Origin of the sequence: Pseudomonas parafulva NBRC 16636 = DSM 17004 (assembly GCF_000730645.1) — a bacterium.
GTDB lineage: Bacteria > Pseudomonadota > Gammaproteobacteria > Pseudomonadales > Pseudomonadaceae > Aquipseudomonas > Aquipseudomonas parafulva.
On the sequence record NZ_BBIU01000024.1, the window covers coordinates 1 to 57671 of the forward strand.

Annotated in this window: 47 protein-coding genes (1 of these 47 running past the window's edge); 24 read left to right on the forward strand and 23 right to left on the reverse strand. The window is 63.2% G+C overall.

What is annotated here, in order from left to right; genetic code table 11:
* Nucleotides 1-77: 77 nt before the first annotated feature.
* The 7 genes from hutG to hutC all read right to left on the reverse strand — a co-directional run bounded on the left by hutG (nt 78) and on the right by hutC (nt 8451).
* A complete protein-coding gene (hutG, locus tag PPA02S_RS15560; protein WP_028631960.1) occupies nt 78-881 on the reverse strand; it encodes an N-formylglutamate deformylase in 804 nt (267 codons plus the stop codon).
* Nucleotides 882-891: 10 nt separating this feature from the next.
* Nucleotides 892-2097, reverse strand: a complete 1206-nt coding sequence (gene hutI / locus PPA02S_RS15565) for an imidazolonepropionase (protein ID WP_028631961.1) — start codon at nt 2095-2097, stop codon at nt 892-894.
* A gap of 15 nt (nt 2098-2112) precedes the next feature.
* Entirely contained in the window at nt 2113-3516 is a 1404-nt protein-coding gene (locus PPA02S_RS15570; protein WP_028631962.1) for an amino acid permease, read from the reverse strand.
* Between the two features lie 64 nt (nt 3517-3580).
* Complete coding sequence (gene hutH / locus PPA02S_RS15575; protein ID WP_154660045.1) at nt 3581-5137, reverse strand: histidine ammonia-lyase; 1557 nt, start codon at nt 5135-5137, stop codon at nt 3581-3583.
* 82 nt (nt 5138-5219) lie between these two features.
* Nucleotides 5220-6893: a urocanate hydratase gene (gene hutU, locus PPA02S_RS15580; RefSeq protein WP_028631964.1), complete on the reverse strand. Its 1674-nt coding sequence runs from the start codon at nt 6891-6893 to the stop codon at nt 5220-5222.
* Nucleotides 6894-7141: 248 nt separating this feature from the next.
* Nucleotides 7142-7744 carry a HutD/Ves family protein gene (locus PPA02S_RS15585; protein ID WP_028631965.1) on the reverse strand — a complete coding sequence of 201 codons (603 nt, stop codon included), beginning with the start codon at nt 7742-7744 and terminating at the stop codon, nt 7142-7144.
* Entirely contained in the window at nt 7741-8451 is a 711-nt protein-coding gene (gene hutC, locus PPA02S_RS15590; protein ID WP_174435891.1) for a histidine utilization transcriptional repressor HutC, read from the reverse strand. The genes PPA02S_RS15585 and hutC overlap by 4 nt, the downstream gene beginning before the upstream one ends.
* 143 nt (nt 8452-8594) lie before the next feature.
* Between hutC and PPA02S_RS15595 the strand changes: the two genes are divergently transcribed.
* Entirely contained in the window at nt 8595-9959 is a 1365-nt protein-coding gene (locus tag PPA02S_RS15595) for a formimidoylglutamate deiminase (protein ID WP_028631967.1), read from the forward strand.
* Nucleotides 9960-9991: 32 nt separating this feature from the next.
* Here PPA02S_RS15595 and PPA02S_RS15600 read toward each other — a convergent pair whose 3' ends face one another.
* From PPA02S_RS15600 to PPA02S_RS15620, 5 genes are all read right to left on the reverse strand, one after another.
* Nucleotides 9992-10564, reverse strand: a complete 573-nt coding sequence (locus tag PPA02S_RS15600; protein ID WP_028631968.1) for a lipocalin family protein — start codon at nt 10562-10564, stop codon at nt 9992-9994.
* Complete coding sequence (bamE, locus tag PPA02S_RS15605) at nt 10561-10815, reverse strand: outer membrane protein assembly factor BamE domain-containing protein (RefSeq protein ID WP_028631969.1); 255 nt, start codon at nt 10813-10815, stop codon at nt 10561-10563. Before bamE ends, PPA02S_RS15600 begins: the two co-directional genes overlap by 4 nt.
* Nucleotides 10816-10974: 159 nt before the next feature.
* On the reverse strand, nt 10975-11571 hold the full coding sequence (locus PPA02S_RS15610) for a DUF924 family protein (RefSeq protein WP_028631970.1): 597 nt from the start codon (nt 11569-11571) through the stop codon (nt 10975-10977).
* A gap of 3 nt (nt 11572-11574) precedes the next feature.
* Nucleotides 11575-12585, reverse strand: coding sequence for a class 1 fructose-bisphosphatase (locus tag PPA02S_RS15615; protein WP_028631971.1), 1011 nt, complete (start codon nt 12583-12585; stop codon nt 11575-11577).
* Nucleotides 12586-12774: 189 nt separating this feature from the next.
* On the reverse strand, nt 12775-15225 hold the full coding sequence (locus tag PPA02S_RS15620; RefSeq protein ID WP_028631972.1) for a glycogen/starch/alpha-glucan phosphorylase: 2451 nt from the start codon (nt 15223-15225) through the stop codon (nt 12775-12777).
* Between the two features lie 186 nt (nt 15226-15411).
* On the opposite strand from PPA02S_RS15620, the gene PPA02S_RS15625 reads away from it, so the two are divergent.
* Entirely contained in the window at nt 15412-15816 is a 405-nt protein-coding gene (locus PPA02S_RS15625) for a YkgJ family cysteine cluster protein (RefSeq protein ID WP_016712459.1), read from the forward strand.
* Between the two features lie 193 nt (nt 15817-16009).
* Here the strand turns inward: PPA02S_RS15625 and typA are convergent, their stop codons facing one another.
* Nucleotides 16010-17830, reverse strand: a complete 1821-nt coding sequence (gene typA / locus PPA02S_RS15630; RefSeq protein ID WP_028631973.1) for a translational GTPase TypA — start codon at nt 17828-17830, stop codon at nt 16010-16012.
* 127 nt (nt 17831-17957) lie between these two features.
* Nucleotides 17958-19412: a tRNA uracil 4-sulfurtransferase ThiI gene (gene thiI, locus PPA02S_RS15635; RefSeq protein ID WP_028631974.1), complete on the reverse strand. Its 1455-nt coding sequence runs from the start codon at nt 19410-19412 to the stop codon at nt 17958-17960.
* A 455-nt stretch (nt 19413-19867) separates the two neighbouring features.
* Between thiI and glnA the strand changes: the two genes are divergently transcribed.
* From glnA to ntrC, 4 genes are all read left to right on the forward strand, one after another.
* Entirely contained in the window at nt 19868-21274 is a 1407-nt protein-coding gene (glnA, locus tag PPA02S_RS15640) for a type I glutamate--ammonia ligase (protein WP_028631975.1), read from the forward strand.
* 165 nt (nt 21275-21439) lie between these two features.
* Nucleotides 21440-22351 (forward strand): gamma subclass chorismate mutase AroQ, encoded by a 912-nt coding sequence (gene aroQ / locus PPA02S_RS22765; RefSeq protein ID WP_080667804.1) that lies wholly within the window; start codon nt 21440-21442, stop codon nt 22349-22351.
* 256 nt (nt 22352-22607) lie between these two features.
* Nucleotides 22608-23693 carry a nitrogen regulation protein NR(II) gene (gene glnL / locus PPA02S_RS15655; protein WP_028631977.1) on the forward strand — a complete coding sequence of 362 codons (1086 nt, stop codon included), beginning with the start codon at nt 22608-22610 and terminating at the stop codon, nt 23691-23693.
* Nucleotides 23690-25126: a nitrogen regulation protein NR(I) gene (gene ntrC / locus PPA02S_RS15660; protein WP_028631978.1), complete on the forward strand. Its 1437-nt coding sequence runs from the start codon at nt 23690-23692 to the stop codon at nt 25124-25126. Before glnL ends, ntrC begins: the two co-directional genes overlap by 4 nt.
* Nucleotides 25127-25405: 279 nt before the next feature.
* Here the strand turns inward: ntrC and PPA02S_RS15665 are convergent, their stop codons facing one another.
* Nucleotides 25406-25843 carry a hypothetical protein gene (locus PPA02S_RS15665; protein ID WP_028631979.1) on the reverse strand — a complete coding sequence of 146 codons (438 nt, stop codon included), beginning with the start codon at nt 25841-25843 and terminating at the stop codon, nt 25406-25408.
* On the opposite strand from PPA02S_RS15665, the gene trmL reads away from it, so the two are divergent.
* Nucleotides 25842-26303 carry a tRNA (uridine(34)/cytosine(34)/5-carboxymethylaminomethyluridine(34)-2'-O)-methyltransferase TrmL gene (gene trmL / locus PPA02S_RS15670; RefSeq protein ID WP_028631980.1) on the forward strand — a complete coding sequence of 154 codons (462 nt, stop codon included), beginning with the start codon at nt 25842-25844 and terminating at the stop codon, nt 26301-26303. The genes PPA02S_RS15665 and trmL overlap by 2 nt on opposite strands.
* Before the next feature lie 153 nt (nt 26304-26456).
* On the opposite strand, the gene secB is transcribed toward trmL, so the two are convergent.
* Genes secB through PPA02S_RS15685 form a run of 3 tightly spaced genes read right to left on the reverse strand, consistent with a single transcriptional unit; the run spans nt 26457 to nt 27651 of the window.
* Entirely contained in the window at nt 26457-26942 is a 486-nt protein-coding gene (gene secB, locus PPA02S_RS15675) for a protein-export chaperone SecB (RefSeq protein ID WP_028631981.1), read from the reverse strand.
* A gap of 39 nt (nt 26943-26981) precedes the next feature.
* Nucleotides 26982-27236 carry a glutaredoxin 3 gene (gene grxC, locus PPA02S_RS15680; protein ID WP_028631982.1) on the reverse strand — a complete coding sequence of 85 codons (255 nt, stop codon included), beginning with the start codon at nt 27234-27236 and terminating at the stop codon, nt 26982-26984.
* A 1-nt stretch (nt 27237) separates the two neighbouring features.
* On the reverse strand, nt 27238-27651 hold the full coding sequence (locus PPA02S_RS15685) for a rhodanese-like domain-containing protein (RefSeq protein ID WP_028631983.1): 414 nt from the start codon (nt 27649-27651) through the stop codon (nt 27238-27240).
* A gap of 206 nt (nt 27652-27857) precedes the next feature.
* Here PPA02S_RS15685 and gpmI point away from each other — a divergent pair, with 206 nt between their 5' ends.
* From gpmI to PPA02S_RS15705, 4 genes are all read left to right on the forward strand, one after another.
* Nucleotides 27858-29393 carry a 2,3-bisphosphoglycerate-independent phosphoglycerate mutase gene (gpmI, locus tag PPA02S_RS15690; RefSeq protein ID WP_028631984.1) on the forward strand — a complete coding sequence of 512 codons (1536 nt, stop codon included), beginning with the start codon at nt 27858-27860 and terminating at the stop codon, nt 29391-29393.
* A 146-nt stretch (nt 29394-29539) separates the two neighbouring features.
* Nucleotides 29540-30841: a murein hydrolase activator EnvC family protein gene (locus PPA02S_RS15695; protein ID WP_028631985.1), complete on the forward strand. Its 1302-nt coding sequence runs from the start codon at nt 29540-29542 to the stop codon at nt 30839-30841.
* A gap of 78 nt (nt 30842-30919) precedes the next feature.
* Nucleotides 30920-32236, forward strand: a complete 1317-nt coding sequence (locus PPA02S_RS15700) for a S41 family peptidase (RefSeq protein ID WP_028631986.1) — start codon at nt 30920-30922, stop codon at nt 32234-32236.
* A gap of 8 nt (nt 32237-32244) precedes the next feature.
* Nucleotides 32245-33012, forward strand: a complete 768-nt coding sequence (locus PPA02S_RS15705; protein WP_028631987.1) for a divergent polysaccharide deacetylase family protein — start codon at nt 32245-32247, stop codon at nt 33010-33012.
* A 6-nt stretch (nt 33013-33018) separates the two neighbouring features.
* Here the strand turns inward: PPA02S_RS15705 and PPA02S_RS15710 are convergent, their stop codons facing one another.
* Both PPA02S_RS15710 and PPA02S_RS15715 read right to left on the reverse strand, forming a co-directional pair.
* Nucleotides 33019-37674 carry a dermonecrotic toxin domain-containing protein gene (locus PPA02S_RS15710; protein ID WP_028631988.1) on the reverse strand — a complete coding sequence of 1552 codons (4656 nt, stop codon included), beginning with the start codon at nt 37672-37674 and terminating at the stop codon, nt 33019-33021.
* 143 nt (nt 37675-37817) lie between these two features.
* Entirely contained in the window at nt 37818-39821 is a 2004-nt protein-coding gene (locus PPA02S_RS15715; protein ID WP_028631989.1) for a BCCT family transporter, read from the reverse strand.
* A gap of 476 nt (nt 39822-40297) precedes the next feature.
* On the opposite strand from PPA02S_RS15715, the gene betI reads away from it, so the two are divergent.
* From betI to selO, 6 genes are all read left to right on the forward strand, one after another.
* Complete coding sequence (gene betI / locus PPA02S_RS15720; RefSeq protein ID WP_028631990.1) at nt 40298-40951, forward strand: transcriptional regulator BetI; 654 nt, start codon at nt 40298-40300, stop codon at nt 40949-40951.
* A gap of 38 nt (nt 40952-40989) precedes the next feature.
* Nucleotides 40990-42462 carry a betaine-aldehyde dehydrogenase gene (gene betB / locus PPA02S_RS15725; protein WP_028631991.1) on the forward strand — a complete coding sequence of 491 codons (1473 nt, stop codon included), beginning with the start codon at nt 40990-40992 and terminating at the stop codon, nt 42460-42462.
* A 155-nt stretch (nt 42463-42617) separates the two neighbouring features.
* A complete protein-coding gene (gene betA / locus PPA02S_RS15730) occupies nt 42618-44309 on the forward strand; it encodes a choline dehydrogenase (RefSeq protein WP_028631992.1) in 1692 nt (563 codons plus the stop codon).
* A gap of 230 nt (nt 44310-44539) precedes the next feature.
* Entirely contained in the window at nt 44540-46282 is a 1743-nt protein-coding gene (locus tag PPA02S_RS15735) for a potassium/proton antiporter (RefSeq protein WP_028631993.1), read from the forward strand.
* A 35-nt stretch (nt 46283-46317) separates the two neighbouring features.
* The gene (gene mscK, locus PPA02S_RS15740) at nt 46318-49626 is read left to right on the forward strand and encodes a mechanosensitive channel MscK (protein ID WP_028631994.1); all 3309 of its coding nucleotides are present in this window, start codon (nt 46318-46320) and stop codon (nt 49624-49626) included.
* Between the two features lie 44 nt (nt 49627-49670).
* Nucleotides 49671-51131 carry a protein adenylyltransferase SelO gene (gene selO, locus PPA02S_RS15745; protein ID WP_028631995.1) on the forward strand — a complete coding sequence of 487 codons (1461 nt, stop codon included), beginning with the start codon at nt 49671-49673 and terminating at the stop codon, nt 51129-51131.
* A gap of 228 nt (nt 51132-51359) precedes the next feature.
* On the opposite strand, the gene PPA02S_RS15750 is transcribed toward selO, so the two are convergent.
* The 3 genes from PPA02S_RS15750 to PPA02S_RS15760 all read right to left on the reverse strand — a co-directional run bounded on the left by PPA02S_RS15750 (nt 51360) and on the right by PPA02S_RS15760 (nt 52858).
* Entirely contained in the window at nt 51360-51716 is a 357-nt protein-coding gene (locus PPA02S_RS15750) for a helix-turn-helix domain-containing protein (protein WP_028631996.1), read from the reverse strand.
* The gene (locus PPA02S_RS15755; RefSeq protein WP_028631997.1) at nt 51706-52014 is read right to left on the reverse strand and encodes a type II toxin-antitoxin system HigB family toxin; all 309 of its coding nucleotides are present in this window, start codon (nt 52012-52014) and stop codon (nt 51706-51708) included. Before PPA02S_RS15755 ends, PPA02S_RS15750 begins: the two co-directional genes overlap by 11 nt.
* A gap of 70 nt (nt 52015-52084) precedes the next feature.
* Nucleotides 52085-52858, reverse strand: a complete 774-nt coding sequence (locus tag PPA02S_RS15760) for a ParA family protein (protein WP_028631998.1) — start codon at nt 52856-52858, stop codon at nt 52085-52087.
* Nucleotides 52859-53160: 302 nt separating this feature from the next.
* On the opposite strand from PPA02S_RS15760, the gene PPA02S_RS15765 reads away from it, so the two are divergent.
* The 7 genes in view from PPA02S_RS15765 to PPA02S_RS15795 are tightly spaced (at most 9 nt apart) and all read left to right on the forward strand, a layout consistent with a single transcriptional unit that may run on beyond the window.
* The gene (locus PPA02S_RS15765) at nt 53161-53880 is read left to right on the forward strand and encodes a beta-ketoacyl synthase chain length factor (RefSeq protein WP_028631999.1); all 720 of its coding nucleotides are present in this window, start codon (nt 53161-53163) and stop codon (nt 53878-53880) included.
* A complete protein-coding gene (locus tag PPA02S_RS15770) occupies nt 53856-54674 on the forward strand; it encodes a lysophospholipid acyltransferase family protein (RefSeq protein ID WP_028632000.1) in 819 nt (272 codons plus the stop codon). Before PPA02S_RS15765 ends, PPA02S_RS15770 begins: the two co-directional genes overlap by 25 nt.
* Complete coding sequence (locus PPA02S_RS15775) at nt 54643-54915, forward strand: phosphopantetheine-binding protein (protein WP_028632001.1); 273 nt, start codon at nt 54643-54645, stop codon at nt 54913-54915. Before PPA02S_RS15770 ends, PPA02S_RS15775 begins: the two co-directional genes overlap by 32 nt.
* Before the next feature lie 9 nt (nt 54916-54924).
* Complete coding sequence (locus PPA02S_RS15780; RefSeq protein ID WP_028632002.1) at nt 54925-55179, forward strand: acyl carrier protein; 255 nt, start codon at nt 54925-54927, stop codon at nt 55177-55179.
* Nucleotides 55176-55721, forward strand: coding sequence for a COG4648 family protein (locus PPA02S_RS15785; RefSeq protein WP_028632003.1), 546 nt, complete (start codon nt 55176-55178; stop codon nt 55719-55721). The genes PPA02S_RS15780 and PPA02S_RS15785 overlap by 4 nt, the downstream gene beginning before the upstream one ends.
* Nucleotides 55718-57397, forward strand: coding sequence for an ApeI family dehydratase (locus PPA02S_RS15790; protein WP_028632004.1), 1680 nt, complete (start codon nt 55718-55720; stop codon nt 57395-57397). Before PPA02S_RS15785 ends, PPA02S_RS15790 begins: the two co-directional genes overlap by 4 nt.
* A protein-coding gene (locus PPA02S_RS15795; RefSeq protein ID WP_028632005.1) for a glycosyltransferase family 2 protein crosses the window boundary here: on the forward strand, nt 57390-57671 show its beginning. It continues 453 nt past the right edge of the window; the window shows 282 of its 735 coding nt (coding positions 1-282); its start codon is at nt 57390-57392; the stop codon falls past the right edge of the window. Before PPA02S_RS15790 ends, PPA02S_RS15795 begins: the two co-directional genes overlap by 8 nt.

Here is a 57671-nt window from a genome sequence, read left to right on the forward strand (position 1 = left end):
TCCCACAGAATGGGCTGCCACACAAAAGTTGGACACCTATCCCATTTTTGTGGGGCAGCCTAGAAAGCGCGGCGCGGCTAACGCCCGTATCGCGCACGGCCCCAGTCCAGCATGGCCTGCAACAGGTCACGCAGCACGTGTTGGGTGGGCTGGGCCAGGTCCTCGCGGTAGCCGAAAGGCGCGTGCTCCTGCATGTAGGTGCTTTGCGCAAGCTCCAGCTGTACCGCATGGATATGCCCGGCCGGGTCACCATAGTGACGGGTGATATGCCCGCCCTTGAAGCGGCCATTGAGCACATGGCTGTAGCCTTGGGCTTGTGCACACACCGCTTCCAGCTGTTGCGCAAGGGTGGCATCGCAACTGGCGCCATTGAAGGTGCCGAGGTTGAAATCCGGCAGCGTGCCATCGAACAGGTGGGGGATGCACGAGCGGATCGAGTGGGCATCCCACAGCAGGGCGTAGCCAAACTGCGCGCGCAGGCGCTCAAGCTCGCGCTGCAATGTGCCGTGGTACGCCTGCCAGATCTGCCCCAGGTACTGTTGGCGTTGCTCGGCGGTAGGTGCCAGCCCGTCCTTGAACAGGGGCTGGCCGTCGAACAGCGTCGCGGGGAACAGGCCAGTGGTAGCCCCGGCGTACAACGGTTTGTCATCCTGCGGGCGGTTCAAGTCGATAACGAAGCGTGAGTACTCCGCCGCCAGCACACTGGCGCCCATTTCCTGGGCAAAGCCGTACAGCCTGGGGATATGCCAGTCGGTGTCCGGCAAGCCTTGCGCTGCATCGACCAGCCCGTCGCGCACCGCGCTGCTCAGGCGCAGGCCGGCATGGGGCATGCTGATCAGCAGCGGCAGGCGGCCTTGGTGAAAACTCAGTACCTGTTCCATGGGGCCTCGCTCAGTGGGTGATTTCTTGCCCGCTGCGCACGATGCGCTTGGGCAGGTCGCCGCCCAGCCAGTAGGCCAGGTCGGCGGGGCGTTCGATGTGCCAGGCCACGAAGTCGGCCACCTTGCCCGCTTGCAACGTGCCATGGCTGTGGCCAAGGCCCAGCGCGGTGGCGGCGTGCACGGTGACACCGGCCAGGGCCTCTTCAGGTGTGAGGCCAAAGCAGGTGCAGCCCATGTTCAGCATCAGGCGCAGTGACAACCCGGGCGAAGTACCCGGGTTCAGGTCGGTGGCCAGGGCCATCTTCACACCGTGGCGGCGCAATGCAGCCATCGGCGGCAACTGGGTTTCCCGCAGGAAGTAGAAGGCCCCGGGTAGCAACACCGCGACCGTTCCGGCGGCCGCCATGGCGATGGCGTCCTCTTCGGTCATGAACTCCAGGTGATCGGCCGACAGCGCCTGGTAGCGGGCTGCCAGGCTGGAGCCGTGCAACGATGAGAGCTGCTCGGCATGCAGTTTGACCGGCAAGCCCAGTTCGCCCGCCGCGATGAACACGCGCTCTACCTGGGCGGGCGAGAACGCCAGGTGTTCACAGAAGGCGTCCACCGCATCCACCAGGCCTTCGGCAGCCAACGCCGGCAGCATGTGCTCGCAGATGTGCGTGATGTAATCATCAGGCCTGCCACTGTACTCGGGCGGCAGTGCGTGTGCGGCCAGGCAGGTAGCGCGCACGGTCAGCGGCAACGCCTGCCCCAGGCGCCTGGCCACGCGCAGCATCTTGCGCTCGCTGGCAAGGTCAAGGCCGTAACCGGACTTCACTTCCAGGGTGGTCACGCCGTCGCGCATCAGGGCCATGACCCGCTGACGGGCGCTGGCGAACAGCGCCTCTTCACTGGCCGCCCGGGTGGCCCGCACCGTACTGGCGATCCCCCCGCCCTGGGCGGCAATTTCAGCGTAACTCACGCCCTTGAGACGCTGCTCGAACTCGCCACTGCGGTTACCGCCAAACACGGCATGGGTATGGCAGTCGATAAGCCCAGGCGTCACCCAGGCGCCGCCCAGGTCCACCGTGCGCTCGGGCATGGGTGCGGTCAGCTCGGCCTTGGGGCCCACCCATTCCACAAGCCCATCACAGGTGATAATGGCTGCGTCTTCGACCGCCGAATAATGGCCGTCGACCATGGTTGCCACGTGGCAGTGCTGCCAGAGGGTTCTCATGTACAGTCTCCTTTGCTAACGGTGCAGTTCGGCACGTTCCGCAACCGGCCTGCCCTGCCCGGCGCGCGGCTTGCACCACAGCAGGTAGGACGCCACCAGGAACACCAGCCACACCAGCCCGACCAGCAATGCCGCCTGGGTGTCGGGGAAGTAGCCAAGCACACCGAAGATGAACACCATGAACGCGATCGCCATGGCCGGGCCGTAGGGCCAGAACGGAACGGGGAACTTGAGCTGGGCCATCTGCTCACGGCTCATGCGCCGGCGCATGGCAACCTGGGTCACCAGGATCATCAGCCAGACCCACACCGTGGCGAAGGTCGCGATGGAAGCAATCAGCAGGAACACGTTTTCCGGGATCAGGTAATTCAGCAGCACGCCGATCAGCAGCGCAGCGCCCATCACCACTACGGTCATCCAGGGTACCCCGTGCCGGGACAGGTGGCTGAACCCGCGTGGTGCATGGCCTTGCTGGGCCAGCCCATACATCATGCGGCCCGCGCCGAAGATATCGCTGTTGATGGCAGACACCGCCGCCGAGATCACCACGATGTTCAGCACCGCTGCTGCAGAGCCGATCCCCAGGTTGCTGAAGATCTGCACGAAGGGGCTGCCCTGGCTACCGATTTGCGGCCAGGGGTACAGGCACATCAGCACGAACAGGGTAAGCACGTAGAACAGCAGGATGCGCAGCGGCACCGCGTTGATCGCCTTGGGGATCACCCGCTGCGGGTCCTTGGCCTCGCCTGCGGTCACGCCGATGATCTCGATGCCGCCAAACGCGAACATCACCACCGCGAAAGAAGCGATCAGGCCCCCTACGCCATTGGGCATGAAGCCGCCATGGTCGAACAGGTTGCCGAGGCCAACCGCATGGCCGCTACCCACCTGGCTGAAGCCGAACGCCATGATGCCCAGGCCTGCCAGGATCATGGCGATGATGGCGCCAACCTTGAGCAACGACAGCCAGAACTCCATCTCGCCGAAGACCTTGACGTTGCACAGGTTCAGGCCGCCAATCAGGAAGACGATGCCCAGCACCCAGATCCAGCGGGCTACTTCCGGGAACCAGAAGCCCATGTAGATACCGAAGGCGGTCACGTCGGCGATGGCCACGATGACCATCTCGAAGGCGTAGGTCCAGCCGAGGATGAAGCCCGCCATGGGCCCCAGGTACGTGCTGGCGTAGTGGCCGAAGGAACCGGCCACGGGATTGTGCACGGCCATTTCACCCAGGGCGCGCATGACCATGAACACCGCTGCGCCGCCGATCAGGTAGGCCAGCAGCACGGCAGGGCCGGCCATCTGGATGGCAGAAGCGGAGCCGTAGAACAGGCCGGTACCGATGGCGGAACCCAATGCCATGAAACGGATGTGGCGGGCACTGAGCCCGCGTTTGAGACCTTGAGCGTGTTGCATGTCACGTCCTTGAATTGTTTTTGTGGTCGTGAGGGCACGGGGCTGCTGCGCAGCCCCTCAGGCATTACAGGCTGGGCAGTACCCCCGCCGGCAGCAAACCGGTCAGGCTGCCTTTGGCCAACAGTTCCACAGCCTTTTCGATGTCCGGCGCGAAGAAACGGTCACGATCATAGTGCGGTACTTCGCTGCGCAGCGCCTGGCGGGCCTGCTCCAGCTTGGCCGAGGTCTTCAGGCCCTTGCGCAGGTCCAGCCCCTGGCACGCGCCCAGCCACTCGATCGCCAGCACCCCACGGGTGTTTTCGGCCATCTCCCACAGGCGCTTGCCGGCTGCCGGGGCCATGGACACGTGGTCTTCCTGGTTGGCAGACGTCGGCAGGCTGTCGACACTGTGCGGGTGCGACAGCGCCTTGTTTTCGCTGGCCAGTGCCGCTGCGGTCACCTGGGCGATCATGAAGCCCGAGTTGACCCCGCCGTTTTCCACCAGGAACGGCGGCAGCTGGGACATGTGCTTGTCCATCATCAGCGAGATGCGGCGTTCGCTGAGCGAGCCAATTTCGGCAATGGCCAGGGCCAGATTGTCGGCGGCCATGGCGACCGGCTCTGCGTGGAAGTTACCCCCGGAAACCACGTCGCCTTCGGCGGCGAACACCAGCGGGTTGTCCGACACGGCGTTGGCCTCGACACCCAGCACCTCGGCGGCCTGGCGCAGCTGGGTAAGGCAGGCTCCCATGACCTGCGGTTGGCATCGCAGCGAGTAAGGGTCCTGGACCTTGTCGCAGTTCTTGTGCGACAGCGAAACCTCGCTGGCTTCGCCCAGCAGGTCGCGGAAGCAGGCTGCTGTATCGATCTGCCCGCGCTGGCCGCGCACTTCATGAATACGGGCGTCGAACGGCGAGCGCGAACCCAGCGCAGCCTCGACGCTCAGGGCACCACAGGCGATGCCAGCCGCATACAGGTCTTCGCCATGGAACAGGCCACGCAGGGCATAGGCGGTGGAGGCCTGGGTACCGTTCAGCAGGGCCAGGCCCTCTTTGGCCGCCAGGGTCAGGGGCTCAAGGCCGGCAACGGCCAGCGCTTCGGTTGCGGGTAACCACTGGCCGCGGTGAAGGGCCTTGCCCTCGCCCAGCAGCACCAGCGACATGTGCGCCAATGGCGCCAGGTCACCGGAAGCACCTACCGAACCCTTCAGCGGAATGTGGGGGTACACCTCGGCGTTCACCAGGGCGATCAGCGCATCGATGACCTTGCGGCGAATACCCGAGAAGCCGCGGCTGAGGCTGTTGATCTTCAGTACCATGATCAGCCGCACCAGGGCATCGTCCAGCGGTGCGCCGACCCCGGCGGCATGGGACAGCACCAGCGAGCGCTGCAGGTTTTCCAGGTCGTGGCTGGCGATGCGGGTGGACGCCAGCAGGCCGAAACCTGTGTTGATGCCATAGGCGGTGCGGTCATCGGCAATGATCTGTTCGACACAGGCCACGCTTGCGTCGATGCCGGCTGCAGCCCCCGGGTCGAGCTGCAGGCGTACGGGCGCGTCATGAATGGCACGCAGCTGGCCAAGGGTCAGGGCGCCGGGTTTGAGGGTAAGTTGGGTCACGTTGCTACTCCAGTCGCGGGGCATGGCGGGCGTGTCTGTCGGCGCCGGCGTGCCCCTTCTTGTTGTTCAGTATCACCCGCGAAGGGTGGGAGCCAAAGCGTGGCGGTCAGCCGGTGATCATCGGCAGGTCCAGGCCTTGCTCGCGGGCGCAGTCGATGGCGATGTCGTAGCCAGCATCGGCATGGCGCATTACGCCGGTGCCAGGGTCGTTGGCCAGCACCCGGGCGATGCGGGCGGCGGCTTCATCGGTGCCGTCGCACACGATGACCATGCCGGAGTGCTGGGAGAAGCCCATGCCAACACCGCCCCCGTGGTGCAGCGATACCCAGGTGGCACCGCTGGCCGTATTGAGCAGGGCGTTAAGCAGCGGCCAGTCGGAAACGGCATCGGAACCGTCGCGCATGGCTTCGGTTTCGCGGTTGGGGCTGGCTACCGAGCCGGAATCCAGGTGATCGCGGCCAATCACGATGGGCGCCGACAACTCGCCGCTGCGGACCATTTCGTTGAACGCCAGGCCCAGCTTGGCGCGCAGGCCCAGGCCCACCCAGCAAATGCGGGCCGGCAGGCCCTGGAAGCTGATGCGCTCGCGGGCCATGTCCAGCCAGCGGTGCAGGTGGGCGTCATCGGGGATCAGTTCCTTGACCTTGGCATCGGTCTTGTAGATGTCCTGGGCATCGCCAGACAGCGCGGCCCAGCGGAACGGGCCGATGCCGCGGCAGAACAACGGGCGGATGTAGGCCGGGACGAAGCCCGGGAAGTCGAAGGCATTGGCAACGCCCTCTTCCTTGGCCATCTGGCGAATGTTGTTACCGTAGTCGAAGGTGGGAATGCCCTGCTTCTGGAAGTCGAGCATCGCCTGCACATGCACGGCCATGGACTGCTTGGCCGCCGTGACCACGGCAGCCGGCTCGGTCTGGGCGCGGTCACGGTACTGCTCCCAGGTCCAGCCTGCGGGCAGGTAACCGTTGAGCGGGTCGTGGGCGCTGGTCTGGTCGGTGACCATGTCCGGGCGTACGCCGCGCTTCACCAGCTCGGGCAGAATTTCAGCCGCGTTGCCATGCAGGGCGATGGAAATGGCCTTGCCCTCGGCGGTATAGCGGGCGATACGGGCCAGGGCGTCGTCCAGGTCGGTGGCCTGTTCATCCACATAGCGGGTTTCGAGGCGGAAATCGATACGGCTCTGCTGGCATTCGATGTTCAGCGAGCAGGCGCCGGCCAGCGTAGCGGCCAGGGGCTGAGCACCGCCCATGCCGCCCAGACCGGCGGTAAGCACCCATTTGCCTTTGAGGCTGCCGCCATAGTGCTGGCGGCCTGCTTCGACGAAGGTTTCGTAAGTACCTTGGACGATGCCTTGGCTGCCAATGTAGATCCAGCTGCCGGCGGTCATCTGGCCGTACATGGCCAAGCCCTTGGCATCCAGCTCGTTGAAGTGTTCCCAATTGGCCCAGTGCGGGACCAGGTTGGAGTTGGCGATCAGCACGCGGGGCGCGTTGCTGTGGGTCTTGAACACACCCACGGGCTTGCCCGACTGCACCAGCAAGGTTTCGTCGTCTTCCAGGCGGGTGAGGGTTTCGACGATTTTGTCGTAGCAGGCCCAGTTGCGCGCAGCACGGCCAATGCCGCCGTAAACCACCAGTTCCCTGGGGTTTTCTGCCACTTGCGGGTCCAGGTTGTTCATCAGCATGCGCAGCGGTGCTTCGGTCAACCAGCTCTTGGCGGTGAGCTTGTTGCCACGGGGGGCACGGATTTCAACGTCGCGGTATTTGTTGTTGTCAGTCACGGGAAGGTCCTCTGCGGTCGTCCGCGGGCAGATGTGTCATGGCGGGTATACAAACACATCTTTACTTGTATGTACAAGCATGGACAACCGATATTTCTAGATGACGCTAGCGGCCTCACGGTGCTTTATCGACGAATGTGATTGGGCTGGGAGGTGTTCGCCTTTACAGGTGCAGCGCCTGGGAGATCGAGCGCCGCCCGCGCGGCGCATCGCGAGCTGCGCTCGCTCCTGCGTTTGTTTCGGGCCAATTATTGCCTAGGGGGTTGTAGGCAAAGGTGGTCACGCCCGGTGAGCTCGATCAAGCAACACCGCCCCTGCACTTCCAGTTCCTGCAACCCTTCCCCAGGCTCCAGCCGCAAGCAGTCGTACAAATCCAACCGCTGCGTGTCCGCGCCCGCGACCGCCACTTCCACCCCACTGGCGGCGGCGAACACCAGTATCACAGACGCCGAACTGTACAGCCGGGTGGTGCCCTCCTGCCATTGCAGCCGTGCCTGATACCGCAGCGGGGCATAGATCAGGTTGAAGTCACGGATAGCGCCACCCAGCAGCGTGCAACTCACCTGGCTGGCGCCGTTGAAAGCAAACGCATCGAACGGCAACAGCGGTCGGCTGGCCTGCCCGTCCACCAGCAGGCGCATGCCCTCGCCCTGCAGCACGGTGATGACCCGTTGATAACCGGCGAAGGCAGAAAAACCACCGGACGCCTCGATATCAGCAATCGACAGCCGCCAGCCAAACCCCTCCAGGCCCTCGCCATCGTCGCGGGCGATTTCTTCGGTGAAACCGCCGCCGTTCTTCCAGGGCATGCGGGGGTAGTCGCGTGCGCGCAACACCTGCAAGCGGATCATTTGCTGAATCGCCCTTCCAGGCGATGACGTGAGCCGGGGTGAATCAGCCGTGCAGCCGTGACCGGCTGCCGACCCGACCAGGTGCGGCGGCGAATGAGCAGGCAAGGTTCGCCACGCTCGATCTGCAACAGGCGGCACTCCTCAGGCTCGGCAAGAATCGCCTCCACCACGTGCTCGCCCTCGGTCAGTGGCGCGACCTGCGACAAATAGGCGTAAGGCGTCTGCCGGGTGAAGTCCTGTTTCAGGTAGTCCGGCGCGATAGCCGCGTTTACGTAGCGGTCCTCGATCTGCACCGGCGTGCCGTTCTCGAAATGCACGATCAGCGAGTGGAACACCCGCTGGCCCTCACGCATATCCAGGGCCAGCGCCCGCTCGGAACCCGCCGCCTCTTCGGCCAAGGTAATCACCTGGCAGCTGTGCTGGTGACCACGGGCGGCGATTTCGTCGGCAATGTTGTTCACTTCGAACAGCGCCGAACGCCCCTTGGGCTCGGCCACGAAGGTGCCCACGCCCTGCATGCGCACCAGCAGGCCTTCGGCGGTAAGCTCGCGCAAGGCGCGGTTGATGGTCATGCGGCTGAAGCCCAGTTGGTTGACCAGCTCGCTCTCCGAAGGCACGCGGTGATGCGGCGGCCAGCTGCCATTGTCGATCTGCTGGGCGATCATCTGCTTGACCCGCGCATACAGCGGCGCCGGGCCCTCGCCCATCTGGGCAACCAGCGCGGAGACAGGAGGTGTCGGCACGGCGTGGATCCTTGTCGATAGAAATGAACGGTAGCTTGCCGCAGTTTACCCGGCAGGCAAACAGCTGTATATGTATATACAAGCTAATAACAACAGGATTTTTGCCGATGTCCACCTACTTTGCCGAGCGCGCCCTGCTGCCCACCGGCTGGGCCCGCGACGTGCTGATCGAGGTGGCCAGCACTGGCCACATTGCCCGCATCGAGGCAGGGGCATCGCCCGAGGGTGCCGAGCAGGTGAAGGGGCCGTTGCTGCCCGGCATGCCAAACCTGCACTCCCACGCGTTTCAACGGGCCATGGCAGGCCTGGCGGAAGTGGCAGGCAACCCCAATGACAGCTTCTGGACCTGGCGCGACCTGATGTACCGCCTGGTCGGGCAGATCAGCCCCGAGCAGTTGCAGATCATCGCGCGCCAGTTGTACATCGAAATGCTCAAAGCCGGTTATACCTCGGTCGCTGAATTCCACTACGTGCACCATGCCCCATCCGGCCAGGCTTACGACGACCCGGCCGAGCTGTCCCGGCGTATCAGCGCAGCGGCAGCCGACAGCGGTATCGGCCTTACCTTGTTGCCGGTGCTTTACAGCCACGCAGGTTTCGGCGGCCAGGCACCGAGCGAGGGGCAGCGGCGCTTCATCAACACCACCGGGCACTACCTGGAACTGCAATCGCGGCTGGCCCCGCTGATGGCAGCGCAACCCGCGCAGCGCCTGGGCCTGTGCTTCCATTCGCTGCGGGCAGTAACGCCCGGGCAAATCGCCGATGTACTGGCCGCCAGCGACCCGCACTGCCCGGTACATATCCACATCGCCGAACAACAGAAAGAGGTGGACGACTGCCTGGCCTGGAGCGGCCTGCGGCCGTTGCAATGGCTGCATGAGCATGTGCAGGTGGACCCGCGCTGGTGCCTGGTACATGCCACCCATGCCGAGCCCCACGAGGTCACCGCCATGGCCCGCAGCGGCGCAGTGGCCGGGCTATGCCTGACCACCGAAGCCAACCTGGGTGACGGGATATTCCCGGCGGTGGATTACCTGGCCCAGGGCGGGCGCCTGGGTATCGGCTCGGACAGCCACGTATCACTGAGCGTGGTGGAAGAACTGCGCTGGCTGGAATATGGCCAACGCCTGCGTGACCAACGGCGCAACCGCTTGTATGGCCGCGAACAACCCATGGTGGGCCGCACACTGTACTACGCGGCGCTTGCAGGTGGGGCCCAGGCGCTGGGGCAACCCGTTGGCGAACTGGCGGTAGGCAAACGCGCCGACTGGCTGGTACTGGATGGGCACGACCCTTACATCGCAACCGCGAACGGCGATGCCATTCTCAACCGCTGGCTGTTCGCGGGTGGCGACCGCCAGGTACAGGACGTGATGGTCAACGGCCAGTGGGTGGTGCGCCAGGGCCATCACGCCCAGGAAGAGGCCAGTGCACAGGCCTTTACCCAGGTGTTGCGCGAACTGTTGGGTTGAATGCAGCGGGGCTGCCTGGCAGCCCCACCCCGTCAATGCATCTTGACGATCTGCTGATCGGAAGCGCGCCAGACCAGCCGGCTGGTGTCATAACCCTGCTGGCGTGCCTTGGCCAGCAAGCTCTCCCGCTGCCAGGCCGGCAGGCTTTGCGTGCGTGACAGAATCCACAGGTATTTGCGGTCCGGGCTGCCGACGATCGCGGTGCGATAGCGGTCGTCTACGTACAGAATCCAGTAGTCGCCCTTGGCTACGCCCGGTACCAGCTTGGTGAACCAGTTGTCGAACTCTACCCACAGCTTGTCGGTGTGGCCGGGCTCCTGAACCGTGGCATGGCCTTCGGCGCGCAGCCACTCATCGCCCATCGTGCGGCAACGGTTGAGTACGCCAAAGGTGCCGTCCGGCTTCAGGTTGTAATGGGCTTCGGACTGCTCGCAACCAGCCTGGTAGCGCATGGGCAGGCGCGCCAGCTCATACCACTTGCCCTGGTAACGCTTGAGGTCGACATTGCCAGCTGTCTTGGGCGCCAGCGGATCATGCGCAGAGCCGGCGCACCCCCCCAGCAACATGGCCAGGCAGACACCGATCAGCAGGTACAGACGCCTCATTTGAGACCCTGCCCGGAGTACATCAGCACTTTGTCGGAGGCGTACTGCACGCTGATGAAACTCTTCTCGTCGCCCCAGGTACAGCTGCTCATGCCCAGCGCGCCGGAGCACTCGGTAGGCGTGCCGAGCAACTGCTCGACCTCGGCCTTGTTCATACCGGCCTTGAGCCGGGAATAGTTTTCCTGGTTGATCTTGCTGCAGGCGGCCAGAACGACGCACAGCGACAACAGGGCGAGGGAACGCAACGACATGAGGGACACTCCTGACAATGGACACAGGCGAGTGGCCTGCAGTGGCCTTCGACGGGAAAAACGGTCCCAGGTTCCCTGATGCAGTGCTGCGGTGCGCACCAGGTAGGGGGGCGCTGGGCGCCCCATCGCGAGCTGCGCTCGCTCCTACGACGGCGGGGGTCAGAAGCGGGAGCCGGGCTCCAGCAGGAAGTCCATCTCTTCGCTGGTACTCGGCCGTTCCAGTACCAGGTTGCGGTGCGGGAACCGCCCAAAGCGCTCGATCACACGCTGATGCTGCTCGGCGTAATCCAGAAACCCTTCGAACAGCCGGCGGTTGGGCTCAGGCTGCTCTTCCAGCAGCATCTGATAACGCTCCACGCACAGGTTCTGCCAGTCCAGCACTTCGGCATGCTCCAGCACCAGCAGCACGAACACCCGCTGGATAGGCAGCAACTGGTAATCCCAGCCCTTCTGCAAGCCCTGCATGGCCACCACCTGGGCACGACGATCGCCCTCGAAGGCACGCGGCGTGTCGCGGTAGAGCATGCGTGGCAACTGGTCCAGCAGTATCAGCAGCCCCAGCCAGCCCTGCGGGCTTTGCTGCCACTCGTCGAGCCCGCCCGCCAGGGCCTGCTCCACGAGTTCGCCGAACAGCGCGTGCGCCTCGGCATCATGCTGCTTGCCGAACCACTGCGCGCTTTTCTCGTCAGCCACGGCCTGGGCATTGCTGCCCCAACCGAACCACCACTCCAGCAACGGCTGCCAAGGTGCGAGCATGACTTACTCCTTGTGGTAGGCGGTTACGCGCTCGACCTCTTGCTTCGAGCCGAGGATCACCGACACACGCTGGTGCAGGCTGTCTGGCTGAATATCGAGGATGCGATCGTAACCGTTGGTGGAAGCGCCGCCGGCCTGTTCGATGATGAACGACATCGGGTTGGCTTCGTACATCAGGCGCAGCTTGCCCGGCTTGCTTGGGTCGCGGGCATCACGCGGGTACATGAACAGGCCGCCACGGGTCAGGATGCGGTGCACGTCGGCAACCATCGAGGCGATCCAGCGCATGTTGTAGTTCTTCTTCAACGGCCCGGTTTCACCCGCCAGCAGCTCGTCCACATAACGCTGTACCGGGGCTTCCCAGTGGCGCTGGTTGGACATGTTGATGGCGAACTCCGCGGTGGTTTCAGGCACCTGGATGTTCTCGTGGGTAAGCACGAAGCTGCCCAGCTCACGGTCGAGGGTGAAGCCTTTTACGCCGTTGCCCAAGGTCAGGATCAGCATGGTCTGCGGGCCATAGATGGCGTAACCCGCCGCAACCTGCTGGGTGCCTGGTTGCAGGAATGCGTTTTCGTTCAGGGTTTCGTTCTGGCTCAGGTACTCGGTTGGGCAACGCAGTACCGAGAAGATGGTGCCCACCGACACGTTGACGTCGATGTTGGACGAGCCGTCCAGCGGGTCGAACACCAGCAGGTAAGCGCCCTTGGGGTAGCGCCCCGGGATCTGGTAGGCGTTGTCCATTTCTTCGGACGCCATGCCGGCCAGGTGACCGCCCCACTCGTTGGCTTCAAGCAGGATATCGTTGGAAATCACGTCCAGTTTCTTCTGGACTTCGCCTTGCACGTTTTCGGTGCCCATGCTGCCCAGCACGCCGCCGAGGGCGCCCTTGGACACGTGGTGGCTGATTTCCTTGCACGCACGCGCCACCACTTCGATCAGGAAGCGCAGATCGGCAGGGGTATTGTTGCTGCGGGTCTGCTCGATCAGATAGCGACTCAGGGTAACGCGGGACATGTATGGCTCCGAATGGATTGGGGATGAAAACCCACGCAGTTTACAGGGAGAGTGACAGGCTAGCGAGTCATGAGACTCGCCACGGCTGTCAGACGGCACATCAGGTCGGTAGTTCAGCGGCCGCCAGGCCGGTGGTCGGCATCCGGGCCTTCGCGGGTTCACCCGCGAAAGGGCCGGGGCAGCAGCCGATCACTCCAGCGCTTTCCAGATTTCGGTCGCATACTCCCTGATGGTGCGGTCCGACGAGAACCAGCCCATGCGCGCCGTGTTCAGCACCGCCATGCGCCACCATTGCTGCGGCTGGTGCCACAGGTCCTCGACATGCTGCTGCGCATCCCAGTACGCATCGAAGTCGGCGCACACCAGGAAGCGGTCGTAACCCACCAGCCCATCGATCAACCCCACGTAGCGCGACGGATCATCCGGCGAGAACACCCCACCGCGGATCGCCTCCAGCACATTGCCTAGGCGGCCGGATGCTGCAATGTCCTGCTCCGCGCCAAAGTCTCCGGCACGCTTGCGTGCCTCCACCTGCTGCGCGGTAAGGCCGAAGATGAACATGTTCTCGGCCCCCACCTGCTCACTCATCTCCACGTTGGCGCCATCCAGCGTGCCGATGGTCAGGGCACCGTTGAGCCCGAACTTCATGTTGCTGGTACCGGACGCTTCGTAACCGGCGGTGGAGATCTGCTCGGACAGGTCCGCCGCCGGGATGATGCTTTCGGCCAGGCTGACGTTGTAGTTGGGCAGAAACACCACCTTGAGCCGGCCATGCACCGTGGGGTCGTTGTTCACCACCCGGGCGATGTCGTTGGCCAGCTTGATGATCAGCTTGGCCTGGTGGTAGCTGGCAGCGGCCTTGCCGGCGAAAATCTTAACCCGGGGCACCCAGTTGGTGCTGGGGTCGTTGCGCATGGCCTGGTAGAGCGCCACGGTGTGCAGCAGGTTGAGCAACTGGCGCTTGTACTCGTGGATGCGCTTGACCTGCACGTCGAACATGGCCTCGGGGTTCACGGTAATGCCGAGGCGGTCCTGGATGATGCTGGCCAGTGCCCGCTTGCTGTGCAGCCGCTGGGCGGCGAACTGCCGGCAGAAGCTGGGCTTGTCCGCAAAGGGCACCAGGCCGGCCAGGCGTCCCTCGGGGTCGTCCAGCAGCTCCGGCCCGAGTGCCTCCACCAGCATGCCGGTCAGCTGCGGGTTGGACTGGTACAGCCAGCGGCGGAACGTGATGCCGTTGGTCTTGTTGTTGATGCGGTCGGGGTACAGCTTGTGAAGCTCGGCGAACACCGTGCTCTTCATCAGTTGGCTGTGCAGCGCCGACACGCCATTGACGCTGTGCGAGCCCAGGAACGCCAGGTTGCCCATGCGCACCCGGCGGCCGTTGTCTTCCTCGATCAGTGACACGGCCCGCAACACGTCGAAGTCATGGGTGCCTTTGGCCCGCAGGGCATCGATGTGGTAGGCGTTGATCAGGTAGATGATCTGCATGTGCCGCGGCAGCATGCGTTCCATCAGCGCTACCGGCCAGGTTTCCAACGCCTCGGGCAGCAAGGTGTGGTTGGTGTAGGCCAGGGTGCCTACGGTCAGTTCCCAGGCGGTATCCCACGGGATCTCGTGCTGGTCGACCAGCAGACGCATCAATTCGGCAACCGCAATGGACGGGTGGGTGTCGTTCAGCTGAATGGCCGCGGCATCGGGCAGGTTGAGCAGGCTGTCGTGCATGTTCAGGTGGCGGCGCAGCAGGTCCTGCAACGAAGCCGATACGAAGAAGTATTCCTGGCGCAGGCGCAGTTCCTGCCCCGCTTCGGTGCTGTCGGCCGGGTAAAGCACACGCGAGATGCTTTCGGCGCGGGCCACTTCGGCCACTGCACCCAGGTGGTCACCGGCATTGAAGCGCTCCAGGTGCAGCTCTTCCAGCGCCCGCGCACGCCACAGGCGCAGGGTATTGACGCTGGAACCGCGCCAGCCCACTACGGGTGTGTCGTAGGCAACTGCCCGCACGGTTTCACCCGGCGTCCACACCTGGCGCGCATTGCCATGGGCGTCGTGCAGCGTTTCGACGCTGCCACCAAAACTGATCGGGTAGATCACTTCGGCGCGCTCGAACTCCCAGGGGTTGCCGAAATCCAGCCAGTTCTCGGTCTGCTCCTGCTGCCAGCCGTCCACCATCGCCTGCCGGAACAACCCGTGCTCGTAGCGGATGCCATAGCCATGCGCAGCGATGCCCAGGGTCGACATGCTTTCCATGAAGCACGCCGCCAGGCGGCCCAGGCCGCCGTTACCCAGCGCGGCATCCGGCTCCAGCAGGCGAATGCGCTCCAGGTCCACGTCCAACCCTTCCAAGGCATCACGGGCGATGTCCAGCAGGCCGAGATTGCTCAAGCTGTCGTAGAGCAGGCGGCCGATGAGGAACTCGAGGGAGAGGTAATACACCCGCTTCTGGCTGCGTCGGTACGACTGCCGCGTGTGGTCCATCCAGTGGTCGACCATGTGGTCGCGCGCCGCCAGGGCAATGGCTTCGAACCAGTCGTGGTCAAAGGCATGCTCCGGGTCTTTGCCGACCGCGTAGGTGAGTTTATCCAGCACTGCGGCGCGAAAATCCGCGACTTCAGCGTCTCGAGCGTTGGGTTCCTGGGACATGCGGCATCCTCGGGCGAGTAGACGAAAGCGGAATGCAAATGTTGAGCCTAGACGCTTCGACCGAACACCACGGCCAGTGTTCGCGATTTTCATCAGGCACACTGCATTTGGTCAAAAGGTTGTTCATAAATTGAGCGATTCCGGTATCATCGCGCGCCCCAAGACCGTGATCCACCCTATAAAACGATGAAAACGACCCTGATCGCCGCTGCCGAAGTCGACCGCCTGGAAACCTGGCAGCGCTATGCCAGCCACATGTGTGGTGGCTGCCACTCCACCTGCTGCACCTTGCCGGTAGAGGTCAAGATCAAGGATCTGATCCGTATCGGTGTGGTGGATGAGTTCGAAAAAGACGAACCTCCCAAGAACGTGGCCAAGCGCCTGCAGAAAGAAGGCATCATCGAGCGCTTCAACCAGAAGTCCGGGATCTTCACCCTGACCCGAATGAGCAATGATGACTGCATGTATCTGGATCGTAAGAGCCGCCTGTGCACCATTTATGACAAGCGCCCGGACACCTGCCGCAATCACCCCAAGGTTGGGCCGCGGCCAGGGTATTGCGCGTACAAGCCCAAGGTGGTCGGGCGCTGATCGTTAGCCTGGACCGGCCTCTTCGCGGGTGAACCCGCTCCCACAGGATCTCTGCAATGTCCAGAGCCCGTGAAGCCACTGTGGGAGCGGGTTTACCCGCGAAGAGGCCAGCCCCGACAGCACAATTTCTGAAGGCACAAAAAAACGCCCCCGGCCTTTCGACCGGGGGCGTTTTCATTCAGCCTGAACTAACTCAGTTCTTGGCTTTCTTGGCAGCGCGGGTACGCTCGCCTTCGTCCAGGATCTTCTTGCGCAGACGGATCGACTTCGGCGTCACTTCGCACAGCTCGTCATCCTGGATGAATTCCAGGGCCTGTTCCAGGGTGTGGCGAACCGGCGGCACCAGGGCGATGACTTCGTCTTTGCCCGAAGCACGCATGTTGTCGAGCTTCTTGCCTTTGGTCGGGTTCACGCCCAGGTCGTTGTCACGGCTGTTCAGGCCGATGATCTGGCCACCGTAGATTTCCTGGCCGTGCTCGACGAACAGCTTGCCGCGCGCCTGCAGGGTTTCCAGCGAGTAGGTCAGTGCCTTGCCGGTTTCGACCGAAACCAGAACGCCGTTCAGACGGCCAGACATCTGGCCGGACTTCATGGTGTCGTAGCGGTCGAAGATCGAGGTCAGGATGCCTGCACCATTGGTCAGGGTCAGGAACTGGTTACGGAAACCGATCAGACCACGGGCCGGGATGTTGTACTCCAGGCGAACACGGCCTTTGCCATCCGGCACCATGTTGGTCAGGTCGCCCTTACGCAGGCCCATCTCTTCCATGACCTTGCCCTGGGATTCTTCAGGGATGTCGATGGTCACGTTTTCGAACGGTTCCTGCTTCACGCCATCCACTTCGCGGATGATCACTTCAGGGCGGCCCACGGCCATCTCGAAGCCTTCGCGGCGCATGGTTTCGATCAGTACCGACAGGTGCAGTTCACCACGGCCCGACACCTTGAACTTGTCTGGGGAGTCGGTTTCCTGAACGCGCAGGGCTACGTTGTACAGCAGCTCCTTGTCCAGACGGTCCTTGATGTTACGGCTGGTGACGAACTTGCCTTCCTTGCCGCAGAACGGCGAGTCGTTGACCTGGAAGGTCATCGAAACGGTTGGCTCGTCAACGGTCAGCGGCTTCATCGCCTCTACCGCGTCCGGTGCACACAGGGTGTCGGAAATGAACAGCTCGTCGAAACCGCTGATGCAGACGATGTCGCCAGCCTGAGCTTCTTCGACGTCAACACGGTGCAGGCCGTGGTGACCCATCAGTTTCAGGATACGGCCGTTGCGCTTCTTGCCGTCGGTGTCGATGGCCACAACCGGGGTGTTCGGCTTGACGCGGCCACGGGCGATGCGGCCAACGCCGATTACGCCGAGGAAGCTGTTGTAGTCCAGTGCGGAGATCTGCATCTGGAACGGGCCGTCACGGTCAACCGAAGGCGCGGGCACGTTGTCGATGATCGACTGGTACAGGGCAGTCATGTCTTCGCCCATTTCGGTGTGGTCCAGGCCGGCGATGCCGTTCAGGGCCGAGGCGTAGACGACTTTGAAGTCCAGCTGTTCATCGGTGGCACCGAGGTTGTCGAACAGGTCGAAGATCTGGTCCAGAACCCAGTCAGGACGCGCGCCCGGGCGGTCGACCTTGTTGATCACAACGATCGGCTTCAGGCCGGCTTCGAAGGCCTTCTTGGTCACGAAGCGGGTTTGCGGCATAGGGCCGTCCTGGGCGTCGACCAGCAGCAGCACGGAGTCGACCATCGACATCACACGCTCAACCTCGCCACCGAAGTCGGCGTGGCCGGGGGTGTCGACGATGTTGATGTGGTAGCCGTTCCAGTTGATGGCGGTGTTTTTCGCCAGAATGGTAATGCCGCGCTCTTTTTCCTGGTCGTTGGAGTCCATCACGCGCTCGTCGTTGAGCTCGTTACGCTCCAGGGTGCCGGACTGGCGCAGGAGTTTGTCGACCAGGGTGGTTTTACCATGGTCAACGTGGGCGATGATGGCGATGTTACGCAGATTTTCGATCACAACTGTATCTCGATCAGAGGATTCGGTTGCCGCCAGTGTAGGCGGCGAATAGGTATGCTTTGCGGCTCAGCGGGCCCGCAGGTCGGGAGGGCGATGGCGGATGCTGCCGCCATACAGCCCTGGCGTCTTATGCCGGACGATAAACACGCACATTGGCATGTCCCTCACTGAGCAGGTGGTGTGCGTGCAAACGGCTCATCACACCTTTGTCGCAATACAGCAAGTACTGGCGCGTGGGGTCCAAGTGCTTGAACTTGCTGTTGATGGCATAGAACGGCATGGCCTGGACTTCGATCCCGTCGATGACCATGGGTTCGTCTTCCTGGGCATCGGGGTGACGGATGTCGATGATGATCTGACCCGGCAGTGCCTCGGCCACTTCCTCGATCTCGATGTCCTTGCCCAGCTCGTCGATCACATGGTCGATGGAGATGAACTTGGCGCGCTCGATGGCGCGCTCCAGCACCTGCATCTCGAACTGCTTTTCTTCGTGCTCCATGCGGTGGCGTTTGGCATGGGTAGTCGGGTTCACCGAAATCACGCCGCAGTACTCGGGCATGTGCTTGGCGAAATCGGCGGTGCCGATGGCGTAGGCCTGGTCGATGATGTCCTGCTTGTGGGTGGCCAGCAACGGGCGCAGCACCAGCTTGTCGGTAGCAGAATCAATGATCGACAGGTTGGGCAGGGTCTGGCTGGACACCTGGGAAATCGCCTCGCCGGTCACCAGCGCGTCGATGTCCAGCCGCTCGGCCATGCGCGCAGCAGCGCGCAGCATCATGCGCTTGAGGGTCACGCCCATGTAGCTGTTGTCGACCTTGTTGAGGATCTCGCCGACCACTTCCTCGAATGGCACGCTGATGAACAGCACGCGCTGGCTGCTGCCGTACTTCTTCCACAGGAAGTGGGCCACTTCCATCACCCCCAGCTCGTGGGCACGGCCGCCGAGGTTGAAGAAGCAGAAGTGGGTCATCAGGCCGCGGCGCATCATCTGGTAGGCCGCCACGGTGGAGTCGAAACCACCGGACATCAGCACCAGCGTCTGCTCCAGCGCACCCAGCGGATAACCGCCGATGCCCTGGTGCTGGCTATGAATCACGTACAGGCGCTGGTCGCGGATTTCGATGCGCACCAGCACCTCGGGGTTCTTCAGCGTGATACCGGCCGCACCGCACTGCTGGCGCAGCTGGCTGCCGACGTAACGGTCGACGTCCATCGAGGTGAAATCGTGATGGCCACCGCGCTTGCAGCGTACGGCGAAGTGCTTGCCGGCCAGCAGGTGGCCGAAATGGTGCTTGCACTTGGCGACGATATCGTCGAAGTCACCCAGTGGGTATTGCTCGACCTGCAGGAAGTGGGTGATACCCGGGGTGCAGGTAAGGCGCTCGATGATCTCGCGCTGGACCTTTTCGTCCTCGATGCGGGTGACCACTTCGAGATTGTCCCAGACACCATCGACCGCGAGCTCAGGGTCGAGGTCCTTGAGCACGTTGCGGATGTTCTTGGCCAGCTGGCGGATGAAGCGCTTGCGCACCGGCCGGCTCTTGATGGTGATCTCTGGGAAGACTTTGACGATAAGTTTCATTGGTCTACAGCGCGCACTGGGCCTGCCGAAAATGAGGGGCGCGGATTATAGCGGAAGTTGCTCAGCTTTTGACCAAATTTTGGTCAGAAGCGCCAATATTAATGCAATGCACCTCTATCGTAGGAGCGCGTAGGAGCGAGCGTAGCTCGCGATAGCCCTCACACGATCGCCCTGGAGGACGTAATCGCGAGCTGCGCTCGCTCCTACATAAAGCCGTAACGCACCATTGCGGTGCACCACAGAAACATTACGCATTTTAATGGTGCAAAGCTTGCCCTCAGCCTGTCTCCAGATGCCCAAGAACGCCTCCTTATGTCCAGACCTCGCCATTTTCGGGCACTGGCATGCAATTTGCTCCCTTGTGAGGCAGGTAAGCTTGGCCGACTATCCGCGCCCGGCAACACCCTTTTTCCAGGGCCGCGGCCAACCGTGCCCTAGACCATCCGGAGGACAACATGTCGAAGTCGGTTCAACTCATCAAAGATCATGACGTCAAGTGGATTGATCTGCGTTTCACGGACACCAAAGGCACTCAGCACCACGTGACCATGCCGGCGCGTGATGCGCTGGACGACGATTTCTTCGAAGTCGGCAAGATGTTCGACGGCTCCTCCATCGCTGGCTGGAAAGGCATCGAAGCCTCCGACATGATCCTGATGCCGGTCGACGAAACCGCCGTGCTCGACCCGTTCACCGAAGAGCCCACCCTGATCATCACCTGCGACATCGTCGACCCGTCGAGCATGCAGGGCTACGACCGTGACCCACGCGCCATCGCCAAGCGCGCCGAGGAATACCTCAAGAGCACCGGCATTGGTGACACCGTCTTCGCAGGCCCGGAGCCTGAGTTCTTCATCTTCGATGAAGTGAAGTTCCAGTCGGACATTTCCGGCTCGATGTTCAAGATCTTCTCCGAGCAAGGCTCGTGGATGACCGGTGCCGATATCGAAGGCGGCAACAAAGGCCACCGCCCAGGCGTGAAAGGCGGCTATTTCCCGGTTCCGCCGTTCGACCACGACCACGAAATCCGTACTGCCATGTGCAACGCACTGGAAGAAATGGGCCAGACCGTCGAAGTTCACCACCACGAAGTGGCCACCGCTGGCCAGAACGAAATCGGCGTCAAGTTCAACACTCTGGTGAAGAAGGCTGACGAAGTACAGGCCCTGAAATACGTCGTGCACAACGTTGCCGACGCCTACGGCCGCACCGCTACCTTCATGCCCAAGCCGCTGTACGGCGATAACGGCTCGGGCATGCACGTGCACATGTCGATCTGGAAGGAAGGCAAGAACACCTTCGCGGGCGAAGGCTATGCCGGCCTGTCCGAAACCGCCCTGTACTTCATCGGCGGCATCATCAAGCACGGTAAGGCCCTGAACGGCTTCACCAACCCTTCCACCAACTCCTACAAGCGTCTGGTCCCAGGCTTCGAAGCCCCGGTAATGCTGGCCTACTCCGCACGCAACCGCTCGGCCTCGATCCGTATCCCCTACGTCGGCAGCCCGAAAGCTCGCCGTATCGAAGCGCGCTTCCCGGACCCATCGGCCAACCCGTACCTGGCCTTTGCAGCCCTGCTGATGGCTGGTCTGGATGGCATCCAGAACAAGATCCACCCAGGCGATGCGGCGGACAAGAACCTGTATGACCTGCCGCCTGAAGAGGCCAAGGACATCCCGCAAGTGTGCGGCAGCCTGAAAGAAGCCCTGGAAGAGCTGGACAAAGGCCGTGCGTTCCTGACCAAGGGCGGCGTGTTCTCCGACGACTTCATCGATGCCTTCATCGAACTGAAGAGCGAAGAAGAGATCAAGGTCCGCACCTTCGTCCACCCGCTGGAATACGAGCTGTACTACAGCTGCTGATCTGATCGGCACACCTCGCCGATACGGAAAACGAGATGGCCTCCTTGATGGAGGCCATTTTTTTTGCATTTCACACTGTGTCCTACACGGCAAGCAGACACAGCTGACATTTTGCGGTGTCACGCAGCAGCAAGGTAGACGGCCATTTCCTCAACGGGCGTCACCATGCAAAAAATCCTACCCGCGCTACTCACCGCAGCATTGCTCACCGGATGCGTCAGCCAAGGCCAGGAGGCCGTCAAATCACAGGTTCTCCACCGGGCAACAGGCAGCTGGGACGGCACCCCTTACCGTCAATACCCGGCGGGGCCACCTGTGTTGTCCCTGGTGAGGCTGACCATACCTGCCAACACGACACTAGACTGGCATTGCCACAAAGCGCTCAACCTCGGCTACCTGGCTGAAGGCAGCCTGGAAGTGGAAACCCGCGATGGAAAACGAATCCACCTGAACGCGGGCGACACGCTGGCTGAGCTGGTTGGGGAAGTTCATCGCGGGCACACGGCGGGGCAACCAGCGACGGTAATGGTGTTTCACGCAGCTGATGAGACGTTGGCGTTCTCCACGCCGGAAGCGCAATGCCCAGCTCAACGACCGGCTGAAAACACCGCTCTGAATGCACTCCTCGATCTGGTGGAGAAACGCCTGACAACCGCTGAGGCAGTTGCTTTACATAAATGGGACAAGAAACAGCCCGTTCAAGCGACCGAGCGTGAGCAGCAAGTACTGGCCAGTGTCCGCCAGGCCTCGCCGGGTTTGGGCTTGGCGCCACAACGCGCCGAGGCGTTCTTCACCGACCAGATGGAAGCCAACAAGCTGGTGCAATACACCTTGCTGTCCCAATGGCACCTGGCGGGCCAGGCGCTAGACACCCAGCGCCTGGACCTGACCGACGTCATCCGCCCACGGCTGGACGAACTGCAGGCTGACTTGCTGGCGAAGCTGGCCGCCTTCGACCAACGCCCTGTACCAGGCTGCGCGGCGCAGCTGGCCGTTGCCATCGCCAACAGGCCGCTGCTGCCAGCGGCGCAACATGCGTTGATCCGCGCTACCGGCCAGCTATGCGATCGGCCGTGAACTCACTATGCTCCATTATGGTGCGCGCTAAGTGCCGTTGTACTTCGCGGTCGCCCAAAAAAGGTCGTCTGAAACGATAAACCCGAACATCTTGGTGCGTAGTCGAAGCTAATAAGGCGTTTTTCGGCTTATTCCGCTTCTTTTCGGGGCCTTGGTTTGTTTCTTGCATTTTCATGGCGACTGCAACAGTGGAAACCCCGTGCCTTGCCCGGTCCACGTTTTGCCAGACAGCCCCGAAAGAGGTCGACGACGCCTTATGACCATCAGTGATGCACAGCACCGTCTGCTTCTGGACAACCTCACCACCGCCACCTTGCTGCTTAATGCCGAGTTGCGGTTGGAATACATGAACCCGTCCGCCGAGATGCTGCTGGCCGTCAGCGGCCAGCGCAGCCATGGGCAGTTCATCAGCGAATTGTTTACCGAGTCTGCCGAGGCCCTGGGCTCGCTGCGCCAAGCGGTAGAGCAGGCTCACCCGTTCACCAAGCGCGAAGCCCAGCTCACCTCGTTGACCGGCCAGACCATTACTGTGGACTACGCCGTTACCCCCATCCTGCACCTGGGCCAGACGCTGCTGCTGCTGGAGGTGCACCCCCGTGACCGGCTGCTGCGCATCACCAAGGAAGAAGCCCAGCTAAGCAAGCAGGAAACCACCAAACTGCTGGTGCGCGGGCTGGCCCACGAGATCAAGAACCCGCTGGGCGGCATCCGGGGGGCGGCGCAGTTGCTGGCGCGCGAACTGCCTGAAGAGAGCCTGCGCGACTACACCAACGTGATCATCGAAGAAGCAGACCGCCTGCGTAACCTCGTTGACCGCATGCTGGGCTCCAACAAGTTGCCGTCGCTGGCCATGACCAACATCCACGAAGTACTGGAAAGGGTCTGCAGCCTGGTGGATGCCGAGAGCCAGGGGTGCATCACGCTGGTGCGCGACTATGACCCTAGCCTGCCGGACGTCTTGATCGACCGCGAACAGATGATCCAGGCAGTGCTCAATATCGTGCGCAACGCCATGCAGGCGATCAGTTCGCAAAACGAGCTGCGCCTGGGCCGCATCACCCTGCGCAGCCGTGCCCTGCGCCAGTTCACCATCGGCCATGTGCGCCATAGGCTGGTGGCGAGGGTCGAGATCATCGACAACGGGCCCGGCATTGCAGCGGAACTGCAGGACACCCTCTTCTACCCCATGGTCAGTGGTCGCCCGGACGGTACCGGGCTGGGCCTGGCCATTACCCAGAACATCATCAGCCAGCACCAGGGGCTGATCGAGTGCGAAAGCCACGCGGGCCATACCGCATTTTCCATTTACCTGCCCCTGGAACAAGGAGCCAACGCCTCATGAGCCGAAGTGAAACCGTATGGATCGTCGACGATGATCGCTCCATCCGCTGGGTGCTGGAAAAAGCCCTGCAACAGGAAGGCATGACCACCCAGAGCTTCGACAGCGCCGATGGGGTGATGGGCCGGCTGGCACGCCAGCAGCCCGACGTGATCATTTCCGATATCCGCATGCCCGGTTCCAGCGGCCTGGAACTGCTCGCCCAGATTCGCGAACAGCACCCACGCCTGCCGGTCATCATCATGACCGCACACTCCGACCTGGACAGCGCCGTGGCGTCGTACCAGGGCGGTGCGTTCGAGTACCTGCCCAAGCCGTTCGATGTGGACGAAGCGGTTGCGCTGGTCAAGCGTGCCAACCAGCATGCCCAGGAACAACATGGGCTGGACGTGCCACAGAGCCTGGCCCGCACCCCTGAAATCATCGGCGAAGCGCCGGCGATGCAAGAGGTGTTTCGCGCCATTGGCCGCCTGAGCCACTCCAACATCACGGTGCTGATCAACGGCGAATCGGGTACCGGCAAGGAACTGGTCGCCCACGCGCTGCACCGCCACAGCCCGCGGGCTGCTTCACCGTTCATCGCCCTGAACATGGCAGCCATCCCCAAGGACCTGATGGAGTCCGAGCTGTTCGGCCACGAAAAAGGCGCGTTCACCGGGGCGGCCAACCTGCGCCGGGGCCGCTTCGAGCAGGCCGACGGGGGCACCCTGTTCCTCGACGAAATCGGCGACATGCCAGCAGACACCCAAACCCGCCTGCTGCGGGTGCTGGCGGACGGCGAATTCTACCGAGTGGGGGGCCACATACCGGTCAAGGTCGATGTGCGCATCATCGCGGCTACCCACCAGAACCTGGAATCGCTGGTGCAAGCCGGGAAATTTCGTGAAGACCTGTTCCACCGCCTGAACGTGATCCGCATCCACATCCCGCGGCTGGCCGATCGCCGTGAAGACATCCCGGCCCTTGCCCGGCATTTTCTGGCCCGCGCCGCCCAGGAGCTGGCGGTGGAGCCAAAAGTGCTCAAGCCGGAGACCGAGGAGTTCATCCGCAACCTGCCCTGGCCCGGCAATGTGCGGCAGATGGAGAACACCTGCCGCTGGATCACGGTCATGGCGTCCAGCCGTGAAGTGCTGATCGGCGACCTGCCACCGGAGCTGTTGAACCTGCCGCAGGATGCTGCGCCGGTGACCAACTGGGAGCAGGCGCTACGCCAGTGGGCCGACCAGGCCCTGGCCCGTGGGCAGTCGAACCTGCTGGACAGCGCCGTGCCCAGCTTCGAGCGGATCATGATCGAGACAGCGCTGAAGCACACCGCAGGTCGCCGCCGTGATGCCGCACTGCTGCTGGGCTGGGGGCGCAACACCCTGACCCGCAAGATCAAGGAACTGGGCATGAACGTGGCCGGTGCCGACGACGAGGAAGGCGACGAGCACTGAAACCCACCTGCCGGGGCCATTGCGCAGCCCCGGCACCCGCCTGCACCGATCCTGTGCCCCGTGCACCGCACAAAGGCACGATCCCCCTTAAAACCTGGCAGATTCCCCCTGAAAGCCCAGTATTCACGGGCCTCTCAAAACTGGCACGCCCCCTGCAATAGCCTTGGTAACTCCAGTTTCGGGGGCCCTGGTACAGGCAGGCCGGGTGACCCCTCTTTTATTCGCGACATGCTGTTTTTCGGGGGACCTTGGTACAGGCAGGCCGAGACATCCCCTCTTTTATTCGTGCAGGGTCACCTGCAGCCGCCACCGCCCCCTGGCCGGTGCGCCGGCCCACTCGCCGTGCAGGGCACGCGCAGCCACCACGGTGACCAACAAGCCTTCCTGGCTCTGCTGCACCCGCCAGCTCGCCGGCTTGCCGTGTACCGTAAGCCGCCCCTGCCCGGCCTTGCCCGTGGCCTGAAACAGCAGCGCTACAGTGCCCTCGACGTTCTCGCCATGCAGCTTGGGTTCTTCGTTGAACCACAATGCCAGGCCATCCTGCACAACCTCGATCTGCTGCAGTTCGCGCGCTTGCGGCGCGGTGAGGCGGCCGATCATCAGCCCCACCATGACGCCGACAATCGCCAGCGACAGCATCACCCGCGGGAACGCTTTCGAACGTACATCCGGTTCAGGGGTAGAATGCCCGTCATCTTCATGCCTGGAGCCGTGCATGTTTCACGTCATCCTTTTTCAACCCGAAATTCCGCCGAATACCGGCAACATCATCCGCCTGTGTGCCAACAGCGGCTGCCACCTTCACCTGATCGAACCCATCAGTTTCGAACTGGACGACAAACGCCTGCGCCGTGCCGGGCTCGATTACCACGAGTATGCCACGCTCAAGCGCCACCCGAGCCTCGAGGCCTGCCTGGACAGCCTGGGCGGCCCGAGGCTGTTCGCCTTCACCACCAAGGGTTCGCACCCATTCCACGAGGTGGCCTACCAGCCTGGCGACGCGTTTCTGTTTGGGCCAGAAAGCCGAGGTTTGCCGGGCGAGGTGCTGGACAGCCTGCCCGCCGAACAACGCCTGCGCCTGCCGATGCGGCCGGGGTGCCGTAGCCTGAACCTGTCCAATACCGTGGCGGTGACGGTTTACGAGGCGTGGCGGCAGAATGGCTTTGCCGGAAGCTGATGGTTAGCCTGCAAGGGCCCTTTCGCGGGTGAACCCGCTCCCACAGAAATTCCTGGGCAGCACCATTCCAGTGGGAGCGGGTTTACCCGCGAAGAGGCCGGGGCAGGCATTAAAAAAGCGCCCCGAGAGGCGCTTTTTCAGAAGCAGCAGCTGTTACTGCGCAGCAGGCACTTCGCCCGCTTCCTGCATGCGCTGCATTTCTTGCGCGTACAGGGCATCGAAGTTGACCGGCGACAGCATCAGGGCCGGGAAAGAGCCACGGGTTACCAGGCTGTCCAGGGTTTCGCGAGCATAGGGGAACAGGATGTTCGGGCAGAATGCGCCCAGGGTGTGGCTCATGGAAGCGGCATCCAGGTTCTTGATCAGGAAGATACCCGCCTGCTGCACTTCAGCGATGAACGCCACTTCGTCACCGTTCTTGACGGTAACCGACAGGGTCAGTACCACCTCGTGGAAGTCACCTTCCAGCGCTTTCTGCTTGGTGTTCAGGTCCAGGCCAACGCTCGGCTCCCAGGTCTGACGGAAGATCTGTGGGCTTTTCGGGGCTTCGAACGACAGGTCACGCACATAGATGCGCTGCAGGGAGAACTGAGGGCTGTTGTCTTCTGCAGCAGCGCCGTTGGTCTGTTGGTCAGTCATGGCAGATCCTTATCCTAGTGTTTTGGAGTGCAGTGCAAATCAGGCCGCCAGCAGTGCGTCGAGCTTGCCGGCACGCTCCAGGGCGTAGAGGTCATCGCATCCACCGACGTGGGTGCTGCCGATCCAGATCTGCGGCACCGATGTGCGCCCAGCCTTCTGGGCCATCTCGGCGCGCACCTGTGGCTTGCCATCGACCTTGATTTCCTCGAATGCAACGCCCTTGCTCTCGAGCAGGTACTTGGCGCGCATGCAGTAGGGGCAGTAGTCGCTGGAATAGACGATGACGGGTTTCATATCACTTCACCAAAGGCAGGTTATCGGCTTTCCAGCTGGACACGCCACCGCTGAGCTTGGCAGCGTTGTAACCAGCCTTGAGCAGATCGCGGCACACGGTGCCGGACTGCTGGCCCATCGCGTCGACCACGATGAGGGTTTTTTCCTTGTGCTTGTCCAGCTCGGTCATGCGGCTGGCCAGCTTGTCCTGGGGGATGTTCACCGCACCGACGATATGGCCGGCGGTGTACTCCTTGGCTGGGCGGATATCAATGACCAGGCCCTTGTCGGCATTGACCAGGGCGGTGAGTTGGCCATTGCTCAGGCTCTGCCCGCCACGGCGGATTTCATTGACCAGCAAAGCGACCAGCAGAACAACGAAGATCGCCACCAGTAGGTAGTGGTTTGTCGCAAATTGAATCAGGTTAGCAACCATCTGGGGTGTTCCACGCGATAGAAAATGCCGGCCAGTATACACACCCCCTGTGTGGCACCAAAGCCCGACGGCCCGGCCATCAAAGCGCTTTCATGGGGCCAGGCCAGGTGCGCCGGTCGGCGGAAGGGACGATTATTCGCCCGCGCTGGCGCATTTGCCCTAAAATGCGTGTCTTTATCATCTTTGAACAACCGTGAGTTTGATTGATGACGAGCACGCCCAAACCCCTGGTCCTGATCATCCTGGATGGCTTTGGCCACAGCGAAAGCCCCGAATACAACGCCATCTATGCGGCCAATACGCCGGTCTACGACCGCCTGCGCGCCACCCAGCCGCACGGCCTCATTTCAGGGTCGGGCATGGACGTCGGCCTGCCGGACGGGCAGATGGGCAACTCTGAAGTCGGCCACATGAACCTCGGCGCCGGGCGCGTGGTGTACCAGGACTTCACCCGGGTGACCAAGGCCATCCGTGACGGTGAATTCTTCACCAACCCCGTGCTCACCGGCGCCGTGGACAAAGCCGCCAATGCTGGCAAGGCTGTGCACATTCTCGGTTTGCTGTCCGATGGTGGCGTACACAGCCACCAGGACCACCTGGTGGCCATGGCCGAACTGGCCGCCCAGCGCGGCGCCGAAAAAATCTACCTGCACGCGTTTCTCGACGGCCGCGACACCCCGCCACGCAGCGCACAGTCGTCCATCGAGCTGCTGGATGCCACCTTCGCCAAGCTGGGCAAGGGCCGCATCGCCAGCCTCATCGGCCGTTACTACGCCATGGACCGTGACAACCGCTGGGATCGCGTGAGCGCCGCCTACAACCTTATCGTCGACAGCACCGCCGAATACACCGCCGACAGCGCCCTGGCAGGCCTCGAAGCTGCCTATGCACGCGATGAGAGCGACGAATTCGTCAAGGCCACCCGCATTGGCCAGGCGGTCAAGGTAGAAGACGGCGATGCCGTGATCTTCATGAACTTCCGCGCCGACCGCGCCCGTGAATTGTCGCGGGTGTTCGTCGAGCCGGATTTCAATGAATTCCCACGGGCGCGCCTGCCCAAGGTTGCCGCCTACATCGGCCTGACCCAGTACTCGGCCAAGATCGCAGCCCCTGCGGCCTTCGCCCCGGCCAGCCTGCACAACGTGCTGGGCGAGTACCTGGCCAACAACGGCAAGACCCAGCTGCGCATCGCCGAAACCGAAAAGTACGCCCACGTCACCTTCTTCTTCTCGGGTGGGCGTGAAGAGCCGTTCGAAGGCGAGGAACGCATCCTGATCCCTTCGCCGAAGGTTGCCACCTACGACCTGCAGCCGGAAATGAGCGCCCCCGAAGTCACCGACCGCATCGTCGAGGCCATCGAGCAGCAGCGCTTCGACGTTATCGTGGTCAACTACGCCAACGGCGACATGGTGGGCCACACGGGTGTGTTCTCGGCGGCCGTGCAGGCAGTTGAGGCCTTGGACAGCTGCGTGGGTCGCATCGTGGAAGCGCTGGACAAAGTCGGCGGCGAGGCGCTGATCACAGCCGACCACGGCAACGTCGAGCAGATGGAGGATGAGTCCACCGGCCAGGCCCATACTGCCCACACCACCGAGCCGGTGCCGTTCATCTACGTGGGCAAGCGCCCCCTCAAGGTGCGCGAAGGCGGCGTACTGGCCGATGTCGCGCCGACCATGCTCAAGCTGCTGGGCCTGGAGAAACCCGTCGAAATGACCGGCACCTCGATCCTCCTCGACGCTTGAGAAACAGCTGCAAGTTGTAAGCTACAAGCTGCAAGAAAGATCAAAAGCAAGATCAAGAGCCACACGCGCTCGGCTTGCAGCTTGTAGCTTGTAGCTTGCAGCTCCTTCATACTAGCCCAGTCTCCATCCCCGGTACGCCAAACCTCATGCTTCGCGCCCTGATCCTTCTAGCCCTGTCTTGCCTGCTCAGCCCGGCCTTCGCCGATGAGCGCGCACAGACCCAGCAGCAACTGGACGCCACTCGCCAGGACATTGCCGAGCTCAAGAAGACCTTGGGCAAGCTCCAGGAAGAAAAGGCCGGTGTGCAAAAAGACCTGAAAACGACCGAAACCGACATCGGCAAGCTCGAAAGGCAGGTGGAGGCCCTGCAGCAAGAACTAAAAAAGACCGAGGGCGAGCTGGAGCGCCTTGATACCGAGAAAAAAAAACTCCAGAGCGCCCGCGTTGAACAACAACGGCTGATCGCCATTCAGGCCCGTTCTGCCTACCAGAACGGGCGCGAGGAATACCTCAAGCTGCTGCTCAACCAGCAGAACCCCGAGAAATTCGCCCGCACCCTCACGTATTACGATTACCTGAGCAAGGCGCGCCTTGAACAACTGCGCACCTTCAACGAAACACTTCGCCAGCTGGCCAACGTGGAGCGCGAAATCGGCACGCAACAGCAGCAGCTGTTGGCCCAGCAGGCAGACCTCGACACCCGCCGCCAGGCGCTGGAAACCGAGCGCAGCAAGCGCCAGCAGTTACTGGCCAAGCTGAACGGTGACGTGAAAGACCGCGACCAGAAGCTGCGCGCCCGCGAGCAAGACCAGGCCGACCTGGCCAAGGTCCTGAAAACCATCGAGGAAACCCTGGCTCGCCAGGCCCGCGAAGCCGAAGAAGCGCGCCAGCGGGCCCTCATAGCGCAGCAGGAGGCAGAAAAACGCCGTCAGCAGGAGGCCCTTGCCGCCGCTGCCCGCAATCAGCCTGCCGAACCGGTCGAGCCGCCGAAAAAGGCCCGTGCCACCCTGGGGCCGATGGTGTCCGGTGATGGCGCCAGCTACGGCGGTGCATTTTCTGCAGCCCGTGGAAAACTTCCCTGGCCAGTCAATGGTCGATTGCTGGCACGCTTCGGTGATGCACGCGGTACGGATGCCCGGGCCAAGTGGGACGGGGTGATGATCGGGGCAAGCCCCGGCACCCAGGTGCGCGCCGTACACGGCGGGCGCGTGGTGTTTGCCGACTGGTTGCGCGGCGCCGGCCTTCTGGTCATTCTCGATCACGGTAACGGTTACCTGAGCCTGTACGGCCATAACCAGAGCCTGCTGAAGAACGCCGGGGATATCGTCAAGGCCGGCGAGGCCATCTCGACGGTCGGTGACAGCGGTGGCCAGGAGGCTGCCGGGTTGTACTTCGCCATCCGCCAGCAGGGCCGGCCTACCGACCCTTCGCAATGGTGCCGTGGCTAGTCAAACTTATGCGGCGTAGCCTGGGTGCTACGCCGATGCTCCGCAGGGAGCGCTTACAGGATCAGGAGTTCGTTCGACATGCTGCACTCGCCTCGTCTTACCCAGCTGGCCCTGTCCATCGCCCTGGCGGTCGGCACGCCCCTGGCCCTCGCCGCAGAGCCGGCCAAGGCGGCAGCAGCACCGGCCACCGAGATGACCAGCAAGGCGCCGCTGCCGCTCGAAGAGCTGCGCACCTTCGCCGAGGTCATGGACCGGATCAAGGCCGCCTATGTCGAGCCGGTAGATGACAAGACCCTGCTGGAGAACGCCATCAAGGGCATGCTCAGCAACCTTGACCCGCACTCTGCCTACCTTGGGCCAGAAGACTTCCAGGAGCTGCAGGAAAGCACCAGCGGCGAATTCGGCGGCCTGGGCATCGAGGTTGGCCAGGAAGACGGCTTCATCAAGGTGGTCTCGCCCATCGATGACACGCCCGCCTCCCGCGCCGGCGTGCAGGCAGGCGACCTGATCGTCAAGATCAACGGTGCCCCTACCCGTGGCCAGACCATGACCGAGGCTGTGGACAAGATGCGCGGCAAGGTGGGTGACAAGATCACCCTGACCCTGATCCGTGATGGCGGCAACCCGTTCGACGTGACGCTGGCCCGCGCGGTGATCCAGGTCAAGAGCGTGAAGAGCCAGTTGCTGGAAAACGACTACGGCTACATCCGCATCACCCAGTTCCAGGTCAAGACCGGCGAGGAAGTGGGCAAAGCCCTGGCCAAGCTGCGCAAGGACAACGGCAAGAAGCTGCGCGGCGTCATCCTGGACCTGCGCAACAACCCAGGCGGCGTGCTGCAGTCGGCGGTGGAAGTGGCCGACCACTTCCTGACCAAAGGCTTGATCGTGTACACCAAGGGCCGCATCGCCAACTCCGAACTGCGCTTCTCGGCCGACCCGGCCGACGCCAGCGAGGGCGTGCCGCTGGTGGTGCTGATCAACGGCGGCAGCGCCTCGGCATCGGAAATTGTTGCCGGCGCCCTGCAGGACCAGAAGCGCGCCGTGCTGATGGGCACCGACAGCTTCGGCAAGGGCTCGGTACAAACCGTGCTGCCGCTGGCCAACGACCGCGCACTCAAGCTCACCACCGCCCTGTACTTCACCCCCAACGGCCGCTCCATTCAGGCCCAGGGCATCGTGCCGGACATCGAAGTGCGCCAGGCCAAACTCACGGCCGAGGCCGACAACGACAACTTCAAGGAAGCCGACCTGCAGGGCCACCTGGGCAACGGCAACGGCGGCGCCGACCGCCCCACCGGCAGCAGCAAGCGCAAGGAGCGGCCACAGGATGACGACTTCCAGCTCAGCCAGGCCCTGAGCCTGCTCAAGGGCCTCAACATCACCAAAGGCAATTGATGAGCCCCATGCGGCACCTGCTGTGCCTGTTGCTGTGCCTATTGGCCGGTGCCGCGCAAGCGGCCCCACCGGCCAAGGCGTACATGAGCATCATCATCGACGACCTGGGCCAGAGCACCGAGCGTGACAACCGTACCCTGGCTCTGCCCGGGCCGGTGACCATGGCGATCATGCCCGACACTCCACACGCCACCGGCTTCGCCCGCCAGGCGCACAAGGCCGGCAAAACGGTGATCCTGCACATGCCCATGGACCCAGCCACGGGCCCCTACGCGTGGCACCCCGGCCTTGCCATGGGCGAGCTGGCTTCGCGCCTGGACGCTGCACTGCTGAAGGTGCCGTTCGCAGCGGGGGTCAACAACCACATGGGCAGCCGCATGACCTCGCAGCCCGAGGCCATGGCCTGGCTGATGGGGGAATTGCAACAGCGCGGGCTGTTCTTCGTCGACAGCCGCACCAGCGCCGCCACCGTGGCAGCGGCCAAGGCCCAGGCGCAAAGCGTGGCCCATGTGTCGCGGGACGTGTTCCTTGACGATGTGCGCACCACCGAGGCTATCGCCGGGCAGCTGCAACAGGGCGTGGCGCTGGCGCGTCGGCAAGGGTCGGCCGTGCTCATCGGCCACCCTTACCCGCAAACACTGGAAGTGCTCGAACGCGAGATACCCCGGTTGAAACAGCAGGGTGTCGAGCTGATCGAGCTGCAGCAGATGGTTGCCGAGCGTGGCAACCAGGCCATGCCGGCCCATGGCCGACATGGCAGGTACAGCAACCGCTGACGCACGTCATTCGAAGGGGATGATGCCCTCGACATCGCCTTTGCGCAGTTGCCCGCGATACACCCGCAGCACCTCATTGCGCCTGGCCGCGCGCAACACTGCCTGATGCCCGAGTTTGCGCTGTTCCCACAACTTCAGGTGCCCGCGCTGGAAGTTTCTGTCAGGGGTGTCCGCGCCAGGGTAGTGGAAGTGCGCCTCCCACAATCGTTTACCTGAAACACGCTTGATTTCGTAAGTGTCCAGGTAGTCAGTGGGTGACAATTCCACCCGACGCTCAACTCTCGCCACCGTTAATTCGCCAATGCCGTGTAGAAATTTCAGGGCGTTCAACGTCGGCGCCTTGCTGGTCAGGTAGTGGGTCTTGAGCAGTTCCTGCTTGCTGTCCTCAAGCTCATCCACGGCGGCCTGCGCACGTTCGGCCAGGGGTTTGTCCGACGCAGTGCGCGGCAACAACGCCCGCGTGTCACGCAGGTCCTTGATATGTTGATCAATCACGGTGGACAGCCCCAAAGGCTCATCCTTGCTGAAAAAACGCTTGGCCATGACCAACGTTGTACCCACGCTGTCGATCAGCCTGCCAAGCCTGTTTCGCAGCACCTCAGGCGCATGCGGCCTGGCAGGTGCCAGCTCCTGCTGCGGTGCGCCCTGTACCTCCCACCACTGGCTGTTCTGCCTGCGGAACGTGCGCAGCACCTTGTCGTGGCTGTCGCGCTGCTGCACCTCTGCCACACCGTCATCGCCCACCGCCTCGATGCCCACCACGCTGCGGCCACGGTGCGTGCGCACCAGGCGACGTACACCGCCCCGTGCCGCATACACGGGTGTGCGGGGGCGAGCAGCTTCGACCTGTTCCAGTTCGCGGACGCTGGCCGCCATTTCTTCGCTGGCCAGGTCCTTGAGCCTGCGTAGCACCTGCAGGAACAGCTGCAGCTTGTCCGGGCGAATCTCAGCCGGCTCGACACTGGCCAGGTACTCCGCCCGGCCAATGGTTTCTTCATAGCTGTCGATCACATCGTTGAGCACCGCCACGCGCTCTTCATCGGTCAAACCGCTGCCTGCCAGCTCGCCATGCGCACTGCCGGCGCTGCGCAAGTTGTCACCGGCGAGCATCTCGTAATATTCATCCAGCTGCGCTTCACTGGTGCCGTTCAAACGGTTGAGCGCCAGCTCACCCAAGTCCTCGAGCAACCTGAACTCCAGGTCGATGGCATTCAGGCGGCGGTCCTGGATGACGCGGCTCAACTCATGGTGTTTATTGACCTGCCGCCCATGTTCATCCCTGAAGACGATGTCGTTGTCCTTGAGCGTACTCTCCAGCAACGGGTCGAATTGTGCCGACAGCGCCACCATGTCACTGCCCCATTGCCACACGCGCTCCAGGGATTTGACCAACCGCTGGTACTGCTGCTTCTCCTCATCGGTTTCGGGCAGCAGTGCAATTGCATTGTGCTGGCCGTCGATATCCTCTTCGTTGATCATGGTGGCCAGCAGGTTGTAGTACGTCTCGCAGGTGGCGATGAGACCTTCACGGATCGTGCTGCGCTGACGGCGAATGGCGTCTTCCACGACCTGGCTGGACAGCCGTATGCGCCCGCGCTCCATCAATACCCTGTCGTGCTCGGTGTCCTGCGCAACGAGCTGCTTGAGGTCGTTGGCCAGGTATTGCCGCTGCCCCCTCCTCAGCTGCTTTTGCAGGCTGAGCATTTCCTGCTGGTGCTCGTCGGGCTGCGCCAGGCGCTCCAGCTCTTCGATCCTGGCGGTGGACCTGTCTACCTCGTTCTTGTGCCGCTCATAGGCCTCGACGAGGCCCTTGCGCTGCTCGGTCAGGCGAGCATCCTCATCACGCATGCGCGCCTCCTGCCGCACATTCTGCTCGCGCATCAGTTCCACGCGCCCCCTGGGCATACCCCCACTCAAACGCAGCCCATGATCGATACGCCACGCCCCTGCTGTGTGCTGCAACCAAGGGCCGGGGTTGCCCAGTGCATCTACAATGCGCACGCCGTGCTCGTCGGGCGCAACGCGATAGGTGTCACCCCGAAACTTTACGTAGTATTGGCCATGCTGCCTGCAAAGCCCTGCCGCATCACCCGTCTGCAGGGGCTCGACGCCTTCGAGCGATGCATCGACGCGCATGGCTTCCAATCGTTTACGCATTTGGGCCGGTAGCACGTTGAAACCCTCGCCACCACTGAAGGAAAAATCGAGCAGTGCACCGCTTTTTTCCAATGCGCCCGGCAGGTAGACCTTGCCTTGCAGCATCTGGGCTCCAGTTGCCGGCACTGGGCGTACCGACCCAGGCCCAGGGCTGTCGCTGGGCATGGCGTCTGGCAGGGTAGCCGGGTGGCGGGCCAACCTGGGTGCATAAGCATGGCCAACGACCATCACCAGGTTGAGCAGCATGTCGACCACCGCCGCTGACCGCTCGAAGTCGCTGCCTTCGCGAATGGCCTGCAGGTCTGCGCTGGCGGCATTGAACATTTGCACCAGCCACAGCGCAACGGCAGCCGGGCCACGCACCACCAGGCTTGCCACGTCGAACAGCAACCAGGCCCCCTGGGTGAGGATTGCCCAGCGGCTCTCTGCGTTGGATACCGAGTTGCGATCCGCCAGCTCCACCAGCAGGTCGCGATTGGCGGTGTACATCTGCAGGTCGACATCGCTGCGCCAGAAGCGCGGCCAGAACTGCGCGGGCGCCACCGGGGCGGGCAAGATCGACGTGTCCACGATGGCGCCGCCCAGGTGAGGTTCAGTGAACCCACCGTTGGCATACACATGCCGGGCCTCTGGCGCCAGCCAGGCCAGCAGGCTGGCCTGCAGCGCCTGGTCATCGCGCACGGCCTGCATCATGGCCTCGATGCTGGCGAACGCCAGAACGGCCGCCTTGCCATAAAGCGGCCTGTACAGCACGACGCTGCCTGGCTCCGCGTTGAACAACACGTACATGCCGCGGACCACATCGTAAGCCTGGCTGTCAGGGGCGCGGCGCAGGGCGAACGGCATCAGCATGCTTGCCGGTAGCAACGGGTCGACTTGCCCGCTGCAATAGTCGCAGATCGCTTGCAAGGTTGACTCGTCCAAGCTGCCATGCAGCTTGGCCCGCAGCGCGCGCAGCATGAAGTCGCAGCGCCATTCCCGGGCGAAGCGCTGCACCCGCTGCACCAACCCCGTCGGCTCGTTCAGCTTGCTGGCCACATAGGCTGGATAATTACCCCCCACGTCCACACGCTGTACCAGCGCCTTTGCATAGTCGGCGGTCATCCAGCCCATGATCAATTGGTCTTCGCGGTGGGTGATGGCCGTTATGGTCGCGCCCTCCAGCGAGCTGAGGTTGGCAATGGCAAACTGAGTCAGGCTGAGGGTGCGCTTCTCGAGCGCGCCATCACCGGCCCCCACCCCGGCACCACCCGGCACACCGAATGCCGAGGTCAGCTCCAGTTGCAGGTCGTCGGGAAAGTAGTTGGCATCCACCGGGTGATCGTGCAGCAACTGCTCACGCAACTGCTGGCTGGCGTAGCCGTGCAGGTCGAGTACGCCATCAAGGGCTGCAACACCGTCGGATTCAGCCTGGGCCAGGGCCAACTCATAAAAGGCCCTTTGGCAGGCAAAACTGTCCGGGGCCGCCACACTGAGCAGCCCACGGGGCGGCTTGCCATCCAGCGCGGGCCGGTTGACGTAACCCTCGATGAACCACTGTGCAGGGTCGGTCAGGGCCAGGCAGGCCTGCTCCAGGTCGGCAACACCGTTCAACGCACTGCGGCGCAGGCTGCCGACCTGCTCCAGCATGCACTCCAGCAGCATTGCCGTCTGCTGGGAAAACGGATCACCTTCCAGCTCATGCCGGTGCCAGCTGATGTTGTCGTGGCTGGCCAGGCTTGGGTATTCAGCCTGCAACGCCTGGGCAAACGCATCGAAGCCCGGGTAGCCCCACACGGTGCCGGCCGGCTTGCACCACAGCACGACATCGGCCTCGTCCCATTGGCCATAGACCAGCAAATCGGGCAGAAAACGGCTGGCCGCCTTGCCGTCGACGGTGGTTTCGATCTGCACGAAAAACACGATGGGACGTTGCCCTGCCCCGCGCAACAAGCCGCGTACGCACGCCTGTTGCTGGGGCCCCAACCCCTGCAATGGCAGGTTGTGCAGGGTGGCCGACCTGATCATCTGCTGTAACCAGCGATCACGGCTGACACCTGCACTGCCATCGGCGCGCCAGTAGTCGACCTGGGCCTGGTTGAAACAGCCCCAGATGATCAGCAGCAGGTCATTGAATGCCTGGGTAAGCGGCGCCAGTTCGATCTGGTCACCTTCTGCGGTCTGCAGCGGGTCGGGGATGGCGAAAAAACGTCGAGCATCGAGCTTCAGGTACTGCTTCTGCCCCGCGACCTGCGAAAAATTCAGCGGTGTACCCGCGTACAGGGCCTGTAACGCCACATCCACCAGGGGCGTGGTCGATATGCGCTGCCCATCGGCACTGGGCAGCGCAAGGCCAAGGCGATCGGCATCAGTGAGTTCAGGGCGGTGCGCCTTGATCAGTGGGTAGTGCTGAATCAGCAGCTGCATGATCTGCGTGCTCAGCACCTGCCGCAGGGTGGGGCGGCTGGCGAACTGGGCAGCCACCAGGGCTTTGAAATCGGTGGGTAGTGCGTAGGGGTCCGGCATGGTCACGCCTCCTGGATGAGCGGAGGGTGAGCCTGCCTTCAGCGGGTTGGCAGCGGGGTGTACATATTGCTGCCTACAGGTACCCGCGCCCCGCGCCGGGCCCGCAAACAAGGTTTGCAGGCCCGGCGACGGGCAAGGTCAGATCAGCTGTAGACACGCCCCAGCAACTGGCGGTGGCTTTCGAACTGGTCCAGTACGTCGCGTACGATCTGCTCCGGTGCAAAGCCCATCAGGTCGTACTCCTGGCTGCCATCGTGCAGGTACACCTCGGCACGGTAGAAGCGCTGCCTGACTTCCGGCTCGCCTTCCACCGGCGCTTCGCTCGGTGCGGCCATGTAGCCGTCAAGGCTGACCTCATAGACGAACGGGTTGCCCTCTTCCATCATCACCCGCAGGCCCATCATGTTGCGCGACTGGCCGACACGGGTTTCTACCTCGAAGCCCAGTGTCTGCAATTGCGCGGCGGCTTCCTTCAGTGCCGGGCTTACCTGCTTGTCCATGAAGCGTTGCACTACGGCCTGGGTGGGTTGCAGCTCCAGCTGGCTGAGGCGCTCGCTGAAGCCGCGGCGGCCACGGGCGGCCAGCTCGGCGCGCTCCTGTTCAACGGCCACATCCTGCTTCATGGCCTTGTACAGGCCGAACATGAACAGCACCAGCACCACCGAGAACGGCAGGCCAGCCAGCACCACCATGGTCTGCATGGCTTCGAAGTTGCCCGCCAGCAGCAGGCCGATGGTGACCAGGGTGATGATCACCGACCAGAACACCACCATCCAGTGCGGCGCATCCTCGTCCACCTTGCCGCCTTTGCAGGAAAGGTTGGCCATCATCACCGCGCCCGAGTCGGCGGGGGTCAGGAACAGCACGAAGCCAACGAATACCGCCACACCGATCACCACCTTCGCCGCCGGGAAGTATTCCAGCAGTTGGTAGATGGACATGGACGGCTGTGCCAGCGCGGTCTTGCCCAGTTCCACCGCCCCATGGTTGATAACCAGGTCCAGGGCGGTGTTGCCGAAGATCGACAGCCAGGCCAGGGTGAAGCCCAGCGGAATCAGCAGCACGCCGCTGACCAGTTGGCGTACGGTACGGCCCTTGGAAATACGGGCAATGAACATGCCCACGAACGGGCCCCAGGAAATCCACCAGGCCCAGTAGAACACGGTCCACAGGCCCAGCCAGCGCTCGGACTTGCCGGCTTCGCCTTCATATACGTACAGGTCGAAGGTTTTCAGCACGATACCGTTGAGGTAATCGCCCACGTTCTGCACCAGGCCATTGAGCAGGTGCAGGGTTTCACCCCCCAGCAGCACGAACATCAGCAGGCCGCTGAACAGGGCGATGTTGAGGTTGGACAGACGGCGGATGCCGTTCTCCACACCCGACACCGCTGCCACGGTGGCCACCCCGGCCATGACTAGGATGACCACCAGCAGGTTGGTCTTGCTGTGGTCCATGCCGAACAGGTACTCGAGGCCCGAGGCCACCTGCATCGAGCCGATACCCAGGTTGGTCACCAGGCCCAGCAGGGTCACGAACATGCCGAAGATGTCCACGGCGTTACCCGCGGCCCCCTTGACCCAACGCTCACCCACCAGCGGGTACAGCGCCGAACGCAGGGCCAGCGGCTGGTTGTGCCGGTAGGCGAAGTAACCCACTGCCAGGCCGACCAGTGCGTAGATCGCCCAACCGTGCAGGCCCCAGTGCAGGAAGGTCAGTTGCAGGCCCTGGCGCGCAGCCTCCAGGCTGGCCGGGGTGCCCTCGGGCGGGTTGAAGTAGTGGTCCAGCGGTTCGGATGCACCGAAGTACAGCAGCGAAATGCCGATACCCGACGAAAACAGCATGCCGGCCCAGGCGCCGTAGCTGAAGTCGGGCTGGTCGTCTTTGCCGCCCAGCTTGAGCTTGCCGTAGTCGGAAAACGCCAGGTACACGACGAACAGCAGGTAGCCGCAGATCACCAGCATGTAGTACCAGCCGAAGGTGCGCGTCAGCCACTGCTGGGCGACGCCCAGTACCTGGCCGGCAGTTTCGGGTACAGCGATGAGCAAGGCAGTCAGAACGAGGATCATCAGCGCGGAGGTGAAGAACACCACACGGTTGACCCGTACCCTCTCGGCAGGAGGGTTTGTAAGTGAGGCAGAAGTCATTGCACGAATGCTCCGGGCAGTACGGCTGTGGAGGCTAATCTGTTTTTCCCGAGCAATTGGTGGAATATCCCCACTGCATCAGGTGTTATAAAAGCACCCTGGGAATCGCGGTTCCGAACCGATCCGCTGCAAAACACACACAGGTGGCCCTGCTGCAAATGCCCCGCGCCGGCTTGCGGTGCGTGCATTTGTCACAGGTACACCGCCCGCTCCAAGGGCCTGCCGCACGGTCCAGCACCGCACGGCAGCATCTGCGTCTTGCATCGCTAGCACCCGCGCAGACTTTACCAGCCGGGGGCTTCGCGATTTTCTGGGGTGACAATCCGTGCCTGCTCGACCGCCTGAAAAACTGTCAAGGGCACAAATTGTCGCAGAGCTTATTCTTTATTGATTGAACGTTCAATCAAAACAAAATAGACTGGTCTTCGCCGAGTCAGCCGCCTGTCGTCTGCTCGCAGGCCTGAGGAGATAGCAAGATGCCCAAGGTCGGTATGCAACCCATCCGCCGTCAGCAGTTGATCGAAGCCACGTTGCAGGCTGTCGATCAGGTCGGCCTGGGGGATGCCAGCATTGCGCTGATTGCCCGTTTGGCCGGGGTGTCCAACGGCATCATCAGTCACTACTTTCGGGACAAGAATGGCCTGATCGCAGCGACGATGGGCTACATCATGAGCATGCTCAACGAGGGCGTGCGGGCACGCCGCCAAGCCTTGACCGACGATACGCCCCGCGCCCACCTGAAAGTGATCATCGAGGGCAACTTCGATGCCAGCCAGGTGAATGGCCCGGCGATGAAAACCTGGTTGGCGTTCTGGGCTTCCAGCATGCACCAGCCCGATCTGCACAGGTTGCAACGGATCAACGACCACCGTTTGTACTCCAACCTGTGTTGCCAGTTCCGCCGCGCCCTGCCGCTTTACCATGCGCGCAAGGCAGCCCGCGGCCTGGCGGCCCTGATCGATGGCTTGTGGCTGCGTGGCGCCCTGTCGGGGGATGCCTTCGACACCGACCAGGCAATACGGATTGCTTACGAATACATGGATCTACAACTGGCCAAGCAGCACACCCTGGGCACTGACCCAGGGGCTGAAAAACGGCGCGCAGCCCTTGCCAACCCGGCGGGAGCGTGACCCCAGGCCAACCCACACACTGCACTTGCGAGGACACTATGGCCCGTTTCGGAACGCAAAAACTCTACATTGATGGCGGTTACGTGGATGCTGGCAGCGATGCCACCTTCGAAGCCATCAACCCGGCCACCGGCGAAGTGCTTGCCCACGTGCAGCGTGCCACCGAGGCTGACGTCGAGAAGGCCGTCGCCAGCGCCGAGCGTGGCCAGAAAGTGTGGGCAGCCATGACCGCCATGCAGCGCTCGCGCATTCTGCGCCGTGCCGTCGACATCCTGCGTGAACGCAACGACGAACTGGCCATGCTCGAAACCCTGGACACCGGCAAGTCGTACTCCGAAACCCGCTACGTCGACATCGTGACCGGTGCCGACGTGCTGGAATACTACGCAGGCCTGGTGCCGGCCATCGAGGGCGAGCAGATCCCACTGCGCGAATCGTCCTTCGTCTACACCCGCCGCGAGCCCCTGGGCGTTACCGCAGGCATCGGCGCCTGGAACTACCCCATCCAGATCGCCCTGTGGAAATCCGCACCGGCCCTGGCCGCCGGCAACGCGATGATCTTCAAACCGTCGGAAGTGACCTCGCTGACCACCCTGAAACTGGCCGAGATCTACACCGAAGCTGGCCTGCCTGATGGCGTGTTCAACGTACTGACCGGCAGCGGCCGCGAAGTCGGCGGCTGGCTGACCGAGCACCCGCGCATCGAGAAAATCTCCTTCACCGGCGGCACCACCACCGGCAAGAAAGTCATGGCCAGCGCCTCGAGCTCGTCGCTCAAGGAAGTGACCATGGAACTGGGCGGAAAGTCGCCCCTGATCATCTGCGCCGACGCCGACCTGGACAAGGCCGCCGACATCGCCATGATGGCCAACTTCTACAGCTCGGGCCAGGTGTGCACCAACGGCACCCGCGTGTTCATCCCGGCCGAGCTGAAAGCTGCCTTCGAAGCCAAGATCGTCGAGCGCGTGGCACGTATCCGTGCTGGCAACCCGGAAGATGAAAACACCAACTTCGGCCCCCTGGTCAGCTTCCAGCACATGGAAAGCGTGCTGGGCTACATTGCCAAGGGCAAGGAAGAAGGCGCCCGCGTACTGTGTGGCGGCGAGCGCATGACCGACGGCCTGTTCGCCCAGGGCGCATTCGTGGCACCGACCGTGTTCACCGATTGCACCGACGACATGACCATCGTCAAGGAAGAAATCTTCGGCCCGGTAATGAGCATCCTCAGCTACGAAACCGAGGAAGAAGTGGTACGCCGCGCCAACGACACCGAGTACGGCTTGGCAGCGGGCGTGTGCACCAACGACATCAGCCGCGCCCACCGCATCATCCACCAGCTCGAAGCGGGTATCTGCTGGATCAACGCTTGGGGCGAGTCGCCGGCCGAAATGCCGGTGGGTGGTTACAAGCAGTCGGGTGTAGGCCGTGAGAACGGCATCAGCTCGCTGGCCCAGTACACCCGCATCAAGTCGGTTCAAGTCGAACTGGGCGGTTACGCGTCGGTCTTCTGATCCACAGCGTCTAGCTCGCTACTCGCTGCAAGAAAGCGCCGGCTGGCAACCTGCCAACCGGCCCTTGCAGGCCTCGTCCATCCGTGAGCTTCGCACGGCTGCTGTTCCTTGCAGCTCGCAGCTTGAAGCTCGCCACTGCTTCCGGAGGAAGCCCCATGGAATACGATTACATCATCGTGGGTGCCGGCTCTGCCGGTAACACCCTGGCCACCCGCCTGACCGAAGATGCCGGCACCACCGTGCTGCTGCTCGAAGCCGGTGGCCCCGACTACCGTTTTGACTTCCGCACCCAGATGCCCGCCGCCCTGGCCTTCCCGCTGCAGGGCCGCCGCTACAACTGGGCCTACGAGACCGACCCCGAACCGCACATGGATGGCCGCCGCATGGAGTGTGGCCGTGGTAAAGGCCTGGGCGGATCGTCGCTGATCAACGGCATGTGCTACATCCGTGGCAACGCCATGGACTTCGACGGCTGGGCCGAGCTGCCTGGCCTGCAGGACTGGACCTACCTGGACTGCCTGCCGTACTTCCGCAAGGCCGAAACCCGCGACATCGGCCCCAACGATTACCACGGCGGCGAAGGCCCGGTCAGCGTTGCCACGCCCAAGGCTGGCAACAACCCGCTGTTCCACGCCATGGTCGAGGCCGGCGTGCAGGCCGGCTACCCGCGCACCGAAGACCTGAACGGCTACCAGCAGGAAGGCTTCGGCCCGATGGACCGTTCGGTGACCAAGAACGGCCGCCGCTCCAGCACCGCCCGCGGCTACCTGGACCAGGCCAAGAAACGCCCCAACCTGACCATCGTCACCCACGCCCTTAGCGACCGCGTGCTGTTCGACGGCAAGCGTGCCGTGGGCGTGACCTACCTGGTGGGCGATAGCGAAGAGCGCGTCGAAGCACGCGCGCGCAAGGAAGTGATCGTAAGCTCCGGCGCCATTGCCTCGCCGCAGCTGCTGCAGCGCTCCGGCGTGGGCCCGCGCGCCCTGCTGGAAACCCTGGGTGTGCCTGTGGTGCACGACCTGCCAGGCGTGGGCGAGAACCTGCAGGACCACCTGGAGCTGTACCTGCAGTACGCCTGCACCCAGCCGGTCTCGCTGTACCCGTCGCTGCTGTGGTGGAACCAGCCGGCCATCGGCGCCGAATGGCTGTTCAATGGCACCGGCATCGGCGCCAGCAACCAGTTCGAGGCCGGTGGCTTCATCCGCACCCGCCCCGAGTTCAAGTGGCCGAACATCCAGTACCACTTCCTGCCGGTCGCCATCAATTACAACGGCTCCAACGGCGTGAAAGAGCACGGTTTCCAGGCGCACATGGGCTCGATGCGTTCGCCAAGCCGTGGCCGCGTGCAGGCCAAATCCAAGGACCCGCGCCAGCACCCGAGCATTCTGTTCAACTACATGGCCACCGAGCAGGACTGGCAGGAATTCCGTGACGGTATCCGCCTGACCCGCGAAATCATGGCTCAGCCGGCGCTGGACCCTTACCGTGGCCGCGAAATCAGCCCGGGCGCGCACGTGCAAACCGACGAAGAACTGGACAAGTTCATCCGTGAGCACGCTGAAACGGCGTTCCACCCGTCCTGCTCGTGCAAGATGGGCACCGACGACATGGCCGTGGTCGATGGCGAGGGCCGCGTGCATGGCATGCAGGGCCTGCGCGTGGTCGACGCCTCGATCATGCCGATCATCATCACCGGTAACCTCAACGCCACCACGATCATGATTGCCGAGAAAATCTCGGACAAGATCCGTGGTCGCCAGCCATTGCCGCGCAGCACTGCCCGGTATTACGTGGCGGGCGATGCGCCGGTGAAAGGCGCGCCGATGCGTGAAGTGAAGCAGGGGTAAGCCGGCCCCACAGGTAGCGTATCCCCTTCGGTCCTTGTGACCAGCCTGTGGCAGCGGGTTCACCTGTGAAGCCCGCCCATAGGCAGCATGGATAAAGGCACCCACTGAGGTGCCTTTTGTACATCTGCAGAAACGCTTTACATGCTGGCAATTCATCGGGTTAGAATCGATTGGCACGCGACTTGCCAATCAAGCCTCATTCTTCCCGCAATATCCCGGAGTACCTGCCTTTGGATGCCAGCACCATCAACAGCCTGTTCCTGATCGGCGCATTGCTGGTGGGCGCAAGTATTCTGGTCAGCTCGCTGTCATCGCGCCTGGGCATACCTATTCTGGTCATCATCCTCGCCGTCGGCATGGTCGCGGGCGTGGACGGCGGCGGCATCATCTTCAACAACTACCCCACCGCCTACCTGGTGGGCAACCTGGCGCTGGCCGTCATCCTGCTCGACGGCGGGCTGCGCACCCGGGTCGCCAGCTTCCGCGTCGCCTTGTGGCCCGCGCTGTCGCTGGCCACGGTGGGAGTCATGATCACCACGGCGCTGACCGGCATGGTCGCCGCCTGGCTGTTCAACCTCAGCCTGATCCAAGGCCTGCTGATCGGTGCCATCGTCGGCTCCACCGACGCCGCAGCGGTGTTCTCGCTGCTGGGCGGCAAGGGGTTGAATGAGCGGGTCACCGCCACCCTCGAAATCGAATCGGGCAGCAACGACCCCATGGCGGTGTTCCTCACCGTCACCCTGATCGACATGATTGCCAGTGGCCAGACCGGGCTGCACTGGAGCCTGCTGGGCCACCTGCTGCGCGAGTTCGGTATCGGCGGGCTGCTGGGCCTGGGCGGTGGCTGGTTGATGCTGCAACTGGTAAACCGCATCAACCTGGCTGGCGGCCTGTACCCCATTCTGGTGGTGGCCGGCGGCCTGGTGGTGTTCTCGCTGACCAACGCGCTGCACGGCAGCGGCTTCCTGGCCGTGTACCTGTGCGGCCTGGTGCTGGGCAACAAGCCAATCCGCAGCCGCCATGGCATCCTGCACATGCTCGACGGCATGGCCTGGCTGGCCCAGATCGGCATGTTCCTGGTGCTGGGGCTGCTGGTGACGCCCCACGACCTGTTGCCCATCGCGGTACCGGCACTGGGCCTGGCCCTGTGGATGATCCTGGTGGCACGCCCGCTGTCGGTGGTGGCTGCACTGCTGCCGTTCAAGGCCTTCCACGGGCGTGAAAAAGGCTTCATTGCCTGGGTCGGCCTGCGCGGCGCAGTCCCCATCATCCTGGCGGTGTTCCCGCTCATGGCCGGCCTGCCCGACGCCCAACTGTTCTTCAACCTGGCCTTCTTCATCGTGCTGATATCGCTGCTGGTCCAGGGCACCAGCCTGCCGTGGATGGCCAAACTGCTGAAGGTAACCGTGCCGCCAGACCCGGCGCCCATTTCACGCTCGGCGCTGGAGGTGCACATCACCAGCGAGTGGGAAATGTTCGTGTACCGCCTGGGCGCAGAAAAGTGGTGCATTGGCGCAGCCCTGCGCGAACTCAAGATGCCCGAGGGCACCCGGATTGCCGCGCTGTTCCGTGGCGAACAGCTGCTGCACCCCACCGGTAGCACGGTGCTGCAGGTGGACGACATGCTTTGCGTCATCGGCCACGAGCACAACCTGCCCGCACTGGGCAAACTGTTCAGCCAGGCGCCGCAGCGCGGCCTGGACCTGCGCTTCTTCGGTGACTTTGTGCTCGAAGGTGACGCAGAGTTGGGCGCGGTGGCGTCCCTGTACGGCCTGAAAGTGGACACCCTCGACGCGCAAATGCCGCTGGCGCAGTTCATCCGACAGAAGGTCGGAGGCGCGCCAGTGGTAGGCGACCAGGTGGAATGGAACGGCACGATCTGGACCGTGGCGACCATGGACGGGAACAACATCCAGAAAGTGGGCGTCAGATTCCCCGAAGGAACGCGACCAGGACCAGGATTGTTCCTCTAAACTTCGTTTCTGCCTGATCCATAAGTAGCCTGCCTATGTCCTTTCGCGTGTACCTGCGCACAGCCCTGCTGGGGCTGTGCCTGTCCCTTTCCTTCGCAGCCGCTGCGGCAGAAGCCCCGACCACCGCCAGCGTGCAGAACAGCCTCGACAAAATTGCCGACCGCAAACTGCCCGAAGCCGATCAGAAGGCCCTGCAACAGGTGCTGGAACAGACCCTGAACCTGCTGGCCAGCAAGGAAGACAGCGAACGCAAGCTGGCCGCATTGAAGCAGCAGTTGGCCAATGCCCCGAAGGAAACCAGCGACAGCCAGAAAGAACTGGCCCGGCTCAAGCAAAGCCCGGCGCAACCGGTAGCGCAGCGCTATGCCAGCCTGTCCGTGCCGCAGCTTGAACAGATGCTCAGCGAGCGCACCACCCAGCAGGGCGAGCTGCAGAAGGCACTGTCCGAAGCCAACAGCCTGATCATCAACTCGCAGACCCGCCCGGAGCGGTCCCAGGCCGAGATCAGCAGCAGCCAGGCACGTACCCAGCAGATCAACAGCACCCTCAAAAGCGGCAAGGACGCCGGCAAACCGATCAGCGCCGACCTGCGCAACCAGCTCAATGCCGAACTGGCTTCGCTCAATGCGATGACCACATTGCGCCGCCAGGAACTGGCTGGCAACAGCCTGCTGCAAGACCTGGGCAATGCCCGCCACGACCTGCTGATCGAACGCGCCGCACGCCTTGAGCAGGAAATTCAGGACCTGCAGACCCTGATCAACAGCAAACGCCTGGCCCAGTCACAGGAAACTGTTACCCAGCAGTCGATCGAGGCGCAAAAAGCCGGTGGCAGCAGCCTGTTGGCAACCGAGAGCGCGACCAACCTGCAACTGTCCGACTACCTGCTCAGAAGCACCGACCGGCTCAACGAACTGACCCAGCAGAACCTGCGGACCAAGCAGCAGCTCGACAGCCTGACCCAGGCCGACCAGGCACTGGACGAGCAGATCAACGTGCTCAAGGGCAGCCTGCTGCTGTCCAAGATCCTCTACAAGCAGAAGCAGACCCTGCCCCACCTCAAGCTGGACCGTGACCTGGCTGACCAGATTGCCGACACGCGGCTGTACCAGTTCGAAGTCAACCAGCAGCGCGAACAGATGAGCAGCCCGGTGAGCTATGTGGACAAGCTGCTGGCCGGGCAACCCCAGGAAGACGTGACGCCCCAGTTGCGCAAGGCGCTGCTGGAGGTGGCGATCACCCGCAGTGACCTGCTGGAGCGGCTTAACCGCGAGCTGTCGGCGTTGCTCAACGAGTCCATCACCCTGCAGCTGAACCAGAAGCAACTGCTGGGTACGGCACAGAGCCTGCGTACTACGCTGGACGAGCAGATGTTCTGGATCCCCAGCAACAAGCCCCTGGACTGGGACTGGCTGACCTACGTGCCCCAGCGCCTGGCCGACCAGGTAGCCAACCTGCCCTGGAGCTCGGGGCTGAACGAGCTGGCGGACGGCCTGGTGCAGCGCCCGCTGCTGTTCCTGCCGCTGCTGCTGGTGATCGGGGGCCTGCTGTGGCGGCGCAAGAACCTGTACGCCAGCATCGACAAGGTCCACCAGGATATCGGCCACTTCCGCCGGGACAGCCAGTGGCATACACCGCGGGCAATCCTGATCAACATCCTGCTGGCGATGCCGGTGAGCCTGGGCCTGGCCCTGTGCAGCTACGCCCTGCAGATCGACGCCCGCGGGCAGAACGCCAACCTGGGCGCCGCCTTGTGGCAACTGGCCCAGGCCTGGCTGGTGTTCTACACCGCCTATCGCATCCTGTCGCCAGGCGGGGTGGCGGAGGTGCACTTCCGGTGGCACAAGCCTCAGGTCGAATTCCTGCGTGGCTGGGTACGCCGCCTGGGCACCGTGGTGCTGGCCCTGGTTGGCGTGGTGGCCGTGGCGGAGCATCAGCCCTCGGCGCTGGCGGATGATGTACTGGGCATCGGCGTGGTGCTGACCTGCTATGCGCTGATGGCGTGGCTGCTCAGCCGCCTGCTGCTGAGCAGCCCGGCACACCGTGACACCTCGCTGTTCCGCAAAGCCGTGGGTGTGGCGTTCACCGCGCTGCCCATCGCCTTGTTCATGGCCGTGTGCTTCGGCTACTACTACACCGCGCTGAAGCTGACCGACCGGCTGATCTACACGCTCTACCTGCTGCTGTTCTGGCTGGTGATCGAAGCCGCCTTCGTGCGCGGCCTCTCGGTGGCAGCGCGACGCCTGGCCTACCAGCGCGCGCTGAGCAAACGTGCGGCGGCCAAGGAGGGGCTGGACGGTGAGGTCATCATCGAAGAGCCCACCCTGGATATCGAACAGGTCAACCAGCAATCCCTGCGCCTGATCCGCTTGGCCCTGCTCGGCGGGTTCATTGCCGGGCTCTACTGGGTATGGGCAGACTTGATATCGGTGTTCGCCTACCTCAACAACTTCGTGCTGTACGAGTACACCAGCGGTACTGGCGCGGCCGCCAGCATGGTCCCTATCAGCCTCGGCGACCTGCTGGGCGCGCTGGTGATCGTGGGCATTACCTTCGCCCTGGCCGGCAACCTGCCTGGCCTGCTGGAGGTGCTGGTACTGTCACGGCTGAACCTGGCCCAGGGCAGCGCCTACGCCACCACCACGCTGCTGTCGTACACCATCGTCGGGGTGGGTATCGTCAGCACCCTGTCCACCCTGGGGGTGAGCTGGGACAAGCTGCAATGGCTGGTGGCGGCACTGTCGGTGGGCCTGGGTTTCGGCATGCAGGAAATCTTCGCCAACTTCATTTCCGGCATCATGATCCTGTTCGAACGCCCGGTGCGCATCGGCGACACCATCACCATCGGCAACCTGTCGGGCACGGTCAGCAAGATCCGCATCCGGGCCACCACCATCACCGATTTCGACCGCAAGGACATCATCGTCCCCAACAAGACCTTCATCACCGGCCAGCTGATCAACTGGTCGCTGACCGACACGGTCACCCGCGTGACGCTCAAGCTTGGCATCGACTACGGCTCCGACCTGGACCTGGTGCGCGACCTGCTGCTCAAGGGTGCCCACGAGAACCCGCGCGTGCTCAAGGACCCGGAGCCGCTGGTGTACTTCCTGCAATTTGGCGAAAGCTCGCTGGACCACGAACTGCGCATGCACGTGCGCGACCTGGGCGACCGCAACCCGACGCTGGACGAGATCAACCGCTACATCAACCGTGAGTTCAAGGCCCACGACATCAAGATCTCGGTACGCCAAGTGGAGGTGTTCCTGATGGACACCAAGGGTGGCAAGCAGCAGCTGATCCCGCAGGACCCACCCAAACCCGATGGCACTGCTGCGGTGTAGCAGGCTCGAATGCCTTATGCTTCGCTGAACTTCAGGAGCCGCCTGTGAAAGCACTCGACCAACTGAGCTTCGACAATCGCTTCGCCCGCCTGGGCGACGCCTTCTCCACCGAGGTGCTGCCAGAGCCTATTGCAGAGCCGCGCCTGGTGGTGGCAAGCCAGGCAGCCATGGCCCTGCTGGACCTGGACCCGGCTCAGGCCGAGCTGCCGGCTTTTGCCGAGGTATTCAGCGGCAATAGCCTGTGGGACCAGGCCGAGCCACGGGCCATGGTCTATTCCGGGCACCAGTTCGGCAGCTACAACCCGCGCCTGGGCGATGGCCGTGGCCTGCTGCTGGCCGAAGTGGTCAATGATGCCGGCGAGCACTGGGACCTGCACCTCAAGGGTGCCGGCCAAACCCCGTATTCGCGCATGGGCGATGGCCGCGCCGTGCTACGTTCATCCATTCGCGAGTTCCTCGCGTCCGAAGCCCTGCATGCCCTGGGCATCCCCACCAGCCGGGCGCTGTGCGTGGTCGGCTCCAGCACCCCGGTGTGGCGCGAAACCCGCGAGAGCGCTGCAATGCTGACGCGCCTGGCCCACAGCCACGTGCGCTTTGGCCACTTCGAGTACTTCTACTACACCAAGCAGCCCGAACAGCAGCGCCAGCTGATCGACCACGTGTTGCAGCAGCACTACGCCGAGTGCCTGACGAGCGAACAGCCCTACCTGGCCATGTTCCGCACCATCGTGGAACGCAACGCCGAGCTGATCGCCCGTTGGCAGGCTTATGGCTTCTGCCATGGGGTGATGAACACCGACAACATGTCGATCCTGGGCATCACCTTCGACTTCGGCCCGTTCGCGTTCCTCGATGATTTCGATGCCAACTTCATCTGCAACCACTCCGATGACCGGGGCCGTTACAGCTATGCCAACCAGGTACCCATCGCCCACTGGAACCTCAGCGCGCTGGCCCAGGCGCTGACCACGGTGATCGAAGTGGAGCCGCTGAAGGACGCGCTGGGGCTGTTCCTGCCGCTGTACCAGGCGCACTACCTGGACCTGATGCGCCGGCGCCTGGGGCTGACCACTGCCGAGGATGACGACATGGCGCTGGTCGAGCGCCTGCTGCAGCGCATGCAGAGCGGCGGCGTGGACTACAACCTGTTCTTCCGTACCTTGGGCGACCAGCCGGTGGCCGAGGCGTTGCAGCGGGTAAGGGACGACTTCATCGACTTGGCCGGCTTCGACGGCTGGGCGGCGGACTACCTGGCACGCTGCGCCCGCGAACCTGCCAACGCCGAAGGCCGGCGCGCGCGCATGCATGCGGTAAACCCGCTTTATGTGCTGCGCAATTACCTGGCACAGAAGGCCATCGAAGCGGCTGAGGGCGGGGATTACACAGAGGTGCGGCGCCTGCATGCAGTGCTTTGCAAACCGTTCGAAGAGCAGCCAGGGATGGAAGCCTATGCCCAACGCCCGCCGGAGTGGGGCAAACACCTGGAAATCAGCTGCTCTTCCTGATTCAGGCGTTGTGGGTAGGGCTGCACACAATGGGTTGATCTGAGAAGAACCCGTGGGAGCAGTTGTCTTCCACAAAATCTGAACGCTGGCGCAATCCACTTTGTGGGAGCGGCTTCAGCCGCGAACACCGGCGAAGCCGGTGCCATACACCGCGCTGTTTGCTTCGCGGGTAAACCCCACAGTGAATAGGCCTTGCTTACTGAAACACTGCCCTATACGTGTGACTTCTTACGCGCCTGCCAGCAATGATTCGTAAGGAATGCGGAGGCCATCATGGAGACGCTTGATCATCGAGAGACTCAAGCCCCGTTTACCATTTAGCACTTCCGATACTCGGCCACTTGCGCCGATATAGGGTTCAAGATCCCGTGCAGTAAGTCCCTGTTGGTCCATGCAAAATTTAATGGCTTCAATCGGGGTAGCAGGATGGATTGGGTAGTGCTTGCTTTCGTAAACTTCGATCAGCGTGACTAGAACTTCCATTTCATCGGCCTCAGCCGTGCCAGCCTCTGCTTGGAAAATAGCTTCTAGCCTCTCGAATGCCGCTCGCAGATCATCATAATTGCGGATCGGTTTAATATTCATTGACTGTCTCCACGTCGATTTCGTCATACCGCTCGTGCGTACCGATGAACTTAACCCATGCAATACCCGCACGGTATTGAATCTCCACGACTAGCCGATACTTATTGCCTCCAATGTTGAAGACAACGCGGTTATTGCCACAGACACTGGCACTACCCATTTGATTCTTCACATCCTGTGGCGTTCGCCATTCTGCCTTGAGCACGATGTCATGCCAGCTTTCGAGGGCCGATTTGGCGTCTTGACGGCCAGGCGACTCCCAAAATTTCACCAAACTGCTCTTGGCAATAATACGCATCCGGGCCAATCTCCCTTTTTGGGAGATTATGCCGAGAGTTTACCGCCGCAGCAAGCTCTCGCCAAGCCAGTTACTCCCCCCGCTCCAGCAAATCGTGCAACTCCACAAATTGCTGTGTCAGCTTGTGCCGGGGTTCGAGGTGGATCAACGGCAGGCTGGCGTGGTGCGATTCGCGCATTTTCACCGAGCTGCCCAGGTAGACCGGCAACACGGGCAAGCCTTCGGCCAGTAGCTCGTCGAGCATCTGCTGGGGCAGGCTGGCGCGGGCCTGGAACTGGTTGACCACAATGCCTTCGACCTGCAGGTCTTCGTTGTGGTCATCTTTCAACTCTTCGATTTCCGCCAACAGGCCGTAAAGGGCCTGGCGCGAGAAGCTGTCACAGTCGAAAGGGATAAGCACCCGATCGGCAGCGATCAACGCTGAAACCGCATAGAAATTCAGCGCAGGCGGTGTATCGATGTAAATCCGGTCGTAGTCCTCGTCCAGCGCCTCGAGCAACTTACGCAGCTTGTTGATCTTGTGCTTGGCCTCGAGCTTGGGCTGCAAGTCGGCAAGCTCTGCCGTGGCAGTGACCACATGCAGGTTGTCGAACGGGGTTTCGTAGATGTCCACCTTGTTCTTCTTGGCGACCGGCCCGCTGGACAAACTCTGCTTGAAGAAATCGGCAATACCCATGGGGATGTCATCGCCGGTCAGGCCGGTGAGGTACTGGGTGGAATTGGCCTGGGCATCCAGGTCTATCAGCAGGGTACGGTAACCTTCATGGGCACTTACCGCCGCCAGGTTGCAGGCGATGCTCGATTTGCCCACGCCACCTTTCTGATTGAATACCACGCGCCGCATGGCTGATCTCCGTGTGTAGACGAGTGCCCGAGTATGTGCGGGCCACGTGACAATAACCAGCACCGTCGCAGGCAATAGCAGCCTGCCAGCACGCAGCACCGGCTGTCGGAAACAGGCAACTATTCGATCAGACGTTGCCACACGCGATTGAAGGCGTTGTCTGTTTGGATCCGAATCCATTGCTACATGCACGCCGCACCGGGATAATGCGCGCCACTCGACGAACGCACCCACCCTTGCAGGCATGCGCCGAGTCATTCCCTCGGCATGGAAGTCCCTCGGGGCGGGAAAGAGAAACCACTGTGATCACCTTTGATATCACCCAATGGCGTGCCTGGGCTCCGGGCCTTTCGGCGCCTGCCGATTGGCAGGCCTGGGCCTGTGGGCAGCAGCCACCCGCTGGCGATGCCGCGGCACCCGACGTGGCCTTTTTGCCCGCGATGCAGCGGCGGCGGCTCAGCCACATGGCGCGGATGGCTTTCGCCGTGGGCTGGCCCCTGGCCGAAGGGCAGCCGCAGCTGCCACTGGTGTTCGTTTCACGGCATGGTGAAACACCGCGTACGTTCTCGATCCTCAGCGAGCTGGCGGCGAAACAGCCGTTGTCGCCTACCCAGTTCAGCCTGTCGGTACACAACGCAGTAATCGGCCTGTGGTCGATCCTGCGCGGGTCCACGTGCGAAATGACCGCGCTGGCCGCCGCTGGCGACGGCTTTGAGCAAGGCGTTCTGGAAGCGGCCGCGCTGCTGGCCGAAGGTGCGCCAGCCGTGTTGCTGATCGTCACCGAGGAGCAACCACCGCAGGTGTATGGGCCGTGGATAGACGACGTGCCCTTCGCCTATGCGCTGGGCCTGTTGCTGACCCCGGGCAAGCAGTGGCAACTGGCACCCGCAACCACCGCTGAACCGTCACGGCACGGGGCATTGCCCCATGGCCTCAGTTGGCTCAAGGCCATGTTGACGGGCTGCGATTCTTTCACCCACACATGGATGCGTCGTACATGGAACTGGCACCGTCAGCTGTGAGCAGGCCCCGCGACGCCTACCATTGGCGCCTGCTGGCAACCGCCGCGAGCTTCTTTGTATTTGGCCTGGGCTGCCTGGCCCTGCGCCTGCTGGTGTTCCCGTTGCTGGCGTGCCTGCCTGGGGGCAGCGGCCGCCATCGCCTGCGTGCGCGGCGCACCATCAGCTGGCTGTTCTGGCGTTTCGTGCGCTTCATGCGTGCCGCCGGCGTACTCACCTACCAGATCGACGGGGCAGAGCGCCTGGGCCGGCCCGGGCAGATGATCATCGCCAACCACCCTTCGCTGATCGATGTGGTGTTCCTGATTGGCCTGGTGCGCCAGGCCAACTGCGTGGTCAAGCAAAGCCTGTTCGACAACCCGTTCACTCGCGGGCCGGTCAGCGAAGCCCAGTACATCGGCAACAACGGCAGCATGGACATGCTCGACGCCGCCGTCGACTCGCTGCAGCAGGGCCAAACGCTGGTGATCTTCCCCGAAGGCACGCGTACCCCGCCAGGCCAGGCGCCGGCCTTCCATCGCGGGGCCGCCGCCATCGCCCTGCGTGGCGCGAAAATGGTCACCCCGGTCACCATCAGGGTCAGCCCCACCACGCTGACCAAGAACGAACCCTGGTACCGCATTCCCAGCCGCCGCGTGCACCTTACCTTCAAGGTAGGTGCCGATATCGATCCCCAAGTGTTCAGCGCCCTGGGCCCGGCGCCCAAGGCCTCTCGCCTGCTGAACGATTACCTGCATGACTACTTCCTCAAGGAGCTCGCCGCCGATGAGCGCGCCACAGCAAGACCTCAACCGTGACCTCAAACAGCTGATCATCGACGCCCTGGGCCTCGAGGACATCAGCGTCCAGGACATCGACGACGAACAGACCCTGTTCGGCGAAGGCCTGGGCCTGGATTCGGTCGATGCGCTGGAGCTTGGCCTGGCGATCCAGAAGCGCTACGGCATCAAGATCGATGCCGATGCCAAGGACACCCGCAACCATTTCAGCAACGTCGCCACCCTGGCGGCATTCGTCACTGCCCGTCAGGCCGCCTGAGACCGCACCATGCAAACCCGTGAAGACATCTTCAACATCCTGCGCGACGCCCTGGTCGAGTTGTTCGAGCTGGACCCGGCCCGCATCAGCCTCGACGCCAACCTGTACCAGGACCTGGAAATCGACAGCATCGACGCCGTCGACCTGATCGATCACATCAAGCGCCAGACGGGCAAAAAAATCGCCGCTGACGAATTCAAGTCGGTGCGCACCGTCAACGACGTGGTAGAGGCTGTGTTCCGCCTGGTAAACCCGGCGGCATGAAACAGCTGATTGGCCTGGGCCTGCTGGTGGCCGGCCTGCTGTACCCGTTTGCGGTGCACTTCGGCATGGCCCATTTCGCCCCCTGGCAGTTCGGCCTGCTGCTTGGCAGCCTGTGGCTGGCCCGTGTGCTCAGCGCACCGCGCCGCCCCGGCAGCCTGTGGATGGCCGTGGCCGCCCTGGCATTCTGCTGCGTCCTTGGGCTATCCGACAGCCAGGCCCTGCTGCGCTGGTACCCGGTGTTGATCAGTGCCTTCATGCTGGCGCTGTTCGGTACTAGCCTGCTGCACGGCATGCCGGTGGCCGAGCGCCTGGCACGGCTGCGTGACCCACAGCTGCCGCCGCGAGCGGTGCGCTATACGCGGCACGTCACCCAGGCCTGGTGCCTGTTTTTTCTGCTTAACGGCCTGATCGCCGCCAGCCTCACGCTATGGGCACCCCTGACGTGGTGGACGCTGTACAACGGCATCATCGCCTATGCCGCCATGGGCGTGCTGTTCGCCCTGGAGTGGCTGATAAGACAACGTGTGCGAGGACGCTCATGAACTGGATCAACCTCGAACACCTGCTGCTGGCGCTGGACGCGTCGCGGCCGGTGACCCAGGCCCCCGCCCTGGACCATGCTGGCCTGTGCCAACAGGCCCTGCGGCTGGCGGGGGGCCTGCACCAGCGCGGTGCCCGGCGCCTGGCCATTCACCTGGAGGACGCGGCCCAACTGGCCGCCGCCCTGCTGGGTGCCTGGCGGGCGGGCGTCGAGGTGCTGCTGCCCGCCGACCTGCAGCCCGCCACCCGTGAGCGCTGGCACAGCCATGTCGACCTGTGGCTCAGCGACCAGCCCGGCGATACGCCGTTCGAGGCATTGATGGGCCAAGCCATGCCCCCCGCCGCGCTGGACCTGGACCTGTGCCGCATCAGCCTGTGCACGTCCGGGTCCAGTGGCGAACCCAAGCGCATCGACAAGCAGCTGCGCCAGCTGGCCAACGAGGTAGAGGCACTCGAGCAACTCTGGGGAGCCGACCTGGGCCGGGCCTGGATCATCGGCAGTGTCGCCACCCAGCACATCTACGGCCTGCTGTTCCGTGTGCTGTGGCCCCTGTGCGCCGGGCGCGGCTTCGAGCGGCGCCAGCTGCCCTTCCCCGAAGACCTGCAACGGGCCAGCCGTGAGCACCCTGCGTTCGCCTGGGTGGCCAGCCCTGCCCTGCTCAAGCGCATGGGCGAGAACCTGGACTGGCCTGCCCTGCAACCGGTGCGCAAGGTATTTTCGTCCGGTGGCGAGCTGCCAGCCGATGCCGCGCAGCGCCTGCAGCAACGCCTCGGCCAGTGGCCTGCAGAAATTCTGGGTAGTTCGGAAACCGGCGGTATCGCCTGGCGCCAGGGGCAAGCCCTGTGGCAGCCCTTTGCCGGCGTGCAATTGAGCCACGGCGCCGATGGCGCGCTGCGTATCGCCTCGCCTTACCTGCCTGCCGGGCATGTGGAACACAGCGCGGATGCTGCGGAGTTTTCGCCAGACGGGCGTTTCCGCCTGCTGGGCCGCCTGGACCGCATCGTCAAGCTGGAAGAAAAGCGCATTTCCCTGCCCATGCTGGAACAGGCCCTGTGCACCCACCCTTGGGTGGCTGAAGCGCGCCTGGGCATGATCGAACAAGGCCGGGCGTACCTGGCCGCGTTGCTGGTACCCACCGCAGCGGGCCTGCACGCGCTGCGCAACCAGGGCCGCCGGATACTGCTGGATACGCTGCGTAAACACCTGGCGGGCCACTGCGAGGCGCTGGCGTTGCCGCGCCGCTGGCGGCTGATGCAGCAACTGCCACTCAACAGCCAGGGCAAGCTACCCCAGGCGGCCCTGCACACATTGCTGGTGGCGCCACGCAGCATGGCGCCACAGGTGCTGGCACAGCAGGGCGCGGGCGACGAACTGCAGTTCAACCTCGCCGTGCCGCTGGACCTGGCGTGTTTCTCCGGGCATTTCCCGCGTACGCCAGTGCTGCCGGGCGTGGTGCAGATCGACTGGGCCATCGCCCTGGCAACCGAACACCTGCAGGCCGGGCTGCACTTCGCCGGCATGGAAGTGCTGAAGTTCCAGCAGCTGGTGCGCCCCGGCGACCAGCTGGCACTGAGCCTTCGCCTGGACAGGGCACGCAGCAAACTGTACTTCGCCTTCACCTGCGCGGGGCAGCCCTGCTCCAGCGGCCGTATCCTGCTGGAGAACACCTGTGCATAAGCCCTGCGCGGTCATCCCCGTGTACAACCACGAGCAGGCACTGCCGGCTGTGGTAGCCGAGCTGCAGCAAGCGGGCCTGCCCTGCGTGCTGGTCGATGACGCCAGTCATCCCGCCTGCGCGCAAGTGCTTGCACACCTGGCCTGCCAGCGTAATGTGTATCTGGTTACCCTGGCCGTGAACCAGGGCAAGGGTGGCGCGGTAATGGCTGGCCTGCGAGAGGCTGCACGCCTTGGCTTCAGCCATGCGCTGCAGGTAGACGCCGATGGCCAGCAC

Coding starts and splice junctions, on each gene's coding strand:
- PPA02S_RS15760 (WP_028631998.1), bottom strand. CDS start 52,858: ATGCGGCGCGTGGTATTCAATCAGAAAGGTGGCGTGGGCAAATCGAGC.
- gpmI (WP_028631984.1), top strand. CDS start 27,858: ATGACGAGCACGCCCAAACCCCTGGTCCTGATCATCCTGGATGGCTTT.
- ntrC (WP_028631978.1), top strand. CDS start 23,690: ATGAGCCGAAGTGAAACCGTATGGATCGTCGACGATGATCGCTCCATC.
- thiI (WP_028631974.1), bottom strand. CDS start 19,412: ATGAAACTTATCGTCAAAGTCTTCCCAGAGATCACCATCAAGAGCCGG.
- PPA02S_RS15710 (WP_028631988.1), bottom strand. CDS start 37,674: ATGCCGGACCCCTACGCACTACCCACCGATTTCAAAGCCCTGGTGGCT.
- PPA02S_RS15620 (WP_028631972.1), bottom strand. CDS start 15,225: ATGTCCCAGGAACCCAACGCTCGAGACGCTGAAGTCGCGGATTTTCGC.
- PPA02S_RS15615 (WP_028631971.1), bottom strand. CDS start 12,585: ATGTCCCGCGTTACCCTGAGTCGCTATCTGATCGAGCAGACCCGCAGC.
- PPA02S_RS15700 (WP_028631986.1), top strand. CDS start 30,920: ATGCTGCACTCGCCTCGTCTTACCCAGCTGGCCCTGTCCATCGCCCTG.
- grxC (WP_028631982.1), bottom strand. CDS start 27,236: ATGAAACCCGTCATCGTCTATTCCAGCGACTACTGCCCCTACTGCATG.
- PPA02S_RS15600 (WP_028631968.1), bottom strand. CDS start 10,564: ATGAGGCGTCTGTACCTGCTGATCGGTGTCTGCCTGGCCATGTTGCTG.
- secB (WP_028631981.1), bottom strand. CDS start 26,942: ATGACTGACCAACAGACCAACGGCGCTGCTGCAGAAGACAACAGCCCT.
- PPA02S_RS15570 (WP_028631962.1), bottom strand. CDS start 3,516: ATGCAACACGCTCAAGGTCTCAAACGCGGGCTCAGTGCCCGCCACATC.
- aroQ (WP_080667804.1), top strand. CDS start 21,440: ATGCAAAAAATCCTACCCGCGCTACTCACCGCAGCATTGCTCACCGGA.
- PPA02S_RS15625 (WP_016712459.1), top strand. CDS start 15,412: ATGAAAACGACCCTGATCGCCGCTGCCGAAGTCGACCGCCTGGAAACC.
- PPA02S_RS15665 (WP_028631979.1), bottom strand. CDS start 25,843: ATGCACGGCTCCAGGCATGAAGATGACGGGCATTCTACCCCTGAACCG.
- betI (WP_028631990.1), top strand. CDS start 40,298: ATGCCCAAGGTCGGTATGCAACCCATCCGCCGTCAGCAGTTGATCGAA.
- bamE (WP_028631969.1), bottom strand. CDS start 10,815: ATGTCGTTGCGTTCCCTCGCCCTGTTGTCGCTGTGCGTCGTTCTGGCC.
- PPA02S_RS15685 (WP_028631983.1), bottom strand. CDS start 27,651: ATGGTTGCTAACCTGATTCAATTTGCGACAAACCACTACCTACTGGTG.
- mscK (WP_028631994.1), top strand. CDS start 46,318: ATGTCCTTTCGCGTGTACCTGCGCACAGCCCTGCTGGGGCTGTGCCTG.
- PPA02S_RS15790 (WP_028632004.1), top strand. CDS start 55,718: ATGAACTGGATCAACCTCGAACACCTGCTGCTGGCGCTGGACGCGTCG.
- PPA02S_RS15595 (WP_028631967.1), top strand. CDS start 8,595: ATGTCCACCTACTTTGCCGAGCGCGCCCTGCTGCCCACCGGCTGGGCC.
- PPA02S_RS15750 (WP_028631996.1), bottom strand. CDS start 51,716: ATGAATATTAAACCGATCCGCAATTATGATGATCTGCGAGCGGCATTC.
- PPA02S_RS15775 (WP_028632001.1), top strand. CDS start 54,643: ATGAGCGCGCCACAGCAAGACCTCAACCGTGACCTCAAACAGCTGATC.
- PPA02S_RS15715 (WP_028631989.1), bottom strand. CDS start 39,821: ATGACTTCTGCCTCACTTACAAACCCTCCTGCCGAGAGGGTACGGGTC.
- trmL (WP_028631980.1), top strand. CDS start 25,842: ATGTTTCACGTCATCCTTTTTCAACCCGAAATTCCGCCGAATACCGGC.
- hutH (WP_154660045.1), bottom strand. CDS start 5,137: ATGCCCCGCGACTGGAGTAGCAACGTGACCCAACTTACCCTCAAACCC.
- glnL (WP_028631977.1), top strand. CDS start 22,608: ATGACCATCAGTGATGCACAGCACCGTCTGCTTCTGGACAACCTCACC.
- PPA02S_RS15695 (WP_028631985.1), top strand. CDS start 29,540: ATGCTTCGCGCCCTGATCCTTCTAGCCCTGTCTTGCCTGCTCAGCCCG.
- hutC (WP_174435891.1), bottom strand. CDS start 8,451: ATGGGCGAGGGCCCGGCGCCGCTGTATGCGCGGGTCAAGCAGATGATC.
- PPA02S_RS15770 (WP_028632000.1), top strand. CDS start 53,856: ATGGAACTGGCACCGTCAGCTGTGAGCAGGCCCCGCGACGCCTACCAT.
- hutI (WP_028631961.1), bottom strand. CDS start 2,097: ATGAGAACCCTCTGGCAGCACTGCCACGTGGCAACCATGGTCGACGGC.
- glnA (WP_028631975.1), top strand. CDS start 19,868: ATGTCGAAGTCGGTTCAACTCATCAAAGATCATGACGTCAAGTGGATT.
- PPA02S_RS15785 (WP_028632003.1), top strand. CDS start 55,176: ATGAAACAGCTGATTGGCCTGGGCCTGCTGGTGGCCGGCCTGCTGTAC.
- PPA02S_RS15705 (WP_028631987.1), top strand. CDS start 32,245: ATGCGGCACCTGCTGTGCCTGTTGCTGTGCCTATTGGCCGGTGCCGCG.
- PPA02S_RS15780 (WP_028632002.1), top strand. CDS start 54,925: ATGCAAACCCGTGAAGACATCTTCAACATCCTGCGCGACGCCCTGGTC.
- hutG (WP_028631960.1), bottom strand. CDS start 881: ATGGAACAGGTACTGAGTTTTCACCAAGGCCGCCTGCCGCTGCTGATC.
- betA (WP_028631992.1), top strand. CDS start 42,618: ATGGAATACGATTACATCATCGTGGGTGCCGGCTCTGCCGGTAACACC.
- PPA02S_RS15610 (WP_028631970.1), bottom strand. CDS start 11,571: ATGCTCGCACCTTGGCAGCCGTTGCTGGAGTGGTGGTTCGGTTGGGGC.
- betB (WP_028631991.1), top strand. CDS start 40,990: ATGGCCCGTTTCGGAACGCAAAAACTCTACATTGATGGCGGTTACGTG.
- PPA02S_RS15755 (WP_028631997.1), bottom strand. CDS start 52,014: ATGCGTATTATTGCCAAGAGCAGTTTGGTGAAATTTTGGGAGTCGCCT.
- PPA02S_RS15585 (WP_028631965.1), bottom strand. CDS start 7,744: ATGATCCGCTTGCAGGTGTTGCGCGCACGCGACTACCCCCGCATGCCC.